Here is a 57,671-nt window from a genome sequence, read left to right as displayed (position 1 = left end):
TGAATAGCTGCACCGATGGCGACACATTCGTCAGGGTTAACGTTTTTAGTCGGTTCTTTACCTAATACTTTTTTAATAGCTTCCTGCACAGCAGGGATACGGCTGGAACCACCAACAAGCAATACTTTATCGATATCGGATGCAGAGAGGCCGGCATCTTGCATCGCTTTACGTGTAGGTTCAATAGTGGCCTGTACCAAATCAGCAGTCAATTCTTCGAATTTTGCACGGCTCAATGTTACATCCAAATGTTTTGGACCTGTTGCATCGGCAGTGATAAATGGCAAGTTGATATTTGTGCTTGCTACACCGGACAATTCGATTTTAGCTTTTTCTGCCGCTTCTTTTAGACGTTGATCGGCTAATTTATCGGTGGATAAATCGATACCGGTTTCTTTTTTGAACTCTTCAATAAGGTATTTCATGATGCGTTCGTCAAAGTCATCACCACCGAGATGGTTATTACCGGATGTAGCCAATACTTCAAATACGCCGTCACCTAATTCAAGAATGGATACGTCAAATGTACCGCCACCAAGGTCAAATACGAGAACCTTACCGTCTTCATCCTTATCTACGCCATATGCAAGTGCAGCCGCCGTAGGTTCGTTGATGATACGAAGAACTTCAAGACCTGCAATGGCACCAGCGTCTTTTGTAGCTTGACGTTGAGCATCTGTAAAGTATGCTGGGACTGTAATAACAGCCTGTTTTACAGGTTCTCCCAAATATGCTTCCGCATCGGATTTAATTTTTTGAAGAATCATCGCAGAAATTTCTTGCGGTGTATATTCTTTACCTTCTACCTTAACTTTATAGTCACTACCCATGTGACGTTTGATGGAAATAATCGTGTTTTCCGGATTAGATACGGCTTGGCGCTTTGCCAACTGACCAACAAGACGTTCACCGTTTTTAGCAAAACCAACGACGGAAGGAGTCGTACGTGCACCTTCCTGGTTAGTAATAACCGTAGGTTCGCCACCTTCCATAACAGCAACACAAGAGTTTGTAGTCCCTAAATCAATACCAATTACCTTTGCCATAATATATGACCTCCTAATACTATATAATCTACTCAACAACCTTTACCATCGCCGGACGAATACAACGTCCATCAACGGTATAGCCAGTTTGCAATACTTCACAGACCGTATCAGATTCATATTCATCTGACGGTACACGCATAATCGCCTGATGGAAATTCGGATCAAACGGTTTTCCCACAGCTTCAATAACAGCTAAACCATGTTTAGATAACATAGCCATCAGATTCTGATGAATCATGATGAATCCATCTAGGAATACCTTTGCATCACCTTCTGCCGGAGATTGAACAGCGCGTTCAAAATTATCCAAAACAGGAAGTAAATCGGTAAGCACATCGCCTTTAACGAATCCTGCAAGTTGTTCCTTTTCCTGATTCGTGCGCCGCTTAAAGTTCTCAAAATCCGCCTGTAACCGTTTATAGCGATTATCAAAGTCAGCTTTCAACTCTTCCAGCACTTGAGCGGCATCTGTTACCGCCTCGTCGGATTCTTCCACGACTGAATCTTCAACAGGAGGATTTTCCACCTTCTCATCAGTCGCCTCTTGTTTAATGTCTTGTTCTTTCGCCATTACATTCCCTTTCTATTTTTGTTCTTTTATCATGGTTTCCATTACGTGTTTCATATGTGACAGCATGCCGATGATGCGCCCATATTCCATCCGCGTCGGGCCGAGGATAGCCAGTGTTCCTATCGGTTGCTCTTGATTTCTGAAATCAGCCTGTACCACACTCATCGTGTGGAGGGCCTCCGTCTGGTTTTCCACGCCTATTTTTACCTTTATCGGTGTCGGCGAATCATCTTTCAATAACTGTCCTAATTCATTCTGTTCTTCCACTAATGAAAGTAAGGGCTGTACCTTTTCAACAGATTTAAACTCCGGTTGATTTAACAACTCCGTAGCGCCTACGGAGTAGAATAACTTACGTTTATTAATCGCTCGTAATAAGATTTCCGAGAAAACCAATAAAACCTCCTTAGGTCCTTCCATATGAATCAAAATTCCACTCAACGCTTCGGCCGTAATATAACCGATGCTTACATTCTGTAAGGCATTACTGAATTGTAATGCTAAATTCTGTAATACATCCGGTGACACGCTTTCACCAAAGTACATCAACTCGTTATCTAACGCCCCCGTCTCGGTAATCACGACCATGATAGCCTGATGACCGCCTAGAGGCAATACATGAATATATTTCACTAAGGCGCTGTCATGCGCCGGTGCAAGAAATAAACTCATGCTATGACTCACTTGTGAAAGCAGTTTAGCCATATTGAAAAATAATTCACTCGTTGATCCATTGGAGTGTTTCCAAATCATTTCTATTTTTTCAGCATCCTGTAATGGAACAGGTTGTCGATTCATCATAGAATCAACATATAAACGATAGCCCTTCGATGAAGGAATACGTCCCGCCGATGTATGAGGTTGCTCCAAATAGCCTAATTCCTCCAAATCGGACATTTCATTGCGCACCGTCGCAGGGCTGATACCGAGATTATAATTCTTTGCAATCGTTCTTGACCCTACCGGTTCTGCGGATTTAACGTAATCTTCAATTATGGCTTTCAAGATGCGCTGTTTTCTTTCATCCATAATAACACCTCTTGTTAGCACTCATGAAGTTTGAGTGCTAATCGCATGTATAATATTATCACACTTACATAAATTGTCAAGCAAAATTATCCTTAAAAAGTCAAATAATATCTATTTAGTCAAAAAGACAATTTGTATTCCAGAATCAATTAGTCAAAAAATCAAAGTCGGTAAATAAGAAAACACTTATCCTATCTCACTTTTGACAATGCTCTATTCATTTCTCAAATAGATAAAAATAAATCTAATCGAAAAATAAATTGTTAGACCTGTAAAATAGGGCAAGTGTTTTTATATACTATTTAGTTTATTAATTATAGCTCTAAACCTTCAAGCGGATTTCCCAGTCTCGCTAATAGTTTTCCCATACGTTCCCGAGGTGCACCATTTTCCGCATACCAATCGACCAAAATATCAACAGCTTTTTTAGCCTGTTCCACAGATAAATTTCGAGCCAGTATTTTTCCGGCCTCCGGTTTAATCCCCGTTGTACCACCAACGGCGAGCATAAAACCATAAGATGTACCGATAAAGGCTATATCCTTTACCATGGCATCCGGACAGTTACGTCCACATCCGCTGATACCGATTTTACACTTATGAGATGTTTTACGCCCATAATGTTTACGTTCCACATAGTCCGCCAGCTCTTGAGTCTCCATTTGGCCATTCTTACAATGCCCCTTTCCGACACAAGCGATAAGCGAATTTACACCGCGATGAATGACCGTAGTAACCCCTTCCGGCAATTCAGAAACAAGTCGTTCTTTATCCTCTTTTTCAATACCCGTAATCTGCAACCCTGTCACGACATGACGAAATGAACCGCCATATTTTTCAGCTAGTTCTATACATGCTTTCATTTGCTCCAATGAAAATTCATTATGTAAGCCGTGTAATATAACCGATGTCTTCATCGTTCCTCCTCAAATCCAGCATGCTTATTCATCATCATCCTATTAATCCTAACATATCAGATTTTGAGAATCTGTGAGAAAAGGCATTATTCACGAATAAATTGACTAAAAACATAATTCCCGTGCTTTGCACCTTCAGGCGTCAAATGATAGGCACCATGATGAAAGTTCATCAATCCTTTAGCAACTAATTCATCTATGCTCGGTCCAAATAAATTTCGCACAGAAATACCAAAATGATCCTTAAATAACTGCTCATCAAGGCCCCATTTTGTTCGAAGTGCAAGAAAACAAAAATCCTCCTGCGCTCGTTCAATAGATATGTCGTCCGTTTCGACAATCGGCATTTCATATCGATCGACCAATTGAATATACGGCATGACATTGCGGTTGTTACTTCGTCGCACGCCATCATAAAAGGAGTGTGCACCGGCACCAAAACCTAAGTAATCTATATAGTGCCAATATTTTAAATTATGGCGACTGTACGATCCGCTTTTAGCAAAATTAGAAATTTCATAGCGTTCAAATCCGAGCTCACATAGACCTGTCATCATAGCATCATACATGGATTCATCTATACTTTCATCGGGTATAGAAATCAAGTTCCTTTTTACGAGATGATACAAATACGTCCCCACCTCAATTTGAAGTCCATAGGTTGAAATGTGGTTAATCGGTAAATCTCGAACGATTTCTAAGTTTCGCTGAACATCGGCCACCGTCTGATTCGGCAATCCATAAATGAGATCAATATTGATATCCTCAAAATCGGCATTCTTCGCATCCTGTACGACCTGTACGGCCTTCTCCGCCGTATGACTGCGATGCAACCATATAAGAGCCTTATCATCAAAGGTTTGAATACCGAAGCTGATACGGTTAAAGCCGAGATTGACAAGCTTAGTTAGATATGTTAAATCAACTTCTCCAGGGTTCGCCTCTATGGTCATATGGCAGGGATCTGTAAGGGTAAAAGTATGACGTATTTTATCTAAAATTATTTTTAACTGATCTATGGATAATTCCGTCGGTGTCCCTCCACCAAAATAAATTGTATCGATAGGACGAAATTTCGATTCAGGATGCACATTAGCCCACAAGTCGATTTCCTGCACGAGAGCATATACATATGTCTCATAATAATCCTGTAAATTTTGATATGCAGGGAAATCACAATAAATACACTTCTGTTTACAAAAAGGGATATGGACATACAGCCCCATATCCCCTATTGTAGACAGATCCATAGTTTTTGAATCTGTTTGTATCATATTAATCCTCAACCTTGAGTATAGCCATAAATGCTTCTTGTGGAATCTCAACGGATCCGACGGATTTCATCCGTTTTTTACCGGCTTTTTGTTTTTCCAATAATTTACGCTTACGTGAAATGTCGCCGCCGTAACATTTCGCGAGCACGTCTTTTCGCCATGCTTTCACCGTCTCACGAGCCACAATTTTCGTACCTACTGCAGCCTGAATCGGAATTTCAAACATTTGACGCGGAATGAGTTCCTTCAGTTTTTCCGCTAATGCACGCCCTCGTGTAGCCGCTCTGTCCTTATGCACAATAATGGACAACGCATCAACAGGATCACCATTTAATAGAATATCCATCTTAACCATCGGCGACTGCTTGTAACCGATTAATTCATAGTCAAGAGAGGCATAGCCCTTCGTAGCGGATTTTAATTTATCGAAATAATCATAAATGATTTCACTCAACGGCAGATGATAAACGACGGACACACGTGTCTCATCAAGATACTCCATCGATTGATACTCGCCGCGTTTATCTTGGGACAATTCCATAATAGTACCGACGAAATCTTTAGGAACAATTGTTGTAGCCTTAACATATGGTTCCTCAATATAATCGATTTCAGTTGGAGGCGGCAGTTTCGCAGGATTATCTACTTCAATCATTTCTCCGTCTGTCTTGTATACCTTGTAATTTACAGACGGCGCCGTAGTAATAAGGGATAAATTATATTCACGCTCCAGACGTTCTTGAATAACATCCATGTGCAACAACCCGAGGAAACCGCAACGGAATCCGAAGCCGAGCGCCAATGACGTCTCCGCTTCATATTCCAAAGCGGCATCATTGAGCTGTAATTTTTCTAATGCATCACGAAGGTTTTCATAATCCTTGGAGTCCGTCGGATATAAGCCGCAATATACCATGGATACGGCCTTGCGATATCCCGGCAACGGTTCCGGTGCCGGATTATCCGCCAATGTAACAGTATCACCCACATGACAGTCCGCAACATTTTTAATGCTCGCCGCAATACATCCTACAGAGCCGCACGGTAATTCTTGTACAGGCACGAGATTCGGCGTAAATATACCAAGCTCAGTTACATCAAAGTCCTTCTTGTCATGCATCATGCGAATTGTATCTTTGGTCTTAATAGCCCCCTCTTTAACCCGTACATATGCAATAGCACCCTTATACGAATCAAAACGACTGTCAAAGATTAATGCCCGTGTCGGTTCATCCGATTTATCCGGTGGAGCCGGTACCTTATTGACGATAGCCTCTAAAATATCGGGAATACCAATACCGGATTTTGCGGAGCAGAGTACGGCTTCAGATGCATCCAGACCGATTATATCTTCGATTTCCTGTTTTACCCGATCAGGGTCGGCCGACGGCAGATCAATCTTATTGATTACAGGAATGATTTCCAAATCATGCTCTAATGCAAGATATACGTTTGCCAACGTTTGAGCCTCTACGCCCTGTGCGGCATCCACAACCAGCAATGCTCCTTCACAAGCCGCAAGAGACCGTGATACTTCATAACTGAAATCCACATGACCCGGCGTATCGATCAGATTGAGAATATATTCGTCGCCATCGTGCGCTTTATACAAAATACGTACGGATTGGGCTTTAATTGTAATGCCGCGTTCCCGTTCCAGATCCATGGAGTCCAAAACTTGTGCCTCCATTTCACGTTTTTGCAGTGTGCCCGTATATTCAATTAATCTGTCGGCGATGGTGGACTTACCATGATCAATATGGGCGATAATACAAAAGTTACGAATGTGTTTCGTTGACATAATCTATTATACAAATCCCGAGATTTGTATACTCCTTTCTAACATACCTGATCGATAACAGCACCTCCCAGTAATTGGGTGCCGTTATAAAAGACTACAGACTGTCCCGGCGTGATAGCCCGTTGCGGTTCTTCAAAGACGACCTCCATCATATCATTATCCAGGATTCGTGCTTTACAAGGTGATGGATTAGCAGCGTAACGAATCTTTCCTTCCGCCTTTAATTCCTTATGAATCGTATCATCCAGGAAATTATAAAATTTACAGAGCATACGATTGGTAAAGAGTCGCTCATTAGGGCCTACGATAACTTCGTTTCGTTCACCGTTAAAACCGATAACGTATAGAGGATGCTTATAAGCGATGCCGAGTCCCTTACGCTGCCCGATGGTGTAGTTAAATAAACCTGTATGCTTACCTAATACCTCTCCATCTTCGGTAACGATATTGCCGATTTTCAGTTTTTCTTTCATTTCCTCTACCACAAGTTTTTGATAATTTCCGTGAGGCAAAAAACAAATATCAACACTATCCGGTTTCTTTGCAACCGGTAAATCAAATTCTTCGGCCATCTTGCGGGTTTCTGTCTTACATTGCCCCCCTAAAGGAAACATGAGATGACTCAAAATGCGCTGGTTCATATTATACAATACATAACTCTGGTCCTTTGTAGGATCTATGCCCTTATGTAATTCATATAAACCAGTCGATTCATTATAGTTAACCTGTGCATAATGGCCTGTCACCATGTGTGTCGCACCCAGTTCAATAGCACGATTGAGCATTAAATCAAACTTGATATTTTTATTGCAAAATACACAAGGATTCGGCGTGCGTCCGTAAGAGTATTCTTTTACAAAATAATCAACCACATTGTCGTAAAATACATCTCTTGCATCGATTACATGATGCTCGATACCAAGAAAATCACACATTTTCTTGGCGTCCGTAACAGCTAGAGGCACCGAATCATAAGGGGTTCCGCTCACCCACAACCAAAGGGTGATGCCAAATACTTTATAGCCTTGTTTCAGCAGCATGGCAGCCGTCAAAGAACTGTCCACACCACCGCTCATAGCTACAGCGATAACTTTTTCCATACTTTCTCCTTTTAATGATCTGTTGATCATAAAACGATCAGGGTGAAAGCCTGACGTGTAAAAACACTAGTTCGGTGTAAAAGTCCGAGTAGTATCACTATAAAATCATAGTAATTTATATTATAGCTCAGAAACAGGTATATTGAAAAGATTTGAAATAAAAGAACCCCTCCCCATATAGAGAAAGAGATTCTTTAGATTATCTATGTTTCAACAATTCTTCTGCGGCGCCTAAAATACCGAGCATGGAATGTTCAAATACTAGTCCGCCTTGCATAAAAATTGTATATGGAGGTCGAACGGGACCGTCTGCACTCAACTCTATGGAAGATCCCTGTACAAATGTACCGCCGGCCATGATAATTTTATCTTCATAGCCCGGCATATCGCCCGGAATGGGATACACATGAGCATCTACAGGAGAATACGCCTGCATACCGCGGCAAAACTGTTCCATTTCCTTCCCGTTATTCAAGTTGATAGCCTGAATCAAATCATAACGATTCGAATTTACCTTTGGAAATACGTCGTAACCGAGCAGTTCACCTACAGCGGCGGTATATACGGCACCTTTTAGCGCCTGCAAGACCACATGAGGGGCCATGAATAATCCCTGGAAGAACAATCGATATCCCGGCGTATAAGAACCCATATGGTCTCCAAGACCCGGTGCCGTCAATTGATATGCCGCATCCTCTACTAAATCCGTACGGCCTACGATATAACCTCCTGTCGGAGCCAAACCGCCACCAGCATTTTTAATGAGCGACCCAGCCATGATATCGGCGCCAACCTCTAACGGCTCTTGTAACTCTGTGAATTCTCCATAACAATTGTCGACAAAGCAAATTGTTTTCGGATTCTTTTCTTTTACAGCATCTACAATAATCTTAATGTCCGCCACAGATAAAGGTTCTCGCGTACTGTAACCGCGAGATCGTTGAATGACGACAACACGCGTATTGTCATTAACCGCATTTGTGATGGCTACAACATCATAAGTATTATCCTTCAAAGGAACCTCAGTATAAGTAAAGCCTTTTTCAATCAGAGAGCCTCTAACTACACGGATAGAGCCTATAACCGACTGCATCGTATCATAAGGAGCCCCTACAGCATAAATGAATTCCGTACCATTCGATCCATTCCCCATCAACGCCATCAACGTTGTGGCCAATGCATGTGTACCGGATACAAAGTGAGGCCGTACAATGGCTTTTTCACCTTTAAATACATAGGCAAATACCTCATCCAGTTTTTCTCGGCCCACATCGTTATAGCCGTACCCTGTAGTTCCGTTAAAATGATAATCAGATACTTGGCATTCTTTAAAGGCTTCCAATATTTTTTTTGTATTCGCCAATGCGATAGGTTCAAATTTTTTAAACTCCGGTTCAGCCATTTCAAGGGCTTTGGTGCGTATTTCTTCTAATGTCATACTAATCCTTCTCTATGAATTAATTCCATAGCTGTATTAAAAATATAATCCTTAGACGTCGTATCATTTATATGAATCCATTGGATATATGGCATCCGCTTATACCATGTAATTTGTCGTTTTGCAAAATGGCGTGTATTTTTTTTGATTAACTCCCGACAAATATCGAGTGTAATAGACCCATTTAAATATTCGACGACCTCTTTATAGCCGATGCCTTTGAAAGCTTGACAGATGGGATTTACACCGCTTTCCACCAACCGCTGCACTTCATCGACAAGGCCTACGTCAAACATCATATCGACGCGTAAGTTAATGCGTTCATATAATTCATCACGATTGCGCATAAGTCCTATAACAGGACCCTTATAAGACAATCCGTCTTTAGTCTGGTTGCGTAAAGACTCCTCATCACCATGATGTAATATTTCTATGGACCGATATAAACGATGCTTATCCGTATACATAATCTCAATGTGATGGGCTTCGCCCAATTGTCGAGCGTACCTACGCAGACCTTCAATACCCTCTCGCTCATAAAGTTCATCTAATGAAGCTCGTAATGATTCATCAGGCTTTACATCATTAAAATTATAATTTTCTAATAATGACTGCACATATAAGCCTGTTCCACCTGACAGAATCGGTAAAATCTTACGAGAAGATAACTCATCGATAATATGTCGTGCCTGACTCTGGAACATTGATACCGAATAAGAGTCATCGGGCTCGAGAATATCGATTAAATGATGTCTTACGCGATGTAACTCCTGAGCAGACGGTTTTGCCGTACCGATATTTAACTGTTTATATACTTGATAGGCATCTCCAGAAATGACTTCTCCATGCAATGCAACCGCTAAATCTAAAGTGAGATCTGTTTTTCCTACCGCTGTAGGCCCTACGATGGTAATTAATGGATTCACACTGTCTCCTTTATATATACGCCATAACCGATACGACTGTATTTTCCGCCAATCCATTGATCCGGTGGATATAATTGAAAGATAGAACTGAAAGGTCGCTCCTTAATAATAAAACCGTATTTAGCGATACGCATAGCTTCATCTATGATAGACTTTGTAATCGCGCTTTCTACCGTATGTCCCCGCAACGGCTTAAATTGTGGACTATCCTCAACAGGCACTTCAAACATGGGATCAAAATAAAGAATATCTACAGCATTATCCTTTAACGTAGGCAGGTACTCCTCAAAAGATGCATGATGCATCGAAATTCGACGTAGCGCCGCCGTCACCTCCACCTGCCTATGCTCATAGTGGCTCAGTCCATAGGATGTTGATAACCATATGGGTAATGATGCTTCTAAACACGAAATATGAGCATAGGGAAATCCGTAACTTAAGACAATGCTGTCACTGCCAAGCCCCGCTGTACAGTCTAATAAACTGAACGTTGAAAGCATAGATACGGGGTTTAACGCTGTCAAAATAGATTGCACAGCATTAATCAGATGATCTCCTTCCCCCCTCTGTATGCGTAAAATACGTAATTGAGCCATGGACAGATGAAATGTATGATGTTGAGAAGGCGAAAAATATATAGTCAGTCCGTCTCCGGACAAAACAGCGATATAATCTGGGTGATACGCTTCAAAAAGCTGTATCATCGACGATTTATTCCGTTTTACATAAATCATAGGAATAGAGGAAGCCAAACGCTTAGCTTCCTCCTGAATGAAACCATTTGATTTTTGTGATGTGGTAATGATATTCATATTAAGACCGCAAAAACAATTTCCCTAACTCATCGGGTGTAAACTTGATAATCGTAGGACGCCCGTGAGGACATACATACGGCTTTTCCGTATTAAATAAATCCTCAATCAATGTCGCCATCTGATACATGTTCAGATTATGTCCCGATTTGATCGCACCTCTACAGGAAGCATAGGCTAGCATTTCATGTCGTAGCTGTGCCTTTGTAGGCTTTTGATGATCATGCAGATACGAAAATACATATTGTAAAATCTCAAATGCTTTCGACTCCACCAAATCAACAGGGGATCCTACCAATTTAATCTGTGCAGGTCCTCCCAGCTCCACATCAAAACCTAAATCGAGTAATACGTCCCGCTCCTCTTCCACGAGCGTCATATCATCCTCTGTAGCCTCCTGCAGCTGAGGAACAAGGATAGATTGCATAGGGATCGCTTCCGATGATTTACATAATTTATCATAACGGATTCGCTCGTGTGCGGCATGCTGATCTATAATATAAAGATCATCGCCTTTTTTAGCCAAAATATAGCAGGAAGCGACTTGTCCCATAGGTAAAAATCCGGAGTTCTGAATAATTCGCTCCGATTGATTCGTTTCCATCATATCCTGTTTCAGGGATTTGAATTTCTCCACATCCTCCGCCGTATAACTGGTATAGGCGGCTGGAACGGAGTTAAACGTATCATCCCTAAATGTTTCCTGTTCATATGTAGACTTTGGAGGTGGCGGCGTAAAGCCGTGACTCTTTAAAGAGTCTACAAACTGTGAGGTTTCATCGCGCATTACCTCATAACCTTTATTGCGACGACCGCCAAAAACCTTATCATACTCTACGGGTGTAGCGATATGTTCGGCAGACTGCATATCATCTCTCACCATCGTTTCCGATTGATACGAATCATAAGTACTTTTACCATGAGTATTGGCAGTACTTTCACCATTCGCATCAATGGACCCCGGCATATAGGAAGAAGATTCCCGTTCATACCGTTGATGCAGAGGATTATTCAATGCATTAAGAATAGCATGATAAACAGCTTTGAATATTAATTTTTCATCAGAAAATTTTACTTCGCTTTTACGAGGATGCACATTGATATCCACCATATCAGCCGGTACAGTAATATGAAGCACGACTAGGGGATAACCGTTTTTCGGTAACAACGCATGGTATGCATTATCGATAGCCTTCATAATGGTCTTGTCGGATATGACACGATTATTGACGATAATAGTCTGCCACAGTCGCGTACTCTTTAACAATGTGGGCTTACTAACAACACCGTCAATATAGATAGAGTCGCTTTCATAGGCAACAGAAAACACATCATCCTTCGTTTTATAACCGTAAAGGGCCGCCACGGTATCGATTATATTACCATTGCCGGGCGTTATAATGGACACCCGGTCATCGATGGTAAGTTTAAAGGATATATGAGAATTACTGAGGGCTAATTTACCGACAATATCCTGAATTTTAGATGATTCGGTGCGCTCTGTTTTGAGAAATTTACGTCGTGCCGGCGTGTTATAAAACAAATCCTTGATTTCAATAGTCGTTCCCGGTGCCGCACCATAGGGAATGCAGTCCGTGAAAGTTCCGCCGTCCACGGTAATACGCGTGCCCAATTCGTCATCAGCTTTACGCGTAATCAACGAAAAATGAGAAACCGATGCGATGCTGGCTAACGCTTCACCTCTAAACCCTAAAGAAGCGATATCGAAGAGATCCTCCACCTGCTGAATCTTGGACGTCGCATGACGTAAGATAGCCAATCGCGCATCCTCTTCGGTCATACCGATACCGTTATCGGTAATACGCATATAGGAAACACCGCCATCTCCGATTTCAATCTCTATATTCGTCGCCGATGCATCGATAGAATTCTCGATAAGCTCTTTTATGACGGAAGCAGGACGTTCAACGACTTCACCTGCGGCTATTTTATTGATTGTCTTTTCATCCAGTACATGAATGGTCGGCATTATTTACCGCCTCCTTTGCGAGCCTCCTCTTGTAGCTGATATAGTATATTCAACGCTTCAATCGGAGTCATGCTCATCACATCTAAATCAAGTAAGCTGTCTACCACGGAATGAGTAAATAGATTCCCCGTCGCCTGTTCACTTACCTGTTTTACGACATTGGAAGCTTGCGGTATAATCACGCGTTGATTCAAATCATTGGCATCGTTACTCTGATCCTCTAGAGAGGCAAGAATAACTTCAGCCCGTTTCAGCACGGAATTCGGTAATCCCGCCAATCTGGCCACGTGGATACCGTAACTGCGATCGGCACCACCTCTGATAATACGACGCAAAAAGGCAACATCTTTCCCCTTTTCCTTAACCGCAACCGTATAATTTTTCAATTTACTATAGGTTTCCTCTAAGGTGATAAGCTCATGGTAATGCGTAGCAAACAGCGTCTTACCATGTATGTGCTTACATATATGTTCAACGACGGCTTGAGCAATACTTAATCCGTCAAAGGTACTCGTACCACGGCCTATCTCATCAAGGATAATAAGACTATTAGAGGTAGCATTTTCTAAAATATAGGCAACCTCTTTCATTTCCACCATGAAAGTACTTTGACCCGTAGAAATATCATCGCTGGCACCTACGCGTGTGAAAATTCTGTCTACAGGTGAAATAGATGCCTCCCGAGCGGGGATAAACGAACCGATCTGCGCCATGATCATCAAGATGGCGACTTGTCTCATATAGGTGGATTTACCGGCCATATTAGGACCTGTAATCAACAGAAATTCTTCATCATCATGATTTAATACCACATCATTCGGTACAAAAACCTCACGCTTTAAAAATTTCTCGATTACCGGATGCCGTCCATCGCGAATATTGATCTGCCCGTTCATTGCTAACGTCGGACAAATATAATTTTCTTCGTACCCCACCAATGCTAAAGAACAGAGCACATCTAAATCCGCCAAAGCTCGTGCCGTCTCTTGTATATCCTTGATAACCGCCTTAATCTGTTCTCGTAAGTCCTGATATAACCGGTGTTCGAGAGCGATCATCTTTTCCTTTGCGCTGAGGATTTTAATTTCAAACTCCTTAAGTTCCGGTGTAATATACCGTTCCGCATTAGATAGTGTCTGCTTACGAATAAAATAATCCGGCACCTGTTCGGATTTATTATGAGATACTTCAAAATAATAACCGAAGACCTTATTATAACCGGTCTTTATTTTGGAAAGTCCCGTTGCAGCCTTGATGTCCTCTTCCATCTTGGATAGCCACTTTTGACTGTCTGTAGTCAACGAACGTAATTCATCCAGCTCTTCATTATATCCGTCTTTTATAACGCGCCCTTCTTTTAGTGTAAGAGCCGGCTGCTCCGCTATGGCATTATATAGTAAATCATATAATTCACGATGATTTTGAATGCGTTCATTAATAGATGTCAACGCTAAACTGGAGCAAATGCCCAATGTATTTTTTAAATCCGGCAATACGGCTAACGATTCCCGTAAAGCAGTCAAATCCCGTGGCGATACGGAACCCGTTTCCACGCGACCTACAATGCGTTCAAAATCATAAATACAGTCGAGCTTACTGCGCAAATCTGTCCGTTCACCTCCACGAGTGATCAGTTCTGAAATAGCGGATTGTCGACGTTGAATTTGATTTATATCCGTCAAGGGACTTTCAAGCCATTGTTTTAACAGACGAGCTCCCATCGGTGTAAGGGTTCTGTCCAATACATCAAGCAAGGTTCCCTTCTGACCGCCGTCGCGAAGATTGTGCGTAATTTCCAAATGGTGCAATGAGGATGTATCTAGGATAAGTCGATTACCTACACTCAGCTGATGTACATAATTGATATGAGAAATCGGAGATTTGATGACATCCTGCAGGTATAGCAACATATACCCCAATGCTTCCCATACATCTTCTTCCATCAGGCCCAAATCGCCAAAATGGGCTACCGCCTGTTCCGCTACTTCCCGCTGTGTATGATAGGTGGAAAACGGAGAAAATACAACATGACTGAATTGATTACCGATAAAGTCTCGAATTTCTCGAGGTAATTCGCTACCTTCAGGCAAAATGATTTCCGTAGGTCTATACATGCTCAGAGCATCATACATATCACTCTTTTTATCGGATTCAGTAATGCGATGCCAAATGACTTCACCGGTTGATACATCGGAAAAAACGAGAACCCACGAATCTTTTACCATATAAAATAAAGCTAAAAAGTTATTGGCCCGTGCATCATTGGCATTTTCTGTCATGACCGTCCCCGGCGTAATAACTTTTATGACATCCCGTTTTACAATGCCCTTAGCCGCTTTAGGATCCTCCAGCTGCTCACAAATAGCTACCTTATAACCTTTTTTAACCAACGTCTCTATATAGCTTTCAGCAGCATGAAAAGGAACGCCACACATCGGTGTGCGTTCCTCATCGCCCGTAGAACGTCCCGTTAACGTTATATTCAATTCTCGAGATGCTAACAAAGCATCATCATTAAACAATTCGTAAAAGTCACCTAACCGAAAGAACAGAAGTTCATCTTTATATCTCGATTTGATATCAAGATACTGTTCCATCATGGGTGTCTGTTTTTTACTCATATTCACCTCATATATTATGAGTCATATCACATATTCCGCTTATATTTATATATACCCAATCGATTATTAACAAAATAAATAAAAGGATACAACAATTTATAAACTACAGGGGCCAGAGACAACATACTTCCTGTAAAATTAATCAGCCCAGTCTGTTTAAGTTTAGGATTCATATCCACAATTTCATGGCCGTCCTTTGTGCCCCACTGAAAAGAAACATCCATTTTACTGAGCATATCATGTTGTTTTGTATGCTTAGCCACATAAGGAGAGATCATATCCAGATATAACGTGAATTCCGAAAAAGAATCGGTCAATAAGGTCAAAAATCGTGTCATTTCATCCGGTGAAAGATACATGACTACGCCTTCACTGACAAGCAGCAGCTTACGTCCGTTTATTTCAATTTTCCCAGTCCATGAATCATCAGTTATGGAACTTACCAGATTATGCACCCGTTCATAAGGATCAAAAAAATGTGTGCGTGCCTCAATCACTCCCGCAAAATCGATATTATACCAATCAATATAACCGTTGTCGACTCGATAAAACATAGTGTCTAAACCGGCTCCTAATGATACGACGATACAATCCGGATATAGAGATATAAATTTTCGTATCTCCTCATCGATTACCTTCGCCCGTCCTAAAATTCCGTAATAGGACATCTTAACATCTTTAAATTGATCAAAATCAAAATCTATTTCTTTTAAAATATCCCATGATTTTTTATCTTTCAATACGGATTGTTCGGACTCGTAATCTCTTGCTCGCGCATACAGCGTCAATAAGGCCGTTTCACCTACAGCGTTTAAATCCAATTTCATAGTTACACCTTCTTTATAGAAAATACGATATCTAAATGGTGTTCATACCTATGAAAATCATCAATATACAACTTTTATACTACTCTATTATTATAACACACATAATTTCCAATCATCACCTACATACAATAAAAAAGAGAACATCGCCACCACATGTAGTACCATTAGAACGTAAATTTTATAATCTAACGTTACACATGAAACAACGAGGACGAGTTCTCTTTAACTTCGACAGTTTATTTTACGATGCTTCCGTAGCAAACCCATGTTTGAGCTTTATCAATATGAGCGGAAACGGTATCACCGATTCTCAATGATTCATCTTTTGAAAAGAGAACCATTTTATTACCTGATGTGCGTCCGAACCACATGGTTTCATCCTTTGCACTAGGACCTTCTACAATGATATCAAATACCTTACCTTCCATTTCTTTATTTAACTCTAAAGAAATTTCATTCTGTATATCCATCAATTTTTGTAGACGCACGCGTTTCACTTCTTCCGGTACCTGTTCATCCATGGTCGCAGCAGGCGTACCGGAACGTTTCGAGTATATAAATGTATACGCCATATCATAGCGAATATCTTGTAATAACTCTAATGTTTGTTCAAAATCCTCATCGGTTTCACCCGGAAAGCCTACAATAATATCGGTAGTAATTACGATATCTCTAATTTTCTCTCTGCAGTATTGTAAAAGTTCTTTATAATGCTCAACCGTGTAATGACGATTCATTTTCTGCAAAATTCGATTGGAACCGGATTGAATCGGCAGATGTAGATGTGTTACCACATTACTTGAACGGCCTAACGCATCAATCATAGATTTCGTCATGTCCTGAGGGTGGCTCGTCATATACCGAATACGCTCTATGCCAGGAATACCGTCTAACGCATCTATGAGTGTTCCGAAATCAGTACCGTCTTTAAAATCCAAACCGTAGGAATTCACATTTTGCCCGAGTAATGTAATCTCTTTGAATCCTTTTTGTCCTAACTCCGTCACTTCTTTTACGATTGCAGATACGGGACGACTGATTTCTCGACCTCTGACATGAGGAACAATACAATATGTACAAAATTTATTGCATCCGTTCATTATAGGAACCCAAGCAAAAAATGTACCGTTAGGTTTAGCTTGTAACTCCGGTAAGACCGTATTATCCATATCAACATTGATTTGATGCGCATGAGTGCGTTCCACTTCGACAATCATTTCGTTAATATGGCGGATATTATGTGTCCCCAGTACGATGTCAATATGAGGTGCCCGTTTAAACATATCCGCCTGATTTTTCTGAGCCATACATCCGGTAATAGCGATTATTAAATTTTTATTTTTCGCTTTTAAATGCTTTAATTCACCGATACGACCGTACACCTTCGTTTCCGCAGTCTCCCGAACAGCACAGGTATTCAATATGATCAAATCCGCCTGTTCCACATCATCAGTAGGAATATAGCCTACTGACTCCAACTGATGTGCCAGCCGCTCCGAATCCGCCGTATTCATTTGACAACCGTAAGTATAAATATAGTATGACTTCATTCCAACTCCTACATATGTTTTATAATTTTCCGTTTTGTTTCTACAATATTCTTCACTTTGATGGACATTCGCTCGATAGACATACCGGTAATATATTCAATCTCATTGCGTACGGACTTTTGCACCTGTTGCATCAGATTCTTAACGGGATACCCGTGTTCAATGACAACGGCCATATCCAAAACGAGTCCGTTCTGTCCTTTATTGCTCTTTTTGAAAGAAATATCACTGGATTCATCAACACCGGCAACTTTTTTAATACCGTTTCGAATCAGTTTGATAATCACATCATCATCGAATGTCAGGCGTCCGTAATAACTGAAAGCCGGACGTACGACAGACCGTTCAAAGCCTTCAGACCCGATTTGTCCCAATGTATCCTGATCCTGTCTTTTCAAGGTTCGACGGCGCCACATTGTCTTAATCGGATCTATAAGATATCCTTTGAAATGAGGTTTAAGCTCCATCGTCGGAACTGGAATAATATGCTTGCCCTCCTTTAAACGCGCATGTTGAGCGCGCTCTATTTCCTTCGGGGTCGCCACATCTTCAATGCGTATATAACGGTCCGGATCCTGTAACCCCAAAGCCTTCGTTATTTTTTTCACCATATTATCAGATGTGCCGATAATCATTAATTTATTCGGATTGATTTTATCCAGTTGATCACGAACAGACTTCACCTGCACAGGATCCTGGAATATAGCGCGTCGTACCGCTTTCAGACGACTTGATTCCTTTTTAGCGGAAAACCCTGCCACAATTTTATTATCATGAATTAAAATACCATCATCGATGATGCATTCTATTTTATTTTCATGGGCTAGAACAAGTGCACGATGACTCTTGCCTGTCCCGCTGCTGCCAACAAATGCAATGACTTCCATACTTTACCTCGGTATTTATAATAAATCTATAAACTTGGACACACTTTCACTATCGACCACAAAATCACCTAACTGTGCAGGAGGTTTACCTTGAATGCCATGATAATCCGAGCCGCCTGTAATAAATAGATGGCGTTCCATTGCCAAAGCCTTATATTTCGATTCATCCGTACTATCGTGCTTAGAATGGTATACCTCAATACCGTTAAAATCAAACGCTAACAACTCTGCAACATAATCATCGTTACGGATTAGCTTCGGATGAGCCATAACAGCTAAGCCCCCCGCTGTATGAATAATATCGATAATCTTTGGAACTTCAATCTTAACCTTAGGTATATAGCAGGGACTGTCCTTATGTAAAACGGTGGAAAAGACTTCGTTAATATCCTTTGCATATCCATTATCGATGAGTAGTTGACCTATATGTGGTCGCCCATATGCCCGAGCATGAGGAAATGTGTTTTCTAGCATGTCCATCGTAATATGATAACCGGCCCTGTTACAACGTTGAATCATCTTTTCAACGCGCGAAGCTCTTTCAGCTTTCACATAATTGATAAACTGCAGAAGTTTCTCATCGGTCTCATCAAAACGATATCCTAAAATATGAATATCTTTACCTTTATAATTACCGCTGAACTCACAGCCTGTAATAATCTTTATAGATTGTGCAGAATCCCATTTTTTCTGAGCATCACGCAACATCATGATTCCATCTATTTCATCATGATCTGTTAAGGATATCATCGATAGATTAGAAGCTAAACTATGACGAAATAAAGATTCCGGAGCTTCAACCCCGTCTGAAAATGTGGAATGCATATGAAAATCAACTAACATACATGCCTCCCATTATAATTACCTTATTAATTAATTATGACTGATTCCTATAATTAATTCAAGAAGAGGAAAAAATTGCGATTCCAATGAATATTCATCGAAATCGCAATTTTAATTATAAATCTTGCAGTAATTCGGTCACCTTAGATGTAACCATACCGATAGCACAAGTAATAGTTTCACCTGACTTACGAATTTGAATCTCCACTTCATCATTTTCTACGGTACTCTTACTTACCGTAATACGCAATGGATAACCGATGAGGTCCGCATCTTTAAACTTGACACCGGCCCGATCCTTTCGATCATCTAATAATACGTCTACATCGGCTTGATGCAAAGCATCATAAATTCTCTGACTTGCCTCCATCAAAACCGAATCCTTCGCATTAATAGGCACGATAACGGTTTCAAACGGTGCAATGGCACGCGGCCAGATGATACCGTTTTCATCATGATATTGTTCTATAGCCGCCGCCAATGTACGGGATACTCCGATACCATAACAACCCATAACCATCGGATTTGGTCGACCGTTTTGATCCAGGAATGTAGCTTGCAACGCTTCAGAATACTTTGTGCCTAATTTAAAAACTTGTCCTACTTCAATGCCTTTAGCATGTTCCAAAGTACCGCCGCAACAAGGACATACATCATCGTCTGTAATCAAACGAATTGGAGCGATGATGATATCATCCACATCAAAATCTCGTTTTGGATTGATATTGATATAATGTGCATCCTTTTTATTAGCGCCGCCACACACATTATATGTTTCCATAACGGACTCATCCACAACGATAGCAAAATCATCAGATTGGTGTAATCCTACAGGACTTATAAAGCCGGCCGTCAAACCTGCTTTTTCAAGTTCTTCCGGCGTAGCCATTTCCGGTTCCACCGTACCGAGCACAGCATGTTGAACCGCAATTTCATTAACCTCATGATCGCCTCGGACGATAGCTAGAACAACCTTTCCGTCAATTGAAAATACCACGGCTTTAATCGTTTTCTCCAACGGCAGATTAAGCATATCCGCAACAGCTTCAATAGTACTAGCATGAGGAGTATCCACAGTTTCGAGATCCTTATATGCTTCTTCATCCTGCTTCATAACACCCGGTTTACCGATTTCTATATTGGCCGCATAGTCACAAGCTGTACAATACACGATGTCCGCTTCACCGGCATCGGCAATAGCCATAAATTCATGAGTCCCGCTACCGCCGATAGCACCACTATCCGCCTCAACCGGACGGAACGTAAGACCGCAGCGGTTAAAAATGTTCATGTATGCGTCATACATGGATTTATAGGATTCATCAAGACCTTTTTCATCTATATCAAAGGAGTAGGCATCCTTCATAATAAATTCGCGACTGCGCATCAAACCATATCTGGGACGACGTTCATCTCGGAACTTACTCTGAATCTGATATAAGTTTACAGGTAATTGACGATATGAATTAATTTCGTTTTTTACTAGAGTTGTAATCATTTCTTCATGAGTCGGTCCCAAGCAGTATTCATTTTCATGGCGATCATGGATGCGCATCATTTCCGCACCATATGCTTTCCATCGACCGGACTCTTTCCAAATCTCAGCCGGCTGCAAAATAGGCATCATAATTTCCTGTGCGTTAGCACGATCCATTTCTTCTCTTACAATAGCCTCGATTTTTTTTATACTTCTCCACCCTAATGGTAAAAAGCTATATAAACCGCTGGCCGTTTTCCGAATAAAGCCCGCTCTCAACATTAACTGTTGACTCACCACGTCTGCATCAGCCGGAACTTCACGTAATGTAGGCGCATACAATTTACTGGCTAACATAATTACTCCTCATCCAATGATTCTAAATATTGATCGATTTCTCTAAATAATGTATCAACAAGTTCAGATTCAGGCACGGTTTTAATAACCTCACCTTTTCTAAAGACAATACCTTGTCCGTCACCGCCGGCAATACCGAAGTCGGCCTCGCGTGCTTCCCCGGGACCATTTACAACACAGCCCATGACAGCCACCTTAATAGGTACCTTAATAGAAGCTAAGCGTTCCTCCACAATTCCGGCCATATCGAACAGATTTACCTGACATCGTCCACAGGTGGGGCAAGAAATCATGGTAGCCCCAAAGTTTCGCAGTCCCAGATTACTTAAAATACTTCGGCCTACTTCGATTTCATGAATCGGATCTCCCGTAAGTGAAACCCTCAATGTATCTCCGATGCCGTCCAATAATAAAGCCCCGATCCCCATAGCGGATTTAATGGTTCCTTGTTTTATCGTTCCAGCCTCCGTAACACCTAAATGCAATGGATAAGGAATCTTATCAGACAGTTTACGATACGCCTCAACCATAAGAGGCACCTCGGTTGCCTTAATAGATAATTTCATCTGACGATAATCGAGTTTTTCAAGAATACGAACATGTTCTAATGCGGTATCCACCATTCCGTCTGCCGTAGGATGTCCACCATGAGCATCGAGAATATGCTTTGGCAATGATCCCGCATTGACACCGATTCTAATCGGAATCTGCTTTGGTTTTGCTTTTTCTATAACGGCTAATACCTTTTCTTCACCGCCAATATTTCCGGGATTAATACGCAAACCATCGACATTATTATCAATTGCTTCCAAAGCTAATCTATAATCAAAATGAATATCTGCAATCAAAGGAATAGAAATACCCGCACGAACAGCCTTAATCGCCTTTGCGGAAGCCATTGTAGGCACTGCGACACGTACCAACTCACAACCTGCTTCAGCGAGATGATTAATTTCCGCAATGGCTTTTTCCGTATGTACAGGATCCGTAGTAATCATCGACTGAATACTAATCGGTGCGAAATCCCCAATTTTTACTGTACCTACATATATACCATTTGTAGGTTTACGAATAATCATTATAATCTCCTAATTGTATTATAGTAAACGGAAAATATCCTGAGTTGTCACATATAGGAATAATGTTACCAATAAAGCAATGCCGACCATTTGAATGTACATAAGCGCTTTAGCCGGTAACTTACGGCCCGTAATGGCCTCCACTATAATAATAATCAGATGTCCACCATCAAGAACCGGCAACGGTAATAAATTGATGACACCTAAATTAATGCTGAGGAATGCGGCAAATGCTAAAAGCGGTGCAAATCCGGATTGAGCTACCGTTCCTGCCATTTGTGAAATGCCTACAGGACCTGATAACTCAGCGGTTTGTGTACCCCGAATCATCTCATATAATCCCTGTATCATAGCTATTATGGTTTTACCTGTATCGATTACAGCTTTTGTGAAAGCTTCACCTACACCGTATTGCTCACTGGTAAAGCTGGGATAAATACCAATCTTTACTGATCCCTGCTCCATTTTAGGAATAACAGTCGTTTCGATGCTTTCACCATTACGATTTACCACAACAGGAACACCATGATTAGCGGTCCCCATTAAGCTAGGACGAATTTCTTCCCATTTAGTAATCGGCTTACCATCAATGGTTAGAATGCGATCGTTAGCCTTTAAATCAGCCTGCTCTGCAGCACTACCGGAAATAACATTCCCAATAACCGGTTCATCACTATATGTCATATTGCCTACCGTTAAATTTAAACCGAAGAAAATAACGATAGCCAACAAAAAATTAAATACTGCACCGGCGGAAATTACGATAAACTTCTTCCATGCCGGCTTTGTATAAAATGAACGTTCATGGAGTTCCTCCTCCGGACTCATACCGGAGATACGATTAAATCCACCCAATGGAATAATGCGAATGGAATACAAGGTTTCACCCTTTTTCACCTTCGCTATAGCCGGTCCAAAACCGATAGCAAATTCATCGACTTGCATACCCGACATCTTGGCCGTAATAAAATGGCCTAATTCATGAATAAATACAATTAAGCCAAATACAAAAATCGTGGCTAATGCCGTTGTCATATATACTCCTATGGCATCAATGATATGGCCTTTTCTCTGGCCCATCGATCGATGGCTAATAAATTATCTAATGTAAAAGTATCTTCTCTCCCCATAGAATCAAGAACAGCTGTAACAACCTTATATATATCGCCAAAGGCGATTTTATCATCTAAAAATGCATAAACAGCCGTTTCATTTGCCGCATTAAATACGGCCGGTTTAAAGCCTCCCGCACGACCTACCTCATAAGCAAGTCGTAATGCAGGAAAATCATCATATCGAGGCGGCAAAAATTCTAATTGTAACGCCTTTGCAAAGTCCAGATGAGTCATAGATAAATGCTCACGCTTCGGGTACGTTAAAGCATACTGGATAGGTTCACGCATATCGGGATTACCCAATTGTGCCAAAATAGCCCCATCCTTCATACGAATCATGGAGTGGACAATACTCTGCGGATGAACTACCACATCAATATGATCAAAATCAAAATCGAAAAGCCAGTGAGCCTCTATAACTTCAAGGCCTTTATTAAATAGTGATGCCGAATCAATGGTAATTTTATTACCCATATTCCAAGTAGGATGACGTAAACAGTCCGCTGCTGTAGCAGATTGAATAGATGCGGAATCCCAAGTTCGTAACGGACCTCCTGATGCAGTTACAATTAGTGAGTCCACATTACTGCGTTCCTGTCCTTCTAAACATTGGAATATGGCGCTATGTTCACTGTCAATCGGTAAAATCTGAACATTATGCGCCTTGGCTAAGGATGTAATAAGTGGTCCACCGGCCACGAGTGTTTCCTTATTGGCAAGGCCTATTGTCTTCCCTTTCTTGATAGCCTCAACAGTCGGTTCGATGCCGACAGCACCTACAATAGCAGTCACCACCATGGATGCTTCTTGAATAGTGGCCGCCGCAATGAGCGCCTCTTTACCGCCGATTAATCTGGTAGATCCGGTATAACGCTTTTGCAGTTCTTCAAATGATTTTTCATCGACAATACCTGCTATTAACGGCTCAAATTCTTTGATTTGTTTCTCTAAAAGATCGATATTATGATGCCCCACTAACGCGACAACCTTAAATTGATCCGGATGCTGAGAAACCACATCCAATGTTTGTGTACCTATGGAACCGGTACTTCCTATAATACTGAGATATTTCATGAGAGGAATCCCCTAATGTCTATGAAAGCATCAATACGTAAATAAGTATCGCCGGAGCTGTAAACAGCAAACTATCAAAGCGATCCAATACGCCGCCATGACCCGGCAGTAAAGTTCCGGAATCTTTCACATTACATAAACGCTTCAATTTTGATTCAAATAGATCACCTAAGGGTGCTAAAATTCCGCAAATCATCCCTACGTGAATACCGAACCAAAACGGAATTCCCACAATATAGGAGAAAACAGCACCTGTAACGATACATCCGATAAATCCACCGATAAAACCTTCTAAAGTCTTATTCGGACTGATAGTCGGAACTATTTTATGCTTACCAAAAGCGCGCCCTGCAAAATAGGCAAATGTATCACTGGCCCAAGTAGTGAATAACAAAAGCCACAATATAATAACGCCCCAATTATACAGTTCAAAAGGCATAGGTAATGACATGTATACCGAGTCATGGCGAATAATTAGTAACGACGCCATACCGATTACTACATAAAGTAAACCGAAGACGCTGTACGATACGCTCGACATGGTATATTTACTTTCACCGAAGGTACACAACATATAATTAGCGAATAAGCCCAACACAATTATGGCACCAGCCAATACATACATCTGTGTAGCCAATGCAATCATAATCAATAGCACACTCGCGTATCCCCATATAATAGACATACGCACATGTTTAGCTTTACCTAACAAGACAAATTCACGCCACCCCAAAAGTGCCAATATCGTGATAAGTGTATCATAAACAGAGCCGCCTATTGTAATGGCCCCAAGAGCAATGATAAACCCTATAACAGCAGTTATAACGCGTGTTTTTAACATTTCTACTCCTCATATAAGCCGCCAAATCGGCGTTCCCGTTTCTGATATGCAATTACAGCTTCAATCAATGTATCCTTTGTAAAATCAGGCCAATGTAAATCTGTAAACCAGAACTCCGCATAGGCAATCTGCCATAAGAGAAAATTGCTGATTCTATAATCACCGCTAGGACGAATCAGAAGATCCACATCGCTAAACTCCTTCGTAAACAAATGTTCACTGACATAATTCTCCGTAATATCATCAATACGAATAGAACCATTAGCAACAGATTCGGAAATATCACATATGGTTCTCACTATTTCATCACGTCCACCATAATTAATTGCCAACTGCAAGGTGAGCCCTGTATTATTCTTCGTTAATTGTTCTGCATCCTCAATGATGGATTGTAATTCTTGTGAAAGTCCGCCTATAAACCCGATAAATCGGATACGGACATTATGCTCATGCATATATTTCACGTTTTTATTTAAATATTCTTTTATCAAAGACATCAAAAGAGAAACTTCCTGTTCAGGCCGTTTCCAGTTCTCCGTAGAAAAACCGTATACGGTAAGCGCCTTGATGCCCAGTTCATCAGCAGCGATAACAATTTCCTTTAATACATCGGCACCCGCCTTATGTCCCATAGAACGTGGCATACCTCTGCGTTTCGCCCAGCGGCCGTTTCCGTCCATAATAATAGCAACATGTTTCGGTATAGCATTATTATCAATGTCAGATGTGGAAGGCTGATTACGGTTAAATATTTTCTTTAGCATAGTCTACCTCGATAGAACGTCCAAAGTCGGAAGCAATCATTGGTCTATACACTAATACATGTAAACACTCATCAACTCCGGTAATACGTGCTACATACAATCCTTCGTTAGCGATTTCAAAATATCGGTTGAAGGATGCTCCAATCATCACCTTAAAAGGAATATGGGCAGCCTGCAAACGAGACTTTGCAAGCTGCCATGGCATCCCAATAAGGGTATTAGAATTGCACATTATACTTCTAATACATCCTTTTCTTTCACTGCTTTTAATTCATCAATCTGTTTGATTTTAGAATCTGTTAGTTTTTGAATCTGATCTAATCCGTCTTTAACATCATCTTCGGTAATCGTTTTAGCTTTTTCTTCCTTCTTCAATGCATCATTCACATCGCGGCGAATATTGCGAACCGCAATTTTAGCATCTTCCGCTTTTTTATGAACCACCTTGACGATTTCTTTACGGCGTTCCTCTGTTAATTGCGGAATAGTCAAACGAATTTGAGCCCCGTCATTACCAGGGTTCAAACCGAGGTCAGATTGTAATATGGCTTTCTCAATAGCACCAATCATAGTTTTATCCCATGGAGCGATAACAATCATACGCGGTTCCGGTACGGAAATATTTGCAACTTGATTGATTGGAGTCTGACTGCCGTAATAATCGACCATAACTTTATCAAGTAAAGCAACACTAGCACGCCCCGTACGAATCGATGCAAATTCATGCTTTAAAGCCTCAATGGACTTTGTCATGCGCGCTTCTTGCTGTTGTAGTAACTCTTTAATTTCCATCTGAATCATTCTCCTCGAACTATGGTCCCGATTTCTTCACCCTTAGCGGCTTTAGTAATATTACCAGGAATATCCATGCTAAATACGATAATAGGAATATTATTATCTTTACATAATGTAGTAGATGTAGCATCCATAACTTTTAATTCTTTTGTAATAATATCGTTATATGTAAGCTCATCAAATTTTACGGCATCAGGATTTGTCTTAGGATCGGAATCATATACACCATCAGCAAATTTTTTTGCCATCAAAATAGCATCTGCTTCAATTTCGGCGGCGCGTAAAGCAGCCGTAGTATCAGTCGAAAAATATGGTTTACCAAGTCCCGCACCGAAGATGACGATGCGTTTTTTCTCTAAATGACGAATCGCACGTCGACGAATATAAGGTTCGGCGATTTCCTGCATTTCGATAGCTGTTTGAACACGTGTATCAACCCCAGCCTGCTCTAATGCATCTTGTAATGCCAAGGAGTTCATCACTGTAGCAAGCATGCCCATATAGTCGGCAGTAGCTCGGTCCATCCCTTGATTGCTTCCCGCCAATCCTCTCCATAGATTACCGCCACCAACAACAATAGCGATTTCTAAATCGGTAGATTTTGCCAAACTGGCGATTTCCTGGGCAAATTTTTCTACCACATCCGGATTAATACCGAAACCTTGATCTCCGGCTAACGCCTCTCCACTTAACTTCAAAACAACACGCTTAAAGTTTCTCTTTGCCATGTGTATACTCCTCTATTGCAAAATAAGAGAACACTGTACGGTGTTCTCTTATTAAATCTTACTTATTTACCAACAGATGCCATTACTTCAGCTACGAAGTCATCTTGACGTTTTTCAATGCCTTCGCCCAAACCGTAGCGCACAAAACGACGTACGTTGATGTTTTCACCGATTTTTGCAATATTTTCATTAATGATGTCTGTAACGGATTTGTCGCCATCCTTAATGAATGCTTGTTCTAATAGGCAATTTTCTTTATAGAATTTTTCAATACGACCGGCAACCATTTTTTCCAAAACAGCTTCAGGCTTTGGTTTGCGGCCCGCTTTTACGTCTTCTTCAGCTTCTACTTTAGCTTGTTCCAACAGTACTTGTTTTTCATGTTCGATTACTTCTGCAGGAACTTCTTCACGGTTCAAGTATGTAGGGTTAACAGCAGCGATTTGCATAGCGATATCGCGTGCCAAATTTTGGAAATCGTCCGTTTTAGCAACGAAATCAGTTTCGCAGTTAACTTCTACTAATACACCGATACGACCGCCCGCATGAATGTAAGAAGAAACAACGCCTTCTGCCGCAATACGACCAGCTTTTTTAGCTGCCGCAGCCAAACCTTTCTCACGAAGAAGGTCAACCGCTTTATCAATATCACCATCGGTTTCAACCAATGCTTTCTTAGCATCCATCATACCTGCGCCAGTCATGTCGCGCAATTCTTTTACCAAAGCAGCAGTAATTGCCATTATTTTGTTACCTCCTAGTATTAATTAAGGTAAGGATATAGTCCTTACCCTAATTATATATGTTATAGATTTATCTTTCAAATGCCAATCCGACAACGATTAAGCCTTACCGTCACGAACCATTTCAGCGGAATCAGCTACCATGTTATCCAATGCTTCTTCAAAGGATTCGCCTTGGCGACCTTCAAGAACAGCGTCAGCCATTTTACCAGCCAACAATTTTACAGCGCGAATAGCGTCATCATTTGCCGGGATTGGAAACTCAACTTCGTCAGGATCGCAGTTAGTGTCAACCGTTGCCACAACAGGGATACCCAATTTCTTAGCTTCTGCAATAGCGATTTTTTCCTTTTTAGGATCGACTACGAAAAGCGCCCCCGGCATTTTAAGCATATCTTTAATGCCGCCAAGGTATTTTTCCAATTTATCCATTTCATGACGAAGACCGATAACTTCTTTCTTAGGCAATACTTCGAAAGTGCCGTCTTCAGCCATAGCTTCCAATTGTTTCAAACGTTTAATACGTGTTTCAATTGTTTTGAAGTTAGTCAACATACCGCCCAACCAACGTTCGTTTACGAAGAACATGTTAGCGCGGATCGCTTCTTCTTTAATAGCTTCTTGAGCTTGTTTTTTAGTACCTACGAACAAGATTACTTCACCTTGGGAAGCAACTTCACGCAAGAAACTGTAAGCTTCTTCTACTTTTTTAACTGTTTTAGACAAGTCAATGATATAGATACCATTACGTTCAGTGAAGATGAATTTCGCCATTTTAGGATTCCATCTTCTAGTCTGATGACCAAAGTGTACACCAGCCTCTAATAATTGTTTCATTGATACAACTGCCATTGTGGCACCTCCTGTTAATTAACTTCCGCCGCTTCATCCTTCGGGCCACCCAAAATTAGGCACAGTACCGAAGTCCACTGACGTGCATATTTTTCATACCCACTAATTTTAACAAAAAAGTTTTTTAAAAGCAAGCAAAAGAGAGGCGAATTCCAAAGAATTCACCTCTCTAAATATTCTATCAATTTGTCCGAATCGCTTCAATCATCTTAGCCCGATTTGAAGCTCCGAATACTGCGTATCCCGCTACGAGTACCGTAGCACCAGCTCTTTTAATAGGTACACAGGTTATATCGTTGATACCGCCGTCTACTTCGATTACAGCCGAAGTATTATCAACCTCTTCAAGTAACAGTTTTGCTTGCTTAACTTTTTTTATGGCATTCGGAATAAAAGACTGTCCCCCAAACCCGGGGTTTACGGACATGATTAAAATCATGTCAAGATCAGCCGCAATATCTTCAAGAACAGCAACCGGAGTTCCCGGGTTCAATGCAATGCCGGCCTTCATACCGCATTGTTTGATATGCTGCACCAGACGATGTATATGAGGTACCGTTTCCTGATGAAATGTAAAGTACTCCACACCTATCTTGGCATACTCTTCAACATAATCTCCCGGGTTCGTCACCATCAAATGAACATCGAAAGGCATCTTCGTATACGGCCGGATAGCTTTCACAACAGGAGCACCAAAAGTCAGGTTAGGCACAAAGTGTCCATCCATAACATCGATATGTAATAAATCCGCTCCAGCCGTTTCAATAGATTTTAGCTCTTCACTTAAGATAGCAAAATCAGCAGATAACATAGATGGTGCAACTTTAATCATCTTAAAACCTCTTTCTTTGATTCTCTATGTCGTTTCGTATGGACATATACGCATCATAGCGCCCCTTATGAATTTGTCCGGATGCTAACGCTTCTTTAATGCCGCAAATCGGCTCATGTTCATGATAGCAAGGATTAAATTTACAATCCTCTACATATTCAGCGAATTCAGGGAACAATGTAGGCAATCGTTCCAAGGATACATCATTAAATTCGATAGCACTGAATCCGGGAGTATCCATAATAAAAGAATCCGTATTCAAACTAAATAATGATGCATGACGCGTCGTATGTCTGCCGCGCTTAATTTTATCACTTACTTCACCTGTTTGGAACGTAAATTTCGAATCCACCGCGTTTAGAAGACTGCTTTTACCAACCCCTGAGGGTCCTGCAAAAGCAGTAATCTTATGATCTAATACACGACGTAATTCATCAATACCCGTCATAGCATAGGTTGACGTCATAATCACATCGTAACCGATAGATCGATACAGATCCACCAGCGACATCGTAGATGCATCCATTAAATCGCATTTATTGACACATAATATGATAGGAATATCCGCATGTTCAATCATAACGAGCATCTTATTCAATAAAAGCTCGTTAATATCGGGCTCATGTGCAGCCACGACCAGGACCACCTGATCGATATTGGCCACAGCGGGGCGAATCATCGAATTATGACGCTCGTGAATAGATTCTATAAATCCATCGTTGGAAATAGTAACTCGATCACCTACTAATAAACTGTAACGTCCTTTTTTCAGTCGTCCACGAACCTTGCATTCATGAACGGTTCCTTCTTCATCCTGCACATAGAAGTAACCGTTCATATTTTTAATAACAATGCCTGTAATCATACTGCCTCTTATAATGCCGTATCTTGAACTAATGCGCCATTGAGATACACTTCGATACGAACATTACCGACACCTGATACTTTTTTAACTATGCGGTCACCAGGTTTATTCGTATCATCGTAAATTACGGCAGAACCTTCATCATCTTTTACGATGATCTTCAGTTCCTGATTTTTTGATCCCGGTGGTACTGTTACGTCAACGGTTCCGGTTGTTTTATTGCCGCTTTGTTTGGACTCGTCCTTCTTTTTGTCCTTATATTCGGTCGTAAGATTTAAGGACGAACCTTCATCTACCTCATCGCCGGCTTTGAGACTTTGTTCTGTTACCACAGATTTATCCTCTGCAGAACCGGCCACCTGATTTACAGCGATATTAACCGCACTTAATGCATCGCGGGCCTCTTTTAAAGACATGCCCACTACATTAGGTACCTTAACTTTTTTTACCTTCGCCTTATTTACCACAAGGTCGATTGTAGCACCTTTAGACACCTTGGAATCACCGGATGGCGTTTGCGCGATAATGACACCGTCAGGCTTTCCGTCTACACTCTCTTGTGTAATCTTACCTACAACAAGTCCTAAATCTTTGAGGCGCTGACGAGCTTGATCCACCGTCAGACCGGATAAGTCCGGAACCGTAAGATCCCCTACGCCTTTTGAAACAACGAGATGAATTGTACGTTGTTCTTTAACCTTTTCACCGGCATTCGGCGTTTGAGAAATGACTTGTCCTGCAGGCACATCAGAATTTGTAACCTCACTGGTAGACACGCGTAGATGTTTATCTTCTAAAATATTTTTAGCGACGGATACCTGTTTGCCTACTACATTAGGCACATCTACAGTTGTATTACTCCAGAAATTACCATAAGTTAAAAATGCTCCTAAAAAGGCGATTAAAAAGATGACAGCCGCCCCTAGAACAATGTATTTCTGCGGGATAGACGCAATTTTATTCAACATACGCTTCTTTTTACTCTCAACTTTCTGACTACTCTCTCTATCGATATTGAAATCCTCCAGTGCGTCAGGGTCCACCGCAGGAATCATCTGTGTCGCAAAATCATATGGTTCATGACGTTGCGTTTTTCCCATTGTAAATCCTTGTGAAAGCCGCAAATCACTAATCATATCCGAGATTGACTCAAATCGATCAGCAGGATTTTTTGCCAGTGCTTTCATCACAACCGCCTCTAAAAGCGGCGGGATAGATGGATTGTATCTAGTCGGCGGCGTAACCTTTTCACGCACATGTTTTAAAGCTACCGCAATCGGTGTCTCTCCCTCAAACGGCACACGACCCGTCAACATTTCGTAAAGCACAACACCTAACGAATAAATGTCCGTATTTCCATCAATAGGCTTACCGCTAGCTTGTTCAGGTGATAAGTAATGGGCGGATCCCAAAATGGAATTGGTATACATTACTGTATTTGTCGCATTCATAGCGCGCGCAATACCAAAGTCCGTTACTTTTACACGACCCGTACGAGTAATTATCACATTATGAGGTTTGATATCACAATGAACTATCCCCATCGCATGAGCGTGTTCGAGGCCTTCCGCAATAGCAATAGTGAATTTCACAGCTTCATCAATAGACAATCGACCATGACGCGTTATATATTCCTTTAACGTTTCTCCGTCAACATATTCCATAATAATATAATGTAAATTCTGATCAAAACCTACATCATACATATTGACGATATTAGGGTGATTAAGTTTCCCTGCCGCCTGTGCTTCACGTTTAAAACGTTTAACAAATTCATCATCGTTAGCAAAATTTGCATGCAAGATTTTTATAGCTACAGGTCTTCCTAATAAAGTATCTTCTCCAAGGTACACATCCGCCATACCGCCTACACCAATTTTATCAACGATGCGGTATCGATTATCTAGAAGTATATCCTTTATATTCATAGCACTCATTATTTCTCCGTTTCTAGACTAGATTGTACCAACCACAATAGTTACATTATCTCCGGCACCGACATCATATACAGCCGTCATTAAAGATTCGATAGCTTGCATATTATCATCAATAGCATGCAGAGTGGATGCAATATCTTCATCCGTTACATATCCGCTTAATCCATCGGTACACAACAAGATACGGTCACCGGTTTGTACAGTCTCAACACCACTGTCAACCTCGAGATTTTCATCGACACCGACGGCACGGGTCAATAAATTTCTTTGAGGATGTGTAAGCATTTCATCTTTCGTAATGTCTCCGGAATCCAGTAATTCTTGTACCATAGAATGATCCGTAGTAATTTGTCTCAATACGCCGTCTCTAAAAATATAAAGACGGCTATCTCCAACACTGGCCCAATATAATTTATCTTCATCAATGGCGGTTACCACTACGGTAGTTCCCATTCCAGCCAGACGTTCTTCATGAGCTACGTGATCGACAATCCGCTGATTTGCATGAAGGACAGCATCACATAAGTCCTTCTGTTCAACATGCTCTATAGCGGATAAGTAGTCTCGTATTTCATCTACGGCATACGTGCTGGCAATTTCACCGCCGCTATAGCCGCCCATACCATCAGTAACAGCACAAATAGGACCGTCTATAAAAAAGCGATCCTCATTACGCTGCCGTACAAGACCAATTTTACTTAAACCAACAAAATTATTCATAAGTCTCCTTTTCCCGTCCGTGAGCAGCTTTCAGCTGTCCACATGCGGCTTGGATTGCATCGCCCATTTCTTTACGTACAGTGACAGATATACCGTAAGATGCGACGATATCTTTAAATCTATTCATATTAATCATAGATGGTTTATATAAATCAATATGTTCATTGCCATTAACAGGAATCAAATTAACATGGCAATTCGGAAAATCCTTACAGATTTGTCCCAATACATGAGCCTCATCAAGGGAGGCATTCACGGAATCAATCAAAATATATTCAAAGGTAATACGACGCTGAGTCGTATCATAATAATATTTTACCGCATCCAACACCTGAGTCAAATTATAATGAGCTCCTACAGGCATTATACTACGTCGAATATCATCAGTTGTCGCATGCAATGACAATGCGAGCGTAATCGGTAAACCTTCATCAGCGAGCTTATATATATTAGGAACCCAACCACAAGTAGAAATGGTCATCTTACGATAACTGATATTACAGATCGTAGGATCATGTAATAACTTAAGAGCATTCAATACATTATCATAATTTTGAAGCGGCTCGCCGGCCCCCATTACAACAACAGAGTGAATCGGCTGCTTTATGATTTGTCCAAAGATAACAACTTGACCCACGATTTCCGCTACCGTTAAATCACGATATAAACCGCCCTGCGTAGAAGCACAGAACACACACCCCATCGCACACCCCACTTGGGAAGAAACACATACGGAATAGCCGTAATGCTGCTCCATCAACACCGCTTCAACCCTACTGTGGTCATTCATTTCCAGTAAGATTTTACGGGTCTTGCCGTCAGGTGCAATCGATTCTGTAATTAATGCAGGTATAGATATAACACAATTATCCGTTAACCACTGCCGTAAATCTTTTGGAAACTGTGTCATTTCCTGAAAGTCAAAAACATACCTGTGATATATATAATCAAGTAACTGTTTTGCTCGAAATTTTTGTATATTATGATTCTTGAAAATAATTTGTAACTCTTCTAAAGACTTACCCAGTAATTCTATCATAAATTCTCCATTTCTTTTGATTATGATAGGCGCTTCATACGAGCCATAAAGAATCCATCCATATCATCCCGAGGAGGATAGGTTGTAATCATACCATCCTTAGATGAAGGTAGTCCTTTCAATTCTACAGGTTCAATAACAAAGTCTTTATGGTGTTCCAGAAACTTTTCTAATACATCCCCGTTTTCACCGTGATTTAAAGTACAAGTTGAATATATGAGATAGCCCCCTAGCTTCACCATTTTGGATGCGCGCTCCAGAATTTCCAATTGTAACGTCGGCAGTTCACATAGTAACTCTTTCGACTTACGCCAACGCATATCAAGTTTTTTTTGTAAAATCCCTAATCCTGAACATGGTGCATCCACCAGGACACGATCAAATTGATTAATCCACGAATCAGGCAAGGTCCGTCCGTCCTGTAATTTCATGGAGATAATGGAAACACCGAGCCGTTCGGCATTGGACCGCATTAATTGTAATTTATGTTCATATATATCACAACTCATGATAGCGCCTGTATTTTCCATTAAGCTTGCCATATGCATTGACTTGCCACCGGGTGCAGCACAACAGTCCAGAATACGTTCACCCGGTTGAGGATTAACTACATGGGCTACAAGCATGGATGCTTTATCCATAAACGTGATATGACCGTCCAAAACAGGACGTGCCTTTTCCAAACGGCCTTGATGTCCATCGATATAAATACATTCGGGAATATATTCATCCTGGTCAACGGTCCAACCTAATGCGCGCAACTCCTGTAAGCATTCATCAACACTCACCTTAATCGTATTTATACGAGCTGTTAAACGAGATTGTTCATTAAACCAGGAACAAAGATCTATAGTTTTATCTTTTCCCATTTCGTTTAACCACAATTCCACAAGCCATAGAGGTTGGTTATAGATAAATGATATTTCTTCCGCTTCAGATGTAGCCAATTCACCGATGGAGATACTATCCCTTTCACGCAATACGGACCTCATGACGGCATTGACGAAGCCTGATAAACCTCGCGTTAATTTTTTTGCTAATTTAACAGATTCATTCACTGCCGCACTTTCAGGAACCTTGTCCATATATAATATTTGATAAATACCGAGGCGCAAGATCTCAACGACCATGGATGATAATTTTTTTATAGGCCTGTTAGTGAAATGAACAATAACGGCATCTAAATAATTTCTTCTGCGAATAACCCCATAAACGAGTTCAGTGAAGAATCGGCGATCCAAATCCTCTAAATGATAAGTTCGCAAATATTCCTGCAGCTTTATATTCGCATAGGCACCGTTGCGATTGATGTCAGACAATGCTTCCACAGCCAATAAACGTATATTCGGTTGTTGCTTATTCTTAACTAATATCATGATTATTCCTACCAATCAATTGTTCAACTACTGTACGAACACGTTCGGAATCAACCTTTGTATTACAGCAAGGCCCGTTAGGGCGCTCATTTAATACACCGATTACAGGAATCGGAAATACATCAGCCATACCGCTTGCTAAATCTCGTTCACACGCAATGGCCACAATCGCCTTTGGACGTGCCTCTTCCACCTTCAGACGCGCCAACGTCCCGCCGGTAACAACGATAAATCGGCATCCGTAGTCCCTCGCTATTTGTAATAGATCCCCCACCTGACATCGGCCGCACTGTTTACAATTATTTACATCATGAGTTATCTTATGCACGCAGGAACTTTCCTGTAGACAATGTGGCGTCAATAAAAGAATCCGTTCCGATTCAACAGTATACATATCAAGTGTGACCAAATGATTGATCAGATCGATCATCGACTGACGTAACCGATCCTTTGTAATCCCTCTCAATTTACCGAGGGTCAATGATAAAGGAAACAGTCCATATATAAATCGGTTTGCTAGGCGCAAAATAACAGGATGTAATTTAACTATCCCCGTAGAGGCCACAATTAATGAAACACATAAAAACCATATGATACAAATAATTAGAACCAGAATTACACAGATAATCAGAGGCGCCATAGAGTGTAATTTTAAAAGTCCGGGCCATAAAAGATACATGAGAAAGCTCAAAAACCCGGTCAAAATGGCACAAGTCAAAGTGGATAGTACAAGATACAAAGGAAATGTTTCGTATTGCTTAGATTTGGTTTCCAAAAACCATCCCGTCCTTTATTTGATGACCATTTACAAAATCATTTGCACTGATCCGTTTTTTGTTCTCCGGTTGAACATCGATAAGACGGATAAAGCCATGATCTCCGGTAGCGACAATCAATCCGTCCGCATGTGAAACAATAGTTCCCGGAGTACAATCGGATCGGATCATCACCGATTTACCGTTGAGAACAATGTTATTATCATCAGCAAGAATCTGTTCAACAGAATCTGCACGCCATATCTTTAACCGCTTACCCCCTAAGAATGTATAACAGCCGGGCGCCGGATTAAGACCGCGAATCAAATTGACAATGGATACGGACGACCGATTCCAATCAATAAGCCCCATTTCCTTTGTAATCTTCGCAGTATGTGTTGCCTCTTCATCATTCTGAGGAACAGCATTAATTTCACCGTTAACCCAACGATGTAAAACAGGTACAATCGTATCTGCGCCAAGTTGTGCAATACGGTCAAAAAGTTCACCCGTAGTTTCCCCCGGCAGAATATCCGTCTTAACAATGTCAATAATATCCCCCGTATCAAGGCCATCATCCATATGCATGATGGTAACGCCGGTTTCTTTATCACCATTTAGAACTGCATAATGAATCGGTGCCGCCCCTCTATATTTCGGTAAGACAGAGGCATGAATATTGATGCATCCATATTGGGGAAGTCGAATTAACCATGGCGGTAAAATCTTTCCATATGCGATGACAACGATCATATCCGGATTCAGCTGTTCCAATTGGGCCTGAATCGTCTCATCCCGCAACGTAACAGGTTGATAAACAGGCAAATCATGAGCCAGTGCAGCCATTTTTACGGGCGGCATCTGTACCTGTTTGCCCCGCCCTTTTTGTTTATCAGGCTGACAATATACGCCTACAACAGAAAAGTCAGACCGCACCAACGCTTCTAATGTGGGAACGGAAAAATCCGGTGTTCCCATAAATACAACACGTAGCGATTTTTTACTAGACAATTTCTTTCTCCTCCGGATGATCCGATATTAATCGTAAATTCGTCGCTTTTTCAATAAATAAATGTCCTTCTAAGTGATCGATTTCATGTTGAAAAATTCGCGCCAAAAATCCTTCGGCTTTAATTGTGACCTTTTTATTATAAGGATCAATCCCCTTCACGGTAATCCTTTCAAATCGCTCCACATCGCCAAAATAACCGGGAACACTTAGACACCCTTCCGGTCCTACCTGTGTACCTTCAGCATGCATAATCTCAGGATTGATTAAAGCGATGAGTCCGCTACCTACCTGATCATCAACGACGATAATGCGTTTCGATACGGCCACCTGTGGCGCTGCAAGGCCAACCCCTTGAGTTTCATACATAGTCTCCGCCATATCATCAATAAGTGCTCTTAATTTTTTGTTTACATAGTCAACAGGCTCCGCCACTTGTTTCAGTACCGGATGACCCGCCTTAATCACATCTAATACCGCCATAAATTCTCCTACACTACACAGGATCTACATCGATAAGTAATCCTTCTTGCGTAAAAATCCACGAGTGATATATATATTTCTTCATATCAGTCAAATCAGTACCGCGAATCATAATCGCTAAACGGTACATATCACGAACCTTTTTGATACTTGTTTCATAAGGTCCGTTAATTGTTATATCCAGATTTCCCTTATGACGTTCCAAATCATTTACTATGCAATTAGCAACAGATTCCAGCGTATTCATATCCTGATGACGTACGACCATATGAATCATTTGACGGAACGGTGGATAACCAAGGGCTTCACGATTCTGTATTTCTTCATGATAAAAGCCTACATAATCATGAGTCTTACTCTTTATTATAGCATAATTTAAAGGATTATATGTTTGTATAACGACATGACCAGTTTTATCTCCACGACCAGCTCGTCCTGACGTTTGTGTCAATAAATCAAACGTTCGCTCCGATGCGGAATAAACGGGTATATTTAAAACTGAATCCGCCGTCAAAATGCCAACGGCAGTTACACCCTTAAAATCATGCCCTTTAGATACCATTTGAGTACCCAATAAAATATCATATTTATGATTACCGAAATCGTGAAGTATATCCTCCGCTGCTTGCTTATGCTTCGTTACATCCTGATCCAGCCTTGCGATGCGGGCATGTTGAAAGTGGGCTCTCAGTTCTTCCTCTACCTTTTGTGTGCCGGATCCGAAAAACTTGATACGCTTACTTTTACATTTTGGACAAACAGCAGGAATCGGTTCATGATGTTCACAATAATGACAACGTAACTCCTCACCGGCCTGATGATATACCATAGCCACATCACAGTGAGGACACATAATCGTCTCCCCACAATCACGACACATAACAAATGTGCTGTAACCGCGACGATTCAAAAGTATAATCATCTGATTATGCTCATCCAATGTACGTTGAATAAGATGCATCATGGCATCGGAAAATACAGAATAATTACCGTGCAACATTTCTTCTTTCATATCCACAATCGATACGGAAGGCATCGGTTGTTCAAAAATACGGTTCGGTAACTCCAATAACCGATATGTACCGTTTTGTGCCTTGTGATAGGATACTACAGAAGGTGTTGCAGACCCGAGAATCACCGGACATCCATGTGCTTCACCACGCCATAATGCAACATTTCTTGCATGATAACGCACCATATCTTCCTGCTTATAAGATGTATCATGCTCTTCATCGACAACGATGAGACCGATATCTTCGGCCGGTGCAAATATTGCGGACCGAGCGCCGATAATGATATGACTATCTTTACGACGCAATCGTTCCCAATTGTTATTGCGCTGCTGCACAGTTAGTTTACTATGAAAAACAACGACTTCATCCCCAAAGGTTTCCACAAAACGACGAACAATCTGATCAGTTAAAATAATTTCCGGCACCAAAATGATAGCGGTTTTATCCTGACTGATGCAGCGAGCGGTAGCTCGCAAATAAATCTGTGTCTTGCCGCTCCCCGTAACTCCATGAAGTAAAAATGGCTGATAAACATGATGATCCATAGCATATTGAATTGACTCATAAGCCTTCTGTTGCGCCTCTGATAAGGGAATTTTATATTCCTCCGTCAATAACTCATCGAAAACCGTTTTTGTAGCTTTGAATCGGGATTCTACAACGATACCATGAGCTTCGCTTACCTGCTTGATAACCATACGGGAATAACCTTTAGCCAATAATAAAGCCTTGGAAGCACCCCCAACCTCAAGCAAATAGGCAGCCAGTTCACGTTGTTTTCTTTTACGTCCGCTAAATTGATCAACAGAAAAATCCGGAGTGACTACAAGCCATTCCTCTTTCGGAGCTTCATAGGACTTTAACGTTTTATGAACCGTAAAAAGACGTAATGCATCACCATAGGAGCAAAGATAATATTCATTTAGTCGTCTTGCCGTATCCATCATTTCCGGTGTAAACCACGGTTCACTATCTAAAATCTGCACTATATTACGCAATGTAAACTCGGGAGACTCCGTTAATTCGGTATACCCGATAAGGATTCCTTCCTCTCGACTATTACCAAGAGGAACCAATACACGTGTACCGGGTAAAACAGTACCGAATTTTTTCGGCATTAAATAGCTTAACGGTTTATGTAGTTGTTTAGCCGGTCGATTAATAATAATCTGTGCAACACGCATAGGTTCACATCCTTCAATTTACTATAAAAGGTCTCAGTAGAAGTTCTACCAAGACCTTTTTCATTATAAGCCAGCTTCTTGTCTTAAAATTTGAGCTTTATCTGTACGTTCCCAAGGGAGATCAACATCTGTTCTGCCAAAATGACCATACGCAGCCGTCTTACGATAATGAGGTTTCAATAAGTCGAGCATTTCAATGATACCCGCAGGGCGTAAATCAAAATGTTTCTTAATCAATTCCTGAATTTTTTCTTCTCCGATATGTGCCGTACCAAATGTATCAACTAAAATGGATACCGGATGAGCAACGCCGATAGCGTATGCCACCTGAACTTCACATTTATCAGACAAACCTGCAGCTACAACGTTCTTTGCTACATAACGGGCAGCATATGCAGCAGAGCGGTCAACCTTGGATGGATCTTTACCGGAAAAAGCACCACCCCCATGACGAGCCATACCGCCATATGTATCGACGATAATTTTACGTCCTGTAAGACCTGCATCACCATGAGGACCGCCGATTACAAAACGGCCTGTAGGATTGATAAAAAATTTGGTATTCTCATCAACGAATTCCACAGGTAACGCAGCATCAATGACATAACGCTTAAGATCATTTTTAATTTGTTCTTGCGTTACTTCCGGACTATGTTGTGTGGAAATAACAATCGTATCGATACGTTTCGGTTTACCGTCAACATATTCTACGGTTACCTGTGTCTTTCCGTCCGGGCGCAAATATGATAAGGTACCATCCTTACGAACTTCTGTAAGACGACGGGATAAGCGATGCGCCAAAGATATCGGCATCGGCATAAATTCCGGCGTTTCATTAGATGCATAACCGAACATCATGCCTTGATCACCGGCGCCGATTTTATCCAATACTTCACCGCGACCGTCTTTAGATTCGAGCGCTTCATCAACGCCCATAGCGATATCAGAAGATTGTTCGTCAATAGACACCAGTACACCACATGTATCACAGTCAAATCCGAATTTCGCACGAGTATAACCAATTTCACGAATAGTATCGCGTACGATGCGAGGAATGTCTACATAGACATTAGTAGAAATTTCACCTACCACATGAACAAGACCGGTCGTAACCAGAGTCTCGCAAGCTACACGAGCAGCAGGATCCTTTTCAATAATCGCATCCAAAACAGCATCGGAAATTTGGTCAGCTATTTTATCTGGATGGCCTTCAGTAACTGATTCAGAAGTAAAAAACATATGTTTTTCTGCCATTTTATCCTCCTAATATAAAAAAAGCCTCCCATGAACTCATGAGAGACCTCCCATCTAATGGCTCGCACCATAGGAATTAGCACCTTTTCCCCTTGGAATGGTTGCTGTAGCTTCGCAGGGCCTGTCCCTCCACTACTCTTGATGAGTTACAGGATCATTATAGTGTATTTGTTAGTATAAATCAAGATATTTTAACGGCCAAATCATGTTCCGCTTTATGTAAAGCACTTTCAAACTGGCGATACATATGATGTCGGCCTAAAATCGTTAAGAAATCAGATTTATACATTTCGTGACGTATATCATAATTGACATCACTCAGCAAAACCTCTATACCTCTTTTCTGTAATTCTTCGATAATACCTCGCAAGATACGAAGACCGGTTAAATCTACAAATGGAACTTGTCCAAATCGGATAATTAAAAATTTAGGATCTTTATGTATGGAATTAAGAGCCCTTTCAAAAGCGCTGATAGCGCCAAAAAATAAGGGACCTTCAACGGTATATACCATAATTTCTGGGTGAATGGTAACCTCATGTTTAACTTGTGCCGACAGTTCCTCACAACTCATCTCATGAACATCAATGGTTCTCACCATTTTTCTCATGAATTGCAATACCGCCAATATAACCCCCACATTAACGGCTACGACTAAATCCGTAAAGATCGTCAAAAAGAATGTTAATATCAATATGATTCGATCCGCTTGCGGTGCCAATATAATCATTTTAATAAATCGCGGTACATCACTCATGTTGTAAGCTACGACGAATAAAATCGCGGCCATCGATGCCAATGGGATATACACGGCATATGGAGCCAAAAACAGTAGAATAGCAACCAATACGATAGCATGAACAATTCCCGCAATAGGTGATGTTCCACCTTGTCGAATATTGGTCGCCGTCCTTGCAATAGCCCCTGTCGACGCAATTCCTCCGAATAAAGGGGCTACAATATTAGCTACCCCTTGCCCGAATAATTCCGTATTAGATTCATGCTTCGTTCCGCTCATGCCGTCGGCCACAACGGCAGATAACAGAGATTCAATCGCACCTAACATGGCGATGGTAAAAGCAGGGCCAATTAACGAGAATATCTTATCCAATGAAAGATTTGGAATGGAAAATTCCGGTAGACCTTGAGGAATACCTCCAAAAGCGCTACCTATAGTCTTTACCGTAGGGAATTGATAGTAACTCTGAATCACTGTAGCGACAATCATAGCTACTATAGGAGCAGGTATTTTATTGATATATGGAATCTTAGGCAATATCAGCAATAGAACAAGACTAAGCAATGCAATACACAGAGTGGGAATATCCAAATATGGCAATGATTGAATCATGAGCCATAATTTTTCGTGAAAATGCTCCATATACGGTAATGACGGAAAACCAAAGAAATAAGGCCATTGTCCAACCCAAATGGTCACTCCGATACCTGCTGTAAAGCCCATAATCACAGGGGTTGGAATAAAACGAATAACAGTACCCAATTTAGCCGTACTCATAAGAATGAGCATAATACCGGCCATCATGGTGGCAATCTGCAAGCCTTCAAATCCGTAGTTTACCACAATACTGCTGAGCAGAACGATAAACGCTCCCGTAGGGCCCGCAATCTGTACTTGTGAACCTCCGAAAAGAGACACGAATATACCTGCTATAATGGCTGTATATATACCTGCCTGCGGCGTTACACCACTGGCAATGGCAAAGGCCATCGCCAACGGCAACGCTACAACGCCGACTACCAGTCCGGCAATAATATTATTACTCCACTGCGATCTTGCTAACCCGCCTTGACGATATGCCCTTTGTATTGCAAACATTTAACTAACACTTTCCTTCTCTCTATAAACCCATATACAAACATGTTAAAAAGTTATTTTGTACACTTTAATTTCATTAGCTCAGCCACTTCCGTAAGAATACATTTGGCCAATTCCGTTTTTTTCATGTTAGGAATAACCCGCGGTTCTTTATCGGGATACAAAAAATACCCTTCATTTGTATCCACATTAAAACCCGCATTACTCTTGCTTACATCATTGGCAACTAGCATATCCAGATGTTTTCTATGTACCTTATCCTGTCCATATGCAACGACATCCTGTGTTTCTGCAGCAAAACCGACTAATAATTGATGCGTTTTATGCACGCCTAAGCCTTGCAATATATCCGGATTCTTAACAAGTTCTAACGTCATGGAATCCATTTTTTTTATTTTATGATCCGCTTTGTTAAGAACTCTAAAGTCAGACACTGCAGCAGCCATGATGACCACATCGACATCTTTATATCGAGACTCAACCGCTTCCTGCATAGATATAGCCGAATCGACGGGTACATATTCCACCCCATGAGGCACATCGAGTGATGTCGGTGCACTCACTAAGATAACACGAGCCCCCATTTTCTGTACTTCCGCAGCAATGGCATAGCCCATTTTGCCGCTGGAACGATTCCCTATATAGCGGACGGGATCGATATTTTCTTGAGTGCCTCCGGCCGTAACTAGTACGGTTTTTCCTGAAAACTCTTCAGTAGCACAGAGTTCTGCTTCAAGCCACGCTACAATCTCCTCGGGTTCCGGTAGACGGCCGATCCCGGTCACACCGCATGCAAGCCAGCCGCTGGACGGTTCAAGGACGTGATATCCAAGGGCTTTCAGCCCCTCTATATTCCGCTGTGTGATTTGGTTATTATACATTTCCGTATTCATCGCCGGACAGATAAATTTTGGTGCTGTTGTAGCCAAAATAGTCGTAGTCAGCATATCATCGGCAATGCCCGCATAAATTTTAGCTATTACATTGGCGGTTGCCGGTACAACTATATAAGCATCGGCCCATGTAGCCAAAGCAATATGTTCTACATCCCAATTCTGAATTTGCTCAAACATATCCAAAGCCACAGGATAGCCGCTTATTTCACCAAAGGTTAACGGCGATGCGATATGAGTGGCATTTCTAGTCATAACAACCTTAACTTCGGCCCCTTTTTTGCGAAGGCGGCTGACAACTTCTATAGCTTTATAGGCTGCAATTCCTGCAGATACGGCGACAACCACATGTTTTCCCTGCATAGTCTACTCCTTTTAAAAATTCCTTGTATCAACGATACAAGGAATTGATTCATTTTATTTAATGCCTTCTTTAGTGCGTTTATAAGTGACTTCACCTTCAGCAATTTCATAAAATGCCAAAGATACAGGCTTGTCGGTAGCATGTGTATGTTCAGCAAGGCAAGGACTGCCGTCAGTGAGCTCACGAGCTCGTTTTGCTGCCAATGTTACCAATGTATACTTGCTGTCTACTTGATTTTCTAATGCTTTCAATGGAGGTTTTACCATCATACTATCACTTCTCCTTAGACTCTTGATATTGCTTATAAATAAATTGAATTTGTTCTTTATTGCGACTGATCTTACAGGACTCGGCCCGCAAGATAGAGGCTACCTTCTCCGAAGCATCCGCTAAATCATCATTGACAACAATATAATCATAGCGATGCGCCAATGCTAGTTCGGAACACGCTAAAGATAAACGCTTATCAATGACCTCTTTTGCATCGGTTCCTCGATTATGCAGCCGCTCGGATAACTCTGTTAAGGACGGAGGTACGATATAGATAAATACGGCATCACTAAAGCGTTCCTTTACCTGCATCGCCCCCTGTATATCGATTTCCAACAGTACACTTTTACCCTCATCCAATAGATCCATTACATGCTGCTTAGGTGTGCCATAGTAATTATCATATACTTTAGCATACTCCAGAAAGGCATCTTCCGCCAAAAGAGATTCAAATTCATCCTTTGATCGGAAAAAGTAATTTACGCCTTCCTCCTCGCCGACTCGTGGCTTACGTGTCGTCATGGAAACAGAGTAGACTAAATTCGGCATTTCTTTTCGAATATTAGAACAAATGGTTCCTTTACCTGCACCAGACGGCCCGGATATAACGATTAACAATCCTCTGTCTGACATATATACTCCTATGCTTCTACTGTATCTTCATCTACATCATATTGCACAATTCGATGTGCTACGGTTTCCGGCTGAATTGCAGATAATACAATCTGACCGCTGTCCATAACTAATACAGCACGAGTTTTACGTCCATATGTAGCATCAATGAGTAAACCCTTGTCTCTGGCATCCTGTACCATACGCTTGATCGGCGCCGACTCGGGACTGATGATGGCCATAACCCGGTTTGCAGATACCATATTGCCAAAACCTATATTCAATAATTGAATACTCATTCATGGACCTCCTATCACTCCACATTCTGTACTTGCTCTCTAATTTTTTCCAACTCACATTTTAAATGAACGACCCACTCCGTAACATTTGAATCAACTGTTTTGGAGCCGATAGTATTCACCTCTCGATTCATCTCCTGCAGGATAAAATCAAGCTTACGTCCTATAGGATTCTCATCTATAAGTGTGTTTTTTAATTGTACCACATGTGAGGTAAATCGGACAATCTCTTCAGTAATATCGGTCTTATCTGCAAGAATTGCAATTTCCTGCAAAAATCTGTCCTCACTGATACTCGCTTCCAGCTCTATTAAATAGTCTTTAATCTTTGATATAATATGATTTCGATAATTCTCTACGGCAACCGATTTATTTTCATCGATACGTTGAATCGTTGATTTCAACGTAGAAATTCGACTTAACAAATCCTCTTGAATATGATGACCTTCCTCACTTCTCATCTGTAATAACTGTGCAACAGCCCGACTCGTCGCCTCCGTCACAACGGATATCATGACATCTTCCGCAACAGGTTCATCCTGTTGTTGAATCCATTCATTTGATACGGACATAACAGCCGATAAGGGCACCTCTTTAATGGTTGTATAAAATCCCTGCTCCACCAACATCTCCTGAATTTGCTCGCGCAGCACACAATTGATGGTGAAAGTTTTTGGCCGTTCCCCTGCGTCTTGTATCGATACGGATACTTCTACCTTACCGCGAGCGATATGTTGTTGTATCTGCTCTCGAATAAGATTTTCAAAAGGATTGACTTGTTTTGGACTTCGTATAAATAAATCTAAATATCGTGCATTGACGGATTTGATTTCAACCGTGCAAGTAAGGTTGTCTGCAGTAGCAGTACCGCAGCCGAAACCTGTCATACTCTTCATGGACCATCCTCCTTACAGTTTCTCTTATTGTACCACGAAATATTCATTTTTGCTGTTCAAATACTAAGAAATCTCTTCGCTCTGTGGTATACTAAACTATATTTCTATACCATTCATTTATGAAAGGATAGCCATGAATTTAGATGGACTTACCATGTCCGTACTCGCCAAGGAACTGCACGAGCGATTACAGACAGGACAAATACAAAAATTATACCAGATCGATAAAACCACGCTATTATTCAAAATACGTGCACACAACGAAGATCAGAATCTGATCATTACCGTAGGCTCCAATCCGGCACTGTATCTAAGCCATCCGCTTCAGGACCTGCCAAAAGAACCGAGTTCCTTATGTATGTTTCTACGCAAACATATCGAAGGCAGTCGTATTGTAAAGGTTGAACAGATTAACGGCGACAGAATACTTTGTATCCAGTCGGATAAGTTGGAAATGGACGGGGCCATCAATTCCACCTATATTTATGTGGAATTGATGGGCAAGTATTCCAACTGTATTTTTGTACAGGATAATATAATTCTGGAATCTCTCATCCATGTCTCGCCCCTCATGAATCGCGAGCGATCGATTGGCCCTAAATTAACATATGAACTACCGCCAAATGCCAATCGCGTCAATTTGATGGACTTCAATAAAACGGAAATACTGAATCTTCTTACCTCCTTTGGTGCCGGTACAGTTCAGGAATCCATCCGATCTATCTTTAACGGCTTCGGCAAGCCGCTTTTAGATGAAGTACTGCACCGAACACTACTAGCAGGAGACGTATCCATAGAATCCATATCAGATGCGGAAATGAACAATCTGGCACAGGCACTCTACAGCCTTCGTATGGACTTAGGCTCAAGCTCGGGGCTCTATATATTAGAGAATAGCAATCACAAAAAAGCTTACGCCTCACTTCCTCTGCATAACTATGAAATTATCAAAATCTACGAAACCATTTCAGAGGCATTAGAAGAATCCATTCATTCCACAAAATCGATTCACACTGCGGATAAGGAGCTTGAAAAACTTCTCACCGCAGCCATCAAGAAGGAAGAAACACGTCATCAAAAAATTAAAACTGAATTAGATGATACGGAAAAGATGGAAACTTATAAATTATACGGTGATATTTTGATGATCAACGCTCATCTGCAGGTTCAATATCAACCATCCATAGAATTACCGAATCTTTTATCTGAAAACAATGAAATATTAACCATTCCATTGAAACCTCAATTGACGATCGTCGAGAATGCACAATGGTATTATAAATTATATACAAAACTTAAAAATCGTATGGTCAGCGGTAAGTACCAGCTCAATGCGAGCACAACGAAGTTGGAATATTTAAAGTCCATCTTATACAGTATCTCCCTTGCCACTACCCGTGAAAGTCTCGAAGAAATTCGCAGAGAATGTATGGATGCGGGGATTATCAAAAAATCCAAAAAGCCTCTGTCCTATAAATTGGGGAAATCCAATTACATTCACCTCACAATAGATGAAGGCGAGATCTTCATCGGACGCAACAATCAACAAAACGAATATTTAACACATCGCTTTGCCAAACCTACTGATATCTGGTTCCATACACAGGAAATTCAGGGCTCACATCTCATCCTAAGACTTAATGTGGAGCCGGATGATATGATTATATCCAAAGTAGCCCAATACGCGGCATACTTCAGTAAAGCTCGTGAAAGCAGTAAAGTGCCTGTTGACTACACCTATATAAAAAATATTAAAAAGCCACCTGGGTCTCCTCTCGGATTTGTCATATTCAATACGCATCAAACCATGATTGTAGAACCTAAAAAACCTGAAAACTATATCGAGTGAAAAAAGGCTATATGCAGCACCAGCTGCATATAGCCTTTTTTAATATAATTTTTCTATTACTGATTTTCTTCCGTCCGTTCTTCCGTTTGTTTCAAGCTTTCACGGTTCTGACGTAAACTTTCCAATGTTTTTTCTAAGTTGTTTTCCACATATTTAAGAACATCGCCGGCATATTGAATCGAGCTGGCTTTCAATTCTTCAGAGGACTGATTTGCTGCATTGATGATTTGATTGGCCTGTTCCTGAGCCTGTTTAACCAATTCACTTTCAGCAGTCAATTTAGCGATGTAATCCTTCGCCTGATCGATTAATGTTTCAGCCTGACGTTGGGCATCAGCCAACACCTTATCCTTCTCAGCTACGATACGACGTGATTCATCAAGCTCCAACGGTAAAGATTCTTGAATGGAGTCAATAATACGCATAATTTCATCTTCTTCTACCATGCGTTTAGTAGTCATGGGAATACGACTGCTGGATTCAATAAGAACCTCTAAATCTTCTAATAATTTTTCTGTTTTCATACAAATCACTCCTATTTATTATGTACCGTATTAAAGCGTTCTTCAAGTTTTAACTTTACATCATCCGGAACGAGACCATCCAGTTTTCCACCGAATTTAGCCAGTTCACGAATACCTGTGGAGCTGACAAAAGAATATTTATTATTTGTCATAATAAAAACAGTCTCAATGTCATCATCCAAATATTTTGCAAACAAAGCGCGCTGAAACTCGTATTCAAAATCACTCAATGCACGTAAACCGCGAATAATTATGGTCGCATTTTTAGACTTTACATATTCATTGAGTAAACCACCTGTACAGTCAATTTCAACATTCGGAATATGTTGGACGGAATTTCGAATCATCTCGACCCGTTCCTCCATCGTGAACAAAGAGTTTTTGTTCGGGTTAGTGCTGACCGCGATAATCAGCTTGTCCACCAACCGACTGCCCCGCTCAAAAATATCAACATGTCCATTTGTAACTGGGTCAAAACTCCCCGGACATATACCTATACGCACAGGTCTAACTCCTTTCAGCAGCATTTACAAAATAGGAAACCATCGTATAACCAAATTTTTGTACTTTGATACAATCCCATGATTCAGGTAATGTAAACACTTCATCCTTATGATGTTCCAACAGTAAAACCCCTGAAGATTTTAGCAAATTGTTCACTACCACGAAATCAATAGTATCCTGTATAAATCCATGCTCATATGGTGGGTCAGAAAAAATATAGTCGAACTGCTGTCCTTCTATATAATTTTTCACTTGTGAAAGTTTTCTCGGGATAATCTGTAATCGATCATCGACACGACAATGCACGGCATTTTCTAAAATCAATTTCCCCGTTTTACAGTCAACGGCCACTGCCCGAGCAGCACCGCGACTCAACGATTCGATTGCTACGGCACCGGTACCGGAAAAAAGGTCCAATACATCTGTACCGTAAATTCCCCTATTAGCCAACACATTGAATACACTTTCACGAACTCGATCCAGTGTAGGTCTAGTATTCATTCCCTTTGGCGCTTTAATAGCATGCCCCTTCGCAGTTCCGCCAATAATTCGCATACAATCCTCACAAGATTATACTCATTAATTATAGTATATAAATAACCAAAATAAAAGTATCTTTTACTTATGATACTTCAATTTTACTATTTCGTCCCATCAATTCTTCTAATGCTGCAGCAGGTGTTATTTTCTGATGCAATACATCGTGTAAAGCCGCTGTAATTGGCATCTCTATATCATGTTCTTCAGCCATCTTATGAATGATATCCGTCGCAAAAAAACCTTCTACCACCATATTGGTATGCTGCATGATATCATCCATCGTCCTGCCATCAGCTAATTGTTGTCCCGCAGAACGATTACGGCTGTGACCGCTCATGCAGGTAGCAATAAGATCACCCATGCCGGCAAGACCTGCATAGGTCTCTTTTTTCGCCCCTAAAGCAACACCGAAACGCGTCATTTCATGAAGGCCGCGCGTCAGAAGCATGGCTTTACAGTTATCCCCTAATGCCAAACCGTCCACAATTCCCGCCGCCAGTGCAATGATATTCTTTGTCGCACCGGCCAGTTCAACACCGATTAAATCCGTACTGGAATATATTCTAAAATTTTGACTATGCAAGGCATTTTGTAATTTGATGGCCACATCAAGATTTTCCGTACTCAATACGGCGGCAGCCGGTAGATTCCGGGCTACCTCCTCCGCATGGTTCGGACCTGTCAAAACAGCTAAGTTACATCCTACAGAACCTAATATCTCGGACATAACGGTAGTCAACAATTTTCCTGTAGTTTGTTCCACCCCTTTTGAACATAACACATAAGACTGTTCCTTATGTGCATAAGGTTGTATTGCCTCAAGGCTGGTTCGAACATGGACAGACGGAGTTACCATCAACACAATCTGAGCATTGCGAATACAGGCCTCCAAATCCGAACTGAATTGTAAAGAATCGGGTAAAATAACCCCCGGTAAATATTCTTTATTCTCGTGATCGATAGCCAATTGTTTTCCGAATTCAGGACGACGGCAATATATAGTTGTAGTGTTTCCCGCTAATGCGGATTTTATGGCTAATGCCGTTCCCCAACTACCGGATCCGATAACAACTACGTTCATATCATTCATCCTTTTTTATTCGTTCTACTTTCAACTCATTACCAGCCAATAGACGTTTAATATTATCCCGGTGACGTATCACTACAAAAAGACCGGCTAAAGCGCCAAATCCAACAAACCAATACGATTCACCTGTAAAAAACATCAAAAATGGTACCAATACAGCGGCTATGATAGATCCTAATGACACAAGTTTCGTCATATACACAATAACAGTCCAGACAAAAAGACAAATGCCGGCTACTATAGGAGATAATGCAATAAGCACGCCAAGTCCAGTTGCAACACCGCGACCGCCTTTAAAACCCAAAAATAGAGACCAATTATGCCCTATCATAGCCAAAATACCACCTAGGATCATATACATAGGTCCATAAGACGATAGTAATAAAACCCCGGCAGCCCCCTTTAAAGCATCACATAAAAATACCGGTAAAGCCGCTTTAAGACCTATAACCCGATACGTATTGGTAGCACCGATATTTTTAGATCCGTATTGACGTACATCCGTATTAAAAAATATCTTGCCAATAATTAATCCACTGGGAACAGAGCCTATAAGATAAGCTGACACAGCATATACAATAATCATCACATCAATCATTCTTCATCATCCCGTTTTTTACCGCGTAATATCAAGCGAATCGGTGTTCCTTCAAAGCCGAAGGACTCTCGCAATCGATTTTCTAGGAATCGCATATATGAGAAGTGAATCAACTCCGGTTCATTTACAAATAGAATAAATGTGGGCGGTTTAACACTGGCCTGTGTCATATAGTAAATTTTAGGAATACGACCATTACGGGATGGCACAGGGTTGACGGTTTGCGCATCTTGCAACAATTGATTTAACGTACCTGTCGATACACGACGATATTGTTGTTCGGAAACGAATTTCAACATATCCGCCAATCGATGAATGCGTTGTTTTGTCAAGGCCGATGCAAATAGTATCGGAGCAAATTGTAAAAACCCCAGTTCGTCGTAAATATCTTCGGTAAAACGCAATGTGGTTTTATCATCTTTTTCTACAAGATCCCACTTATTAACAACGATAACAACACCTTTACCGGCTTCATAAGCATATCCGGCAATTTTTTTATCCTGCTCCGTCACTCCATCCTGAGCATCGAGAACAAGCACTACAATATCAGAGCGATCCACCGAACGTAATGAGCGAACAATACTGTACCGCTCAACAGCTTCCTCAATTTTAGCTTTCCTCCTCATACCGGCCGTATCGATAAGAACGAATTTCTGTCCATCATGAGTCCAATGCGTATCGATAGAATCTCGTGTAGTTCCTGCCACATCTGATACAATCACCCGCTCTTGACCAAGCAACGCATTCGTCAATGAGGATTTTCCCACATTCGGTCGGCCGATAACGGCAACATGAATGGTGTCCTCATCATCTACATTCGTACCGACCGGAGGGAAGTGTTTTACCGTATCATCCAATAAATCACCGAGATTCATCAAGTTCTTTGCCGAAATGCCGATAGGGTCACCTAGGCCGAGATTATAAAATTCATAAATATTCGGTTCCTGATTTACACTGTCAATCTTATTAACTACAAGCACAACAGGTTTTCCGCTGGCTCTAAGAATATTGGCAACCTCTTCATCAGCAGGAACAATGCCCTGTTTGCCATCCACTACGAAAAGAATAACATCCGCCTCTTCAATAGCGAGCTCTGCCTGCAAGCGCATCATCTTAGGAATTACATGACTATTTTCTGTTACAAATTCAATACCACCTGTATCAATCATCGTGAATTCACGATTTAACCATTCCGCGTCAAAGTAAATACGATCCCGTGTTACACCGGGAATATCTTCTACGATGGAAATACGTTTATTAACAATGGCATTAAAAAGTGTAGATTTACCTACATTTGGACGACCTACGACGGCCACTAATGGTTTTGCCATAGTTTCACCTCATTATCAACTATAATACATTATAATATTTTATCATATTCCCCATACAGTACGCAAAAAGGCTAACCAAGGAAAACCTTGGTTAGCCTTCTATTAGACAATGAATTATTCAGCGTCTTCTGCAGTTTCTTTTGCTTCCATTAATTCAGTCAATGCCAAGCCCAATTTCTTTTCATCTTTATTAAGAGAAATGATTTTAACTTCAACTTCTTGACCACGATTCAAGTAATCTTCAACTTTCGCATTACGTTGTTTCGTGATTTGAGAGATATGAAGTAAACCTTGAATGTCGTCGTTAACTGCCACGAATGCACCGTAAGCAACCAAACGAACAACTTTACCTGTAATAATATCGCCTACATGCAATGTTTCTTCCGCCACGTCCCATGGGCTCTTAGTCAAAGCTTTCAAGGACAGGGATAATTTATTGCTTTCAGCATCAAAGGATTGTAATTTAACTTCGATTTCTTGTCCAACGGAAAGAACATCTTCCACTTTTTTGATTTTTTGCCAAGAGATGTCGGAAATATGAAGTAAACCCTCAATACCGCCGATATCTACGAAAGCACCATAAGGCATAATTTTGCGAACAACACCTGTATAGTTTTCACCAACGGTGATATTTTTCAAGGCTTCGGCTAATTTAGCTTGACGTTCTACTTCCAATACGGCACGACGGGAAAGAACCAAACGGTTTTTCTTTTCATCGATTTCAAGTACTTTAGCTTCGAATTCTGTGCCAACCAAGTTATCCAAAGATTTTACAAAGTGAACATCACCTTGGGACAATGGAATAAAACCACGAAGGGATTTAACAGTTACTACCAAGCCTGCTGGAATAGCATCAATACCTTTACATAAGATAGTTTCATCTTTTTCTTGTGCTTCGATAACGTATTGCCAATCTTCATCTTTAGCCAAGCGAGTCATGGAAAGATAAATAGGATTATCTTCTTTGATGTGATTCATGATAACTGCTTTAATTTCATCACCATTCTTTAACACATCTTTGGCAGATTCTGGTGCCGGATAAGAAATTTCAGTTCTATTCAAAATGGCTTCTGTTTTATAGCCAAAAGATACATATGCACGTTCATCTTCAACTTGAACAACTGTACCTTCTACAACATTCCCTTTCTTAAATTCTTCTTGACCTTCTGCTGCTAATAATTCTGCAAAATCTTTCATTGTCTCAATGACCTCCTTAATAATCCAGTCGGGAGTCGATGCTCCTGCTGTTACCCCTACCGTCTGTACTCGGTCAAACCATTCCAGTTGTAATTCAGTAGAGGTTTCAATGTGATAGGTTATACATCCAACGTCACGACATACCTCTGCCAATCGGTTTGTGTTACCGCTATTCTTACCGCCTATCACAATCATAAGATCAACACTACGAGCTAATTCAACAGCAGAGTTCTGTCGTTCTTGCGTTGCATTACAAATCGTTTTGAAAACCTTAAGATTCTTAGATTTTTTCTCTAATATGTCTATTATACTGTTAAATTTAAATTGTGAAAAGGTTGTTTGTACAACAACGCCCATTTTTTCCACAATTTGTAGTTTTTCAGCGGATTTTTCATCTTCGATGATTATTCCTTTATTATCTGCCCATAAATTAATACTTTTGACCTCAGGATGGTTCTTTTCACCTAAAATCACTAAAGTCATTCCATCTTCAATGACGGATTTCGCATCCTGTTGTGCTTTTTTTACATATGGACACGTAGCATCTACAACATTAAGTCCTTTTTCCTCGGCTTCATCATAGACAGCTGGCCCCACACCGTGGGAGCGGATAATCATAGTTCCCTCTTCGATATCCGATACAGCCTGAACGGGACTGACACCTCTTCTTTCAAGGCGGCCCACAACTTGAGGGTTATGAATAATAGGGCCTAATGTATAACTCTTTCCACAATGATTAGCCGCATCATCCGCCATTTCAACGGCCCGTTTTACACCATAACAAAAGCCGTGATTTTCCGCCAAAATTATTTCCATAGTATCTCCTGAATAGAATTATCGTGATATGAATCTATCATGCGTTGAATTTCACTTTTTACACGATCATTTACTTCTTGAATAGCCTCAGGTGTCGGTTTTGCTTTTTCTACTGAAATCTGTTCTCCAATAATACACGCTACCTTTCCCCGTTGCATATTATGCGATCCGATAATAGCTACCGGAACGATACCTATACCGGTGCGTAGAGCGATAGAAGCCGCTCCGTCATGAAATCTGCCCAGTTTACCGCTTTTCTGTCGATTTCCTTCCGCAAAAATGCCGAGGACCTTATTCGCTTTCAGTAATCCTAACGCATGTCGAATAGCAACCTTATCAATAGCACCACGATTCAAAGGAAATGCACCAAGCCAGGTACAAAGGAATCTTGAAATCGGATTTACAAACAATTCCTGTTTGGCCATAAAATGCACATGCCTTGGTAATGCATATCCGACTATACACGGATCATTATTACTCATGTGATTCGGCACAACGATAACTGGCCCTTCCATAGGAAAATTATCGCGTCCATAAACTTTTAACCCGTATCCGACTTTATAGCGTAACCAAAAAGCAGTACGCCATAGCCAGGTGGAAAATCTATTCATGATTAATTATCTCCTGTACCAACTGCAATATACGATTCACCGTTTCATCAAAAGTCATATCGCTTGAGTCTATTACCACCGCATCGTCGACACATACTAATGGAGATTCCTCACGATTCTTATCCATCTCGTCCCGGCGCTCTACGTTCTTAGTTATCTCATCCAAAGATTGTTCATTCGGTGTTCCTTGCACTTCAAGCCATCTGCGTTTCGCACGTGCTTTCACAGAAGCAGTTAGATATATTTTTAATTCCGCATCAGGTAAGACTACGGAACCGATATCACGGCCGTCAAGGATGACGCCCCCTTCATCGGCCAAAAGACGTTGACGTTCTACCAGATATTGGCGTACCCCTTTATGGGAAGCGACTTCTGAAACGGCATTGTTTACTTGAGGCGTACGGATAAAGCCGGTCACCTCTTGGCCGCGTACAAACACCTTACAGGCATCATTACCCGGTTCCATCGTTAACTCCAGAGTTGGAAGGATGGTCTCCACCGCCGCCTGATCAGTAGGATCTATATCATCATGTAAAACAGCCCACGTAACGGAGCGATACATGGCGCCCGTATCTATATATAAGTATCCCAGTTGCTTCGCTACAACTTTTGAAATACTACTTTTACCGGCCCCTGCAGGACCGTCAATGGCAACAGCAATTTTTTTCGAACTCATATTATCCTCTATTCTTCATCTCCATGAACAGCGTGCATAGCCGCTACATAGCCCGTAGAAAAGGCAGCCTGTAAATTATATCCGCCCGTGAAAGCATCGATATCAAGCACTTCACCGGCACCATATACCCCTTGAATCAATTTAGACTCCAGCGTTTTAGGATTAAATTCTTTTAATGATAGTCCGCCTGCTGTAACGATGGCCTCCTCCACGGGGCGAAGCCCTTTTACGGTCAATGTCATATGTTGTAACACATGACATAGCCGTTGACGTTCTTCCCTTGTAATTTGATTAACGGGCTTTACAGGATCTAATTCTGCTAAGCGTATAACAACAGGTATTAGATTTTGCGGCAACAAATCCTTCATACCATTCGTTAATTGCTTCTTTGAATATAAATCAAAATCTTTTTGTACACGCTTATCCAATACATCCGTTGTCAAAGCGGGCTTTAAATTAATCTCTATAGAAATTTGAGGATTCTTTTTGCGCAATAATTTTCCCACCGTATGACTGAGTGACAAAATCGTCGGCCCCGTAATACCGAAATGAGTAAACATCATTTCTCCAAACTGCTTTGCCTGTACCTTATTTTTCGAGATAACCGATACCTCTACATTACGCAAACTGAGGCCCATGATATCCTTAACCCATGTTTCACCAGTCACAATCGGTACCAAAGAAGGTCTGATATCTGTTACCGTATGCCCGATTCGTTCCGCCAGTATATAACCGTCGCCGGTAGAACCCGTCAACGGATAGGAAGCACCGCCTGTACATAAAATAGCCGCATCACATGCGTATCGTTCTTTATCGGTTCGCACACCTATAACACGTCCA

At 41.1% G+C, this 57,671-nt stretch carries 54 protein-coding genes, 1 pseudogene and 1 riboswitch (2 of these 56 only partly in view); of the genes and pseudogenes, 1 reads left to right on the top strand and 54 read right to left on the bottom strand.

The window, feature by feature from the left end; all coding sequences use genetic code 11:
- From dnaK to CKV62_RS04230, 44 genes and pseudogenes are all read right to left on the bottom strand, one after another.
- Window positions 1-1,046, bottom strand: the 5' portion of a protein-coding gene (gene dnaK / locus CKV62_RS04445) for a molecular chaperone DnaK (protein WP_095065877.1). 793 nt of this gene lie to the left of the window's left edge; only the first 1,046 of its 1,839 coding nucleotides appear in the window; it begins with the start codon at window positions 1,044-1,046; the stop codon falls past the left edge of the window.
- Window positions 1,047-1,074: 28 nt separating this feature from the next.
- Window positions 1,075-1,620: a nucleotide exchange factor GrpE gene (gene grpE / locus CKV62_RS04440; protein WP_095065876.1), complete on the bottom strand. Its 546-nt coding sequence runs from the start codon at window positions 1,618-1,620 to the stop codon at window positions 1,075-1,077.
- Window positions 1,620-2,649 (bottom strand): annotated as a pseudogene (gene hrcA / locus CKV62_RS04435) (heat-inducible transcriptional repressor HrcA). The gene grpE and the pseudogene hrcA overlap by 1 nt, the downstream one beginning before the upstream one ends.
- Before the next feature lie 314 nt (window positions 2,650-2,963).
- Complete coding sequence (locus CKV62_RS04430; RefSeq protein ID WP_095065874.1) at window positions 2,964-3,566, bottom strand: nitrite/sulfite reductase domain-containing protein; 603 nt, start codon at window positions 3,564-3,566, stop codon at window positions 2,964-2,966.
- 86 nt (window positions 3,567-3,652) lie between these two features.
- Entirely contained in the window at window positions 3,653-4,816 is a 1,164-nt protein-coding gene (gene hemW / locus CKV62_RS04425) for a radical SAM family heme chaperone HemW (RefSeq protein WP_231968384.1), read from the bottom strand.
- 25 nt (window positions 4,817-4,841) lie between these two features.
- Complete coding sequence (gene lepA / locus CKV62_RS04420) at window positions 4,842-6,641, bottom strand: translation elongation factor 4 (protein ID WP_095065873.1); 1,800 nt, start codon at window positions 6,639-6,641, stop codon at window positions 4,842-4,844.
- Between the two features lie 38 nt (window positions 6,642-6,679).
- On the bottom strand, window positions 6,680-7,741 hold the full coding sequence (mnmA, locus tag CKV62_RS04415; RefSeq protein WP_095065872.1) for a tRNA 2-thiouridine(34) synthase MnmA: 1,062 nt from the start codon (window positions 7,739-7,741) through the stop codon (window positions 6,680-6,682).
- 199 nt (window positions 7,742-7,940) lie between these two features.
- Window positions 7,941-9,179 carry a methionine gamma-lyase family protein gene (locus CKV62_RS04410; protein ID WP_095065871.1) on the bottom strand — a complete coding sequence of 413 codons (1,239 nt, stop codon included), beginning with the start codon at window positions 9,177-9,179 and terminating at the stop codon, window positions 7,941-7,943.
- Window positions 9,176-10,105, bottom strand: a complete 930-nt coding sequence (gene miaA, locus CKV62_RS04405; protein WP_095065870.1) for a tRNA (adenosine(37)-N6)-dimethylallyltransferase MiaA — start codon at window positions 10,103-10,105, stop codon at window positions 9,176-9,178. The genes CKV62_RS04410 and miaA overlap by 4 nt, the downstream gene beginning before the upstream one ends.
- Window positions 10,102-10,917: a class I SAM-dependent methyltransferase gene (locus tag CKV62_RS04400; protein WP_095065869.1), complete on the bottom strand. Its 816-nt coding sequence runs from the start codon at window positions 10,915-10,917 to the stop codon at window positions 10,102-10,104. The genes miaA and CKV62_RS04400 overlap by 4 nt, the downstream gene beginning before the upstream one ends.
- Before the next feature lies 1 nt (window position 10,918).
- Window positions 10,919-12,907, bottom strand: a complete 1,989-nt coding sequence (gene mutL / locus CKV62_RS04395) for a DNA mismatch repair endonuclease MutL (RefSeq protein ID WP_095065868.1) — start codon at window positions 12,905-12,907, stop codon at window positions 10,919-10,921.
- Window positions 12,907-15,528, bottom strand: coding sequence for a DNA mismatch repair protein MutS (mutS, locus tag CKV62_RS04390; RefSeq protein ID WP_095065867.1), 2,622 nt, complete (start codon window positions 15,526-15,528; stop codon window positions 12,907-12,909). Before mutS ends, mutL begins: the two co-directional genes overlap by 1 nt.
- A 26-nt stretch (window positions 15,529-15,554) precedes the next feature.
- Window positions 15,555-16,355, bottom strand: coding sequence for a class I SAM-dependent methyltransferase (locus CKV62_RS04385; protein WP_095065866.1), 801 nt, complete (start codon window positions 16,353-16,355; stop codon window positions 15,555-15,557).
- A 236-nt stretch (window positions 16,356-16,591) separates the two neighbouring features.
- Entirely contained in the window at window positions 16,592-17,905 is a 1,314-nt protein-coding gene (gene miaB / locus CKV62_RS04380) for a tRNA (N6-isopentenyl adenosine(37)-C2)-methylthiotransferase MiaB (protein WP_095065865.1), read from the bottom strand.
- An 8-nt stretch (window positions 17,906-17,913) separates the two neighbouring features.
- Window positions 17,914-18,792: an Asp23/Gls24 family envelope stress response protein gene (locus CKV62_RS04375; protein WP_095065864.1), complete on the bottom strand. Its 879-nt coding sequence runs from the start codon at window positions 18,790-18,792 to the stop codon at window positions 17,914-17,916.
- 15 nt (window positions 18,793-18,807) lie between these two features.
- Window positions 18,808-19,635, bottom strand: a complete 828-nt coding sequence (locus CKV62_RS04370) for a PHP domain-containing protein (protein ID WP_095065862.1) — start codon at window positions 19,633-19,635, stop codon at window positions 18,808-18,810.
- 115 nt (window positions 19,636-19,750) lie between these two features.
- A complete protein-coding gene (locus CKV62_RS04365) occupies window positions 19,751-21,469 on the bottom strand; it encodes a proline--tRNA ligase (RefSeq protein WP_095065861.1) in 1,719 nt (572 codons plus the stop codon).
- Window positions 21,470-21,471: 2 nt separating this feature from the next.
- The gene (gene ispG, locus CKV62_RS04360) at window positions 21,472-22,548 is read right to left on the bottom strand and encodes a flavodoxin-dependent (E)-4-hydroxy-3-methylbut-2-enyl-diphosphate synthase (protein WP_095065859.1); all 1,077 of its coding nucleotides are present in this window, start codon (window positions 22,546-22,548) and stop codon (window positions 21,472-21,474) included.
- Window positions 22,549-22,566: 18 nt separating this feature from the next.
- On the bottom strand, window positions 22,567-23,583 hold the full coding sequence (gene rseP / locus CKV62_RS04355) for an RIP metalloprotease RseP (protein ID WP_095065858.1): 1,017 nt from the start codon (window positions 23,581-23,583) through the stop codon (window positions 22,567-22,569).
- Window positions 23,584-23,591: 8 nt separating this feature from the next.
- Window positions 23,592-24,737 carry a 1-deoxy-D-xylulose-5-phosphate reductoisomerase gene (locus CKV62_RS04350; RefSeq protein WP_095065856.1) on the bottom strand — a complete coding sequence of 382 codons (1,146 nt, stop codon included), beginning with the start codon at window positions 24,735-24,737 and terminating at the stop codon, window positions 23,592-23,594.
- 19 nt (window positions 24,738-24,756) lie between these two features.
- A complete protein-coding gene (locus CKV62_RS04345) occupies window positions 24,757-25,578 on the bottom strand; it encodes a phosphatidate cytidylyltransferase (RefSeq protein ID WP_095065854.1) in 822 nt (273 codons plus the stop codon).
- A gap of 2 nt (window positions 25,579-25,580) precedes the next feature.
- A complete protein-coding gene (locus tag CKV62_RS04340; protein WP_095065852.1) occupies window positions 25,581-26,342 on the bottom strand; it encodes an isoprenyl transferase in 762 nt (253 codons plus the stop codon).
- On the bottom strand, window positions 26,323-26,547 hold the full coding sequence (locus tag CKV62_RS04335; protein ID WP_231968382.1) for a hypothetical protein: 225 nt from the start codon (window positions 26,545-26,547) through the stop codon (window positions 26,323-26,325). Before CKV62_RS04335 ends, CKV62_RS04340 begins: the two co-directional genes overlap by 20 nt.
- Before the next feature lie 26 nt (window positions 26,548-26,573).
- Window positions 26,574-27,134, bottom strand: coding sequence for a ribosome recycling factor (frr, locus tag CKV62_RS04330; RefSeq protein WP_095065848.1), 561 nt, complete (start codon window positions 27,132-27,134; stop codon window positions 26,574-26,576).
- 5 nt (window positions 27,135-27,139) lie between these two features.
- The gene (pyrH, locus tag CKV62_RS04325; RefSeq protein ID WP_095065846.1) at window positions 27,140-27,865 is read right to left on the bottom strand and encodes a UMP kinase; all 726 of its coding nucleotides are present in this window, start codon (window positions 27,863-27,865) and stop codon (window positions 27,140-27,142) included.
- A gap of 62 nt (window positions 27,866-27,927) precedes the next feature.
- Entirely contained in the window at window positions 27,928-28,608 is a 681-nt protein-coding gene (tsf, locus tag CKV62_RS04320) for a translation elongation factor Ts (RefSeq protein WP_038114899.1), read from the bottom strand.
- A 99-nt stretch (window positions 28,609-28,707) separates the two neighbouring features.
- Window positions 28,708-29,460: a 30S ribosomal protein S2 gene (rpsB, locus tag CKV62_RS04315; RefSeq protein WP_095065845.1), complete on the bottom strand. Its 753-nt coding sequence runs from the start codon at window positions 29,458-29,460 to the stop codon at window positions 28,708-28,710.
- A gap of 181 nt (window positions 29,461-29,641) precedes the next feature.
- Window positions 29,642-30,292, bottom strand: coding sequence for a ribulose-phosphate 3-epimerase (gene rpe, locus CKV62_RS04310; protein ID WP_095065844.1), 651 nt, complete (start codon window positions 30,290-30,292; stop codon window positions 29,642-29,644).
- Between the two features lies 1 nt (window position 30,293).
- Window positions 30,294-31,157, bottom strand: a complete 864-nt coding sequence (rsgA, locus tag CKV62_RS04305) for a ribosome small subunit-dependent GTPase A (RefSeq protein WP_095065843.1) — start codon at window positions 31,155-31,157, stop codon at window positions 30,294-30,296.
- An 8-nt stretch (window positions 31,158-31,165) separates the two neighbouring features.
- Window positions 31,166-33,085, bottom strand: coding sequence for a Stk1 family PASTA domain-containing Ser/Thr kinase (pknB, locus tag CKV62_RS04300; RefSeq protein ID WP_095066702.1), 1,920 nt, complete (start codon window positions 33,083-33,085; stop codon window positions 31,166-31,168).
- Window positions 33,086-33,112: 27 nt separating this feature from the next.
- A complete protein-coding gene (locus tag CKV62_RS04295) occupies window positions 33,113-33,814 on the bottom strand; it encodes a Stp1/IreP family PP2C-type Ser/Thr phosphatase (RefSeq protein WP_095065842.1) in 702 nt (233 codons plus the stop codon).
- Window positions 33,807-34,853 carry a dual-specificity RNA methyltransferase RlmN gene (gene rlmN / locus CKV62_RS04290; protein ID WP_095065841.1) on the bottom strand — a complete coding sequence of 349 codons (1,047 nt, stop codon included), beginning with the start codon at window positions 34,851-34,853 and terminating at the stop codon, window positions 33,807-33,809. Before rlmN ends, CKV62_RS04295 begins: the two co-directional genes overlap by 8 nt.
- Window positions 34,854-34,873: 20 nt before the next feature.
- Window positions 34,874-36,229 carry a 16S rRNA (cytosine(967)-C(5))-methyltransferase RsmB gene (gene rsmB / locus CKV62_RS04285; protein WP_095065840.1) on the bottom strand — a complete coding sequence of 452 codons (1,356 nt, stop codon included), beginning with the start codon at window positions 36,227-36,229 and terminating at the stop codon, window positions 34,874-34,876.
- Window positions 36,216-37,004, bottom strand: coding sequence for a DUF116 domain-containing protein (locus CKV62_RS04280; RefSeq protein ID WP_095065839.1), 789 nt, complete (start codon window positions 37,002-37,004; stop codon window positions 36,216-36,218). The genes rsmB and CKV62_RS04280 overlap by 14 nt, the downstream gene beginning before the upstream one ends.
- Window positions 36,988-37,962, bottom strand: a complete 975-nt coding sequence (gene fmt / locus CKV62_RS04275) for a methionyl-tRNA formyltransferase (protein WP_422821980.1) — start codon at window positions 37,960-37,962, stop codon at window positions 36,988-36,990. Before fmt ends, CKV62_RS04280 begins: the two co-directional genes overlap by 17 nt.
- A 25-nt stretch (window positions 37,963-37,987) precedes the next feature.
- Window positions 37,988-38,476, bottom strand: coding sequence for a peptide deformylase (def, locus tag CKV62_RS04270; RefSeq protein WP_095065837.1), 489 nt, complete (start codon window positions 38,474-38,476; stop codon window positions 37,988-37,990).
- A gap of 13 nt (window positions 38,477-38,489) precedes the next feature.
- Window positions 38,490-40,673: a replication restart helicase PriA gene (gene priA, locus CKV62_RS04265; protein ID WP_095065836.1), complete on the bottom strand. Its 2,184-nt coding sequence runs from the start codon at window positions 40,671-40,673 to the stop codon at window positions 38,490-38,492.
- Window positions 40,674-40,736: 63 nt separating this feature from the next.
- Window positions 40,737-41,927 (bottom strand): methionine adenosyltransferase, encoded by a 1,191-nt coding sequence (gene metK / locus CKV62_RS04260; RefSeq protein ID WP_095065835.1) that lies wholly within the window; start codon window positions 41,925-41,927, stop codon window positions 40,737-40,739.
- 47 nt (window positions 41,928-41,974) lie between these two features.
- Window positions 41,975-42,075: riboswitch (SAM riboswitch) on the bottom strand.
- Between the two features lie 33 nt (window positions 42,076-42,108).
- Entirely contained in the window at window positions 42,109-43,764 is a 1,656-nt protein-coding gene (locus CKV62_RS04255; RefSeq protein ID WP_095065834.1) for a SulP family inorganic anion transporter, read from the bottom strand.
- 53 nt (window positions 43,765-43,817) lie between these two features.
- Complete coding sequence (gene coaBC / locus CKV62_RS04250) at window positions 43,818-45,020, bottom strand: bifunctional phosphopantothenoylcysteine decarboxylase/phosphopantothenate--cysteine ligase CoaBC (RefSeq protein WP_095065833.1); 1,203 nt, start codon at window positions 45,018-45,020, stop codon at window positions 43,818-43,820.
- Between the two features lie 54 nt (window positions 45,021-45,074).
- On the bottom strand, window positions 45,075-45,290 hold the full coding sequence (gene rpoZ, locus CKV62_RS04245; RefSeq protein ID WP_038114868.1) for a DNA-directed RNA polymerase subunit omega: 216 nt from the start codon (window positions 45,288-45,290) through the stop codon (window positions 45,075-45,077).
- Between the two features lie 4 nt (window positions 45,291-45,294).
- Complete coding sequence (gene gmk / locus CKV62_RS04240; protein WP_095065832.1) at window positions 45,295-45,924, bottom strand: guanylate kinase; 630 nt, start codon at window positions 45,922-45,924, stop codon at window positions 45,295-45,297.
- Window positions 45,925-45,932: 8 nt separating this feature from the next.
- The gene (remA, locus tag CKV62_RS04235; protein WP_038114863.1) at window positions 45,933-46,202 is read right to left on the bottom strand and encodes an extracellular matrix/biofilm regulator RemA; all 270 of its coding nucleotides are present in this window, start codon (window positions 46,200-46,202) and stop codon (window positions 45,933-45,935) included.
- A gap of 14 nt (window positions 46,203-46,216) precedes the next feature.
- A complete protein-coding gene (locus CKV62_RS04230) occupies window positions 46,217-47,098 on the bottom strand; it encodes a YicC/YloC family endoribonuclease (RefSeq protein WP_095065831.1) in 882 nt (293 codons plus the stop codon).
- Between the two features lie 133 nt (window positions 47,099-47,231).
- Between CKV62_RS04230 and CKV62_RS04225 the strand changes: the two genes are divergently transcribed.
- Entirely contained in the window at window positions 47,232-48,947 is a 1,716-nt protein-coding gene (locus CKV62_RS04225; protein WP_095065830.1) for an Rqc2 family fibronectin-binding protein, read from the top strand.
- 56 nt (window positions 48,948-49,003) lie between these two features.
- On the opposite strand, the gene CKV62_RS04220 is transcribed toward CKV62_RS04225, so the two are convergent.
- The 10 genes from CKV62_RS04220 to CKV62_RS04175 form a co-directional block, all read right to left on the bottom strand.
- Window positions 49,004-49,471: a hypothetical protein gene (locus tag CKV62_RS04220; RefSeq protein WP_038114855.1), complete on the bottom strand. Its 468-nt coding sequence runs from the start codon at window positions 49,469-49,471 to the stop codon at window positions 49,004-49,006.
- Between the two features lie 11 nt (window positions 49,472-49,482).
- Window positions 49,483-49,974 (bottom strand): pantetheine-phosphate adenylyltransferase, encoded by a 492-nt coding sequence (gene coaD, locus CKV62_RS04215; RefSeq protein WP_095065829.1) that lies wholly within the window; start codon window positions 49,972-49,974, stop codon window positions 49,483-49,485.
- A 4-nt stretch (window positions 49,975-49,978) separates the two neighbouring features.
- Entirely contained in the window at window positions 49,979-50,530 is a 552-nt protein-coding gene (rsmD, locus tag CKV62_RS04210) for a 16S rRNA (guanine(966)-N(2))-methyltransferase RsmD (protein ID WP_095065828.1), read from the bottom strand.
- Between the two features lie 67 nt (window positions 50,531-50,597).
- The gene (locus tag CKV62_RS04205; protein ID WP_095065827.1) at window positions 50,598-51,596 is read right to left on the bottom strand and encodes an NAD(P)H-dependent glycerol-3-phosphate dehydrogenase; all 999 of its coding nucleotides are present in this window, start codon (window positions 51,594-51,596) and stop codon (window positions 50,598-50,600) included.
- Between the two features lies 1 nt (window position 51,597).
- Window positions 51,598-52,197 (bottom strand): glycerol-3-phosphate 1-O-acyltransferase PlsY, encoded by a 600-nt coding sequence (gene plsY, locus CKV62_RS04200; RefSeq protein WP_095066701.1) that lies wholly within the window; start codon window positions 52,195-52,197, stop codon window positions 51,598-51,600.
- Entirely contained in the window at window positions 52,197-53,531 is a 1,335-nt protein-coding gene (gene der, locus CKV62_RS04195) for a ribosome biogenesis GTPase Der (protein ID WP_095065826.1), read from the bottom strand. The genes plsY and der overlap by 1 nt, the downstream gene beginning before the upstream one ends.
- A gap of 114 nt (window positions 53,532-53,645) precedes the next feature.
- A complete protein-coding gene (locus tag CKV62_RS04190; RefSeq protein ID WP_095065825.1) occupies window positions 53,646-55,544 on the bottom strand; it encodes a bifunctional 4-hydroxy-3-methylbut-2-enyl diphosphate reductase/30S ribosomal protein S1 in 1,899 nt (632 codons plus the stop codon).
- Entirely contained in the window at window positions 55,535-56,155 is a 621-nt protein-coding gene (locus CKV62_RS04185; protein WP_095065824.1) for a lysophospholipid acyltransferase family protein, read from the bottom strand. Before CKV62_RS04185 ends, CKV62_RS04190 begins: the two co-directional genes overlap by 10 nt.
- Window positions 56,148-56,831, bottom strand: a complete 684-nt coding sequence (gene cmk, locus CKV62_RS04180) for a (d)CMP kinase (RefSeq protein ID WP_095065823.1) — start codon at window positions 56,829-56,831, stop codon at window positions 56,148-56,150. Before cmk ends, CKV62_RS04185 begins: the two co-directional genes overlap by 8 nt.
- 8 nt (window positions 56,832-56,839) lie before the next feature.
- Window positions 56,840-57,671, bottom strand: partial view of a BaiN/RdsA family NAD(P)/FAD-dependent oxidoreductase gene (locus tag CKV62_RS04175; protein WP_095065822.1) — the 3' portion only. The gene runs 416 nt beyond the window's last position; the window shows 832 of its 1,248 coding nt (coding positions 417-1,248); its start codon lies beyond the right edge, outside the window — the gene reads right to left on this strand; the stop codon is at window positions 56,840-56,842.

The sequence above is a fragment of the Veillonella rodentium genome, from assembly GCF_900187285.1.
In the GTDB taxonomy this organism is placed as follows: Bacteria; Bacillota; Negativicutes; order Veillonellales; family Veillonellaceae; genus Veillonella; species Veillonella rodentium.
This window is presented reverse-complemented; position numbering and strand designations above follow the sequence as displayed.

Excerpts from the sequence above, each read along its gene's own strand:
- grpE (WP_095065876.1), bottom strand. The coding sequence starts at position 1,620 with ATGGCGAAAGAACAAGACATTAAACAAGAGGCGACTGATGAGAAGGTG.
- CKV62_RS04430 (WP_095065874.1), bottom strand. The coding sequence starts at position 3,566 with ATGAAGACATCGGTTATATTACACGGCTTACATAATGAATTTTCATTG.
- hemW (WP_231968384.1), bottom strand. The coding sequence starts at position 4,816 with ATGGATCTGTCTACAATAGGGGATATGGGGCTGTATGTCCATATCCCT.
- lepA (WP_095065873.1), bottom strand. The coding sequence starts at position 6,641 with ATGTCAACGAAACACATTCGTAACTTTTGTATTATCGCCCATATTGAT.
- mnmA (WP_095065872.1), bottom strand. The coding sequence starts at position 7,741 with ATGGAAAAAGTTATCGCTGTAGCTATGAGCGGTGGTGTGGACAGTTCT.
- CKV62_RS04410 (WP_095065871.1), bottom strand. The coding sequence starts at position 9,179 with ATGACATTAGAAGAAATACGCACCAAAGCCCTTGAAATGGCTGAACCG.
- CKV62_RS04400 (WP_095065869.1), bottom strand. The coding sequence starts at position 10,917 with ATGAATATCATTACCACATCACAAAAATCAAATGGTTTCATTCAGGAG.
- mutL (WP_095065868.1), bottom strand. The coding sequence starts at position 12,907 with ATGCCGACCATTCATGTACTGGATGAAAAGACAATCAATAAAATAGCC.
- mutS (WP_095065867.1), bottom strand. The coding sequence starts at position 15,528 with ATGAGTAAAAAACAGACACCCATGATGGAACAGTATCTTGATATCAAA.
- CKV62_RS04385 (WP_095065866.1), bottom strand. The coding sequence starts at position 16,355 with ATGAAATTGGATTTAAACGCTGTAGGTGAAACGGCCTTATTGACGCTG.
- miaB (WP_095065865.1), bottom strand. The coding sequence starts at position 17,905 with ATGAAGTCATACTATATTTATACTTACGGTTGTCAAATGAATACGGCG.
- CKV62_RS04375 (WP_095065864.1), bottom strand. The coding sequence starts at position 18,792 with ATGGAAGTCATTGCATTTGTTGGCAGCAGCGGGACAGGCAAGAGTCAT.
- CKV62_RS04370 (WP_095065862.1), bottom strand. The coding sequence starts at position 19,635 with ATGTTAGTTGATTTTCATATGCATTCCACATTTTCAGACGGGGTTGAA.
- CKV62_RS04365 (WP_095065861.1), bottom strand. The coding sequence starts at position 21,469 with ATGTTAGCCAGTAAATTGTATGCGCCTACATTACGTGAAGTTCCGGCT.
- ispG (WP_095065859.1), bottom strand. The coding sequence starts at position 22,548 with ATGATTATTCGTAAACCTACAAATGGTATATATGTAGGTACAGTAAAA.
- rseP (WP_095065858.1), bottom strand. The coding sequence starts at position 23,583 with ATGACAACGGCATTAGCCACGATTTTTGTATTTGGCTTAATTGTATTT.
- CKV62_RS04350 (WP_095065856.1), bottom strand. The coding sequence starts at position 24,737 with ATGAAATATCTCAGTATTATAGGAAGTACCGGTTCCATAGGTACACAA.
- CKV62_RS04345 (WP_095065854.1), bottom strand. The coding sequence starts at position 25,578 with ATGTTAAAAACACGCGTTATAACTGCTGTTATAGGGTTTATCATTGCT.
- CKV62_RS04340 (WP_095065852.1), bottom strand. The coding sequence starts at position 26,342 with ATGCTAAAGAAAATATTTAACCGTAATCAGCCTTCCACATCTGACATT.
- CKV62_RS04335 (WP_231968382.1), bottom strand. The coding sequence starts at position 26,547 with ATGCCATGGCAGCTTGCAAAGTCTCGTTTGCAGGCTGCCCATATTCCT.
- frr (WP_095065848.1), bottom strand. The coding sequence starts at position 27,134 with ATGGAAATTAAAGAGTTACTACAACAGCAAGAAGCGCGCATGACAAAG.
- pyrH (WP_095065846.1), bottom strand. The coding sequence starts at position 27,865 with ATGGCAAAGAGAAACTTTAAGCGTGTTGTTTTGAAGTTAAGTGGAGAG.
- tsf (WP_038114899.1), bottom strand. The coding sequence starts at position 28,608 with ATGGCAATTACTGCTGCTTTGGTAAAAGAATTGCGCGACATGACTGGC.
- rpsB (WP_095065845.1), bottom strand. The coding sequence starts at position 29,460 with ATGGCAGTTGTATCAATGAAACAATTATTAGAGGCTGGTGTACACTTT.
- rpe (WP_095065844.1), bottom strand. The coding sequence starts at position 30,292 with ATGATTAAAGTTGCACCATCTATGTTATCTGCTGATTTTGCTATCTTA.
- rsgA (WP_095065843.1), bottom strand. The coding sequence starts at position 31,157 with ATGATTACAGGCATTGTTATTAAAAATATGAACGGTTACTTCTATGTG.
- pknB (WP_095066702.1), bottom strand. The coding sequence starts at position 33,085 with ATGAATATAAAGGATATACTTCTAGATAATCGATACCGCATCGTTGAT.
- CKV62_RS04295 (WP_095065842.1), bottom strand. The coding sequence starts at position 33,814 with ATGAATAATTTTGTTGGTTTAAGTAAAATTGGTCTTGTACGGCAGCGT.
- rlmN (WP_095065841.1), bottom strand. The coding sequence starts at position 34,853 with ATGATAGAATTACTGGGTAAGTCTTTAGAAGAGTTACAAATTATTTTC.
- rsmB (WP_095065840.1), bottom strand. The coding sequence starts at position 36,229 with ATGATATTAGTTAAGAATAAGCAACAACCGAATATACGTTTATTGGCT.
- fmt (WP_422821980.1), bottom strand. The coding sequence starts at position 37,962 with ATGGGAACACCGGATTTTTCCGTTCCCACATTAGAAGCGTTGGTGCGG.
- def (WP_095065837.1), bottom strand. The coding sequence starts at position 38,476 with ATGGCGGTATTAGATGTGATTAAGGCGGGTCATCCGGTACTGAAACAA.
- priA (WP_095065836.1), bottom strand. The coding sequence starts at position 40,673 with ATGCGTGTTGCACAGATTATTATTAATCGACCGGCTAAACAACTACAT.
- metK (WP_095065835.1), bottom strand. The coding sequence starts at position 41,927 with ATGGCAGAAAAACATATGTTTTTTACTTCTGAATCAGTTACTGAAGGC.
- CKV62_RS04255 (WP_095065834.1), bottom strand. The coding sequence starts at position 43,764 with ATGTTTGCAATACAAAGGGCATATCGTCAAGGCGGGTTAGCAAGATCG.
- coaBC (WP_095065833.1), bottom strand. The coding sequence starts at position 45,020 with ATGCAGGGAAAACATGTGGTTGTCGCCGTATCTGCAGGAATTGCAGCC.
- rpoZ (WP_038114868.1), bottom strand. The coding sequence starts at position 45,290 with ATGATGGTAAAACCTCCATTGAAAGCATTAGAAAATCAAGTAGACAGC.
- gmk (WP_095065832.1), bottom strand. The coding sequence starts at position 45,924 with ATGTCAGACAGAGGATTGTTAATCGTTATATCCGGGCCGTCTGGTGCA.
- remA (WP_038114863.1), bottom strand. The coding sequence starts at position 46,202 with ATGAGTATTCAATTATTGAATATAGGTTTTGGCAATATGGTATCTGCA.
- CKV62_RS04230 (WP_095065831.1), bottom strand. The coding sequence starts at position 47,098 with ATGAAGAGTATGACAGGTTTCGGCTGCGGTACTGCTACTGCAGACAAC.
- CKV62_RS04225 (WP_095065830.1), top strand. The coding sequence starts at position 47,232 with ATGAATTTAGATGGACTTACCATGTCCGTACTCGCCAAGGAACTGCAC.
- CKV62_RS04220 (WP_038114855.1), bottom strand. The coding sequence starts at position 49,471 with ATGAAAACAGAAAAATTATTAGAAGATTTAGAGGTTCTTATTGAATCC.
- rsmD (WP_095065828.1), bottom strand. The coding sequence starts at position 50,530 with ATGCGAATTATTGGCGGAACTGCGAAGGGGCATGCTATTAAAGCGCCA.
- CKV62_RS04205 (WP_095065827.1), bottom strand. The coding sequence starts at position 51,596 with ATGAACGTAGTTGTTATCGGATCCGGTAGTTGGGGAACGGCATTAGCC.
- der (WP_095065826.1), bottom strand. The coding sequence starts at position 53,531 with ATGGCAAAACCATTAGTGGCCGTCGTAGGTCGTCCAAATGTAGGTAAA.
- CKV62_RS04190 (WP_095065825.1), bottom strand. The coding sequence starts at position 55,544 with ATGGAAATAATTTTGGCGGAAAATCACGGCTTTTGTTATGGTGTAAAA.
- CKV62_RS04185 (WP_095065824.1), bottom strand. The coding sequence starts at position 56,155 with ATGAATAGATTTTCCACCTGGCTATGGCGTACTGCTTTTTGGTTACGC.
- cmk (WP_095065823.1), bottom strand. The coding sequence starts at position 56,831 with ATGAGTTCGAAAAAAATTGCTGTTGCCATTGACGGTCCTGCAGGGGCC.